Here is a 55,506-nt window from a genome sequence, read left to right on the forward strand (position 1 = left end):
GTCGGTTCGCGTACTCAGAGGGTCGGTTCGCGTACTCAGAGGGTCGGTTCGCGTACTCAGAGGGTCGGTTCGCGTACTCAGAGGGTCGGTTCGCGTACTCAGAGGGTCGGTTCGCGTACCTAGAGGGTCGGCTCGGCGAGCCGGTCCCAAGCCCGCCAGCCGACCGCCCAGGTACGCGAGCCGACGTTCCAGGTACGTGAGCCGACCGCTCGGGTACGTGAGCCGACCGCTCGGACGGGTGGTGGCTGCTCTCGGGGAGTCCCAGGTGCCGAGTCAGCCGGCCAGGTAGGCCTCGATCGCCGCCGCGATGGCTGTCGCGTACTGCTGGCGGCCGTCCGCGCTCGTCATGCGGGCCGCCTCGGCCGCGTTGCGCATGTTGCCGCACTCCACCAGGGCCACCGGGCGCGTCGACAGGTTGAGGCCGGCCAGGTCCGCGCGGGCCGAGAGGCCGTTGCCGCCGATGTAGTTCGCCGTCGTGAAGCCGCTCGTGCGCAGCGTGTCGCGCAACGTCTGCGCCAGCCGCGTCGAGGGCTCGCCCTGCGCGGCGTTCAGGGCCGGTGACGAGTACGCGACGTGGAAGCCGGTCGCCCCGGCCGCTTCGGAGCCGTCGGCGTGGATGGAGACGACCGCGTCGGCGTCCGCCTCGTTGCCGATCGCCGCGCGGCGGTCGACGCAGGGGCCGACGCCGGTGTCGTTCTGTCGCGTGTAGACAACGCGGATCCCCTTGCCCGCCAAAGCTTTCCCGACCCGCTGGGCGACGTCGAACGTGAAGGCGTGCTCGGGGTAGCCCGCGTTGGTCGCGGTGCCGGTCGTGTTGCACGGCTTGGTCTGCCCGCGCCCGGCGGGCACCGGCCGGTTGATCTCCGCCGGGTGGGCCCCGTTGCCGCCGTTGTGCCCGGGATCCAGCACGACGACCTTCCCCGACGCCGGAGGAGCCGACGAAGCCGGCGAAGAAGGCGAAGTAGGCGAAGAAGGCGAAGGCGACGAAGGCGGTGGCAACGCCGAGGACGAAGGCGTCACCGACGTCGACAGGACGGTGGTTCCCGGGACGGCCGCCGGAGCGTCGTCGGAGCAGCCGGTGAGCAGCAGGGCACCGGCCAGCAGCAGGGGGGCAATCGCGCGTCGCACGGCGACCACGGTGCCACAGCCCGGCCCCGCGCGTGGCGCGACTACCCTGGTGGGGACACAGGCGTGCAGAGAGGACCGAGTGCGATCATGGCCCAACCCGGCGGCGGCTTCGACCTTTCCCAGCTGATGCAGCAGGCGCAGCAGATGCAGCAGAAGCTCGTCGAGGCCCAGGAAGAACTGGCCAACACCGAGGTCACCGGCACGGCAGGGGGCGGGCTGGTCACCGCGACCGTCTCCGGTGACAGCCAGCTGAAGAGCCTGCAGATCGACCCGAAGGTGGTCGACCCGGACGACGTCGAGACGCTGTCCGACCTGATCGTCGCCGCAGTCCGCGACGCCTCGGCGAGCGCGCAGAAGCTCACCGAGCAGAAGCTCGGCCCGCTGGCCGGCGGGCTCGGCGGCGGTGGCGGCATGCCGGACCTCGGGTCCCTCGGCTTCGGCGGCTGACGAACTTGTACGAAGGTGTCGTCCAGGACCTGATCGACGAGCTCGGGCGCCTGCCCGGGGTCGGGCCGAAGAGCGCCCAGCGGATCGCGTTCCACCTGCTGGCCGCGGATCCGGCGGACATCTCGCGGCTGCAGGACGTGCTCGGCAAGGTCAAGGAGGGCGTCCAGTTCTGCGAGATCTGCGGCAACGTCTCCGAGCACCCGACGTGCCGCATCTGCCGCGACGAGCGCCGCGACCTCACGGTCATCTGCGTGGTCGAGGAGCCGAAGGACGTCCTGGCGGTCGAGCGCACGCGCGAGTTCAAGGGCCGCTACCACGTCCTGGGCGGCGCCCTCGACCCGCTGTCGGGCATCGGCCCGGAGCAGCTGCGGATGCGCGAGCTGCTCAAGCGGATCGGCGAGGCGGACATCACGGAGATCATCATCGCCACCGACCCCAACACGGAGGGCGAGGCGACGGCGACCTACCTGGTCCGCATGCTGCGCGACTTCCCGGGCCTCAGCGTGACGCGGCTGGCGTCGGGCCTGCCGATGGGCGGTGACCTGGAGTTCGCGGACGAGCTGACCCTGGGCCGCGCCCTCTCCGGCCGCCGCGCGCTCTAACGCCTCGTGAGTGAGAAACAGGGTTAGAACACTGTTTCTCACTCACGAGTCGAAGCGGCGGAGGTCGTACAGGTTCATCAGCCTGATGACCTTGTTCGCGTATTCCGGGTCGGTGGCGTACTTCCGCGCCACCGCCCGGATGAACGCGTCCGGGTCGTGCCGGACCGGCAACGCCGGCGCGTAGTTCGACGAAGTCGTCAGCAGCCGCCCGTAGTCGCGGAACGAGTCGTCGATCGACGCGTACGAGCGGAAATACGCGTCCACCGGGTGGCACGGCGCCGGAACGCACTCAGTGGCCGGATAGCGCGCGCACCCCACCGCGATCGGTCCCGGGCTCGTCGGCGTCACGCACTTGAAGCCGAAGTAGTTCCGCTCGTCGGCCGACAGCTTACTGCGACCCCAGTTCGACTCGAGGACCGACTGCGCCACCGCGACCGACGCGGGGATGTCGTACGCCGTGTGGAGCGCCCTCGCGATCGGGCTCGCCACGCCGACGTACGACTCCTGGTAACCCGGTGACACGAGCAGCAGCGCCGCCAGTCCGATGTGGATCATGGCGACACTCTGCCCGCCTCACCCCCGGAAAAACCGGGGGTCACCCCAACGAGACCTCAGCAGTAGCCGAGCTGCGCCAGCGTGTCGACGACGATCTCGGACGGGTGGTACTTGTCCATCCAGGACTCGCCGCGCCGGTTCTGGTACGTGTCGAGGAAGTTCTGCAGCTTGTCGCCGCGCATCTCGGTCAGCACCACCGTCTCGCCGAGGTGCTGCGGGGTCTCCGTGCGCTCGCGGTGCACCGCGCAGGGGAGGCCGAGGTAGTAGCACTCCGCCGAAAGACCACCCGAATCGGTGACGACGTACTCGGCGCGCGCCACCAGCGGCAGGAACTTCAGGTACCGCATCTTCGGCTGGACGATGAACTGGTCGTCGAAGATGTTGCCGATGCCCAGCGAGCGGATCTTCTCGCGCTCCGGCGCCCCGGCCATGTACAGGATCGGCATCTTGCGGCTCTGCTCACGCAGGATCTCCAGCGCCTCGCGGTACTTGTCCGGGCGCGAGACCAGCTCGAAGCGGTGCAGCGTGGCCAGGCCGAACTTCTCCGGCAGGTTCGGCACGTCCAGCGGCCCGTTGATGGCCAGCCGCATCGCGTCGATCGCCGTGTTCGCCTCGGTGTCGACGACCACGCCGCGGGCGTGGCGCAGGTTGTTGACCTCGCGGATGCTCGGCGCGAAGTGGATGTCGACGATCTTCGCCGCGATCTTGCGGTTCAGCTCCTCCGGCAGCGGCGAGAGGATGCTGCCCGACCGCGCGCCCGCCTCGACGTGCCCGACCCGGGCCTTGAGGATGCGCTTCCCGATCAGCGAGCCGTACGGCGTGGTGAACGTGTCGCCGTGCACCAGCACCAGCGGCGGCCGGCCGTCCTCGGTCAGCGCGGCGCGCAGTTCGTGGCGGCGCCCCCACGCGGTGCGCAGCACCTGCGCGGCCCAGCCCGGCACCTGCGCCGGCGACTCGAGGTTGTGCGCCTTGTCCTCCGGCACCAGCCAGACGTCCGGCGCGGGCATGTCCAGGTCGGCCAGTACGTCGGCGACCTCGTCGACGTGCTGGGCGGTGAACCAGATCTTCGGCCGCATCCCGCGCTCGCGGATCCCGTGGTAGACCGGCGCGATCTTGATCAGTTCCGCGGTGGTGCCGAGAATGAAGGAAATCACCAGAGAAGCCCATTCCTGGTCGGGAGCGGTGGCGTAAGGATACTGGCCGACCCGCCGCGGGGGCCGCCGGGTAGCCTCGGCCCGGTGAGTGCGAACCCGCTCCTCCCCTCGCTCAGCGTCGTGATCCCGGTCTACAACGAGCAGGACTGGATCGAACGCAGTGTCGGCGCGCTGCTCGCCTCGGCCGAGGCGGCGAACTGGCCGATCGAGGTCGTGGTGGTCGACGACGGCAGCACCGACGCGACGCCGTCACGGCTCGACGACCTGCGCGAACGCCACGGCATCACGGTCGTCGGCCAGGCCAACTCGGGCCGCTTCGAGGCCCGGCGGGCGGGTATCGCCAAGGCCGCGGGCGAGCAGATCCTGCTGCTCGACAGCCGCGTGGTCGTGGACACCGGATCGCTGGCGTTCCTGCGCGACCAGCTGGCCGGCCACCCGGAGCGGACGGTCTGGAACGGGCACATCAACGTCGCTTCGGAGCACAACCCGTACGCCGGTTTCATGGCCGGCCTGGTGAAGATCCCGTGGCGCCGGTACTGCGCGAACCCGCGCCTGATGTCCTTCGGCATCGAGGAGTTCGACCTCTTCCCCAAGGGCACCGGGTTCTTCTCCGCGCCGCGCGCCGTGCTCGAGGCCGCCTCCGACGCGTTCGTTTCGCTGTTCGACGACGTCCGCTTCGCCAGCGACGACACCGGCGTCCTGCGCTGGATCGCCGAACGGCACCGCATCCACCTGGCCCCGGAGTTCTCCGCGACCTACCACGGGCGCGACAGCTTCAAGAAGTTCGTCGCCCAGTCCTACTTCCGCGGGACGACCTTCGTGGACTCCTACCTCGGCTCGCCCGGCCCGGCCCGCAACGGCCTGTTCGCCGCGTTCGGCGTCGGCGTGCTCGGCCTCGCCGTCGCGGCCAAGCGGCCGAAGACGGCGGTGGCGATCGCCGCCGCCGGGTCGGCCGCGGCCGGTGCCGCGGTGACCCGCTTCGGCGCGACGACCGCGGAGGCCAAGGCCGTCGCGAAGCTGGCTCCGGTGTTCGGCGCCGGCTTCGGCGCGGGGGCCGTCCGTGGCCTGGTGCTGGCGCTGCGGGCCCGCCGGCGGCGGGGCGTGCAGGGCCGATGAGCTCGCCGATGACCGACGAGGCGGACGGGCGCAGCCTGGCGAAGGAGACCGGCCGCTCGGCCGGGAAGATCGGCATCTCGCTGCTGGTCGCCATCGCGCTCGGGTACGTGCTGACCGTGGTCGCGACGCGCTGGCTCGGCCCGGTGAACAGCAAGGTCTACCTCTCGTTCTGGGGCATCCTGATGGGCCTAGGCAGCGCGCTCTCGCCGCTCGAGCAGGAGCTGTCCCGCCAGTCCGCGGTGGCCGCGCTCGACGGCGGCAAGGCGGGCAAGCCCGCGCTGCGGGCCCTGGCCGTCGGCGCGGTGACCGTCGCCGTGGTCGCGGCCCTGACGCTGGTCGTGCCGGTGCTGTCGGACCGGCTCTACGGCGGGAACGCCGCGCTCGGCGTCATCGTGCTGTGCGGCGCGATCGCGTTCGCCTGCCAGTTCGCCGCGCGGGGCCTGCTCGTCGGGCAGCAGCGGATCAAGCCGTACTCGGGGCTGGTCGTGGCCGAGGCCGCGGTCCGGGTCGTCGTGCTGCTCGGGATCGCCGCCGCCGGGCTCACCGGCGTGACGTCGTACGCGATCGCGGCCGCCGCCGGCTCGTTCGCGTGGCTGCTGTTCGTCCGCCCGGTCAGCGGGCTGGTCGACCCGCACGCCGACGGCGAGGGCTGGGGGCCGGTGACCGGCCGGATCCTGGTCCTGATGGCCGGCGCCGCGCTCACCGCGAGCGTCATCACCGGCTACCCGGCGATGGTCAGCCTGCTCGCACCCGGCGGGTCCGCGCGGGACATCGGCGTGCTGTTCGCGACGCTCACCGTGTCCCGGGTGCCGCTGCTGCTGCTGTCCCCGCTCCAGGCGCTCGCCGTGCCGACGGTGGTCCGGCTTTCGGGCACCGAAGAGGGGCGGCACCGGCTGCGGAAGCTCCTGGCCGTCGGCGCGCTCGGCACGGTCGTGGTCGGCGTGGTCGGCGCCCTGGTCGGCTGGCTGATCGGGCCCTGGCTGGTCGCGCTGCTCTACGACAAGGACTTCGTCGCCCAGGGCTGGTGGGTGGCGTGGATGGTGTGGGGTGCGGTCCTGCTCACGGCGCTGCAGCTGATGACGGCCGTGCTCGTGGCCCGCAAAGAGGCGAACAAGGTGCTCGTCACGTGGGCGGTGGTCGCGGTCTCCACCGCGGCGATCCTGCTGCTCGTGCCCGGTGACCCGATCCTGCGGGCCGTGGCCGGCCTGGCCGGCGGGCCCACGCTGGGCCTGGTGGTCGTGCTGGCCTTCGTGCTGCGACGGCCGGGCAACGTGCAGGCCGCTCCGGACGTCCCAGTAGGGTGACCCCGGCCGTACCCCGGACAGGTCGGCGTGAAACGCCGGTGAGGTTGGTTAGCGGAAAACCATGAACGTACTTCTGGTCGTGCTCGCCTTCTGGCTGCCTGGCCTCGTCTTCGGGGCGGCGATCCGGCTCCGTGGCTGGCTGCTCGCCGCGGCCGCGCCGCTCCTGACGTTCGGCGTCGTGAGCCTCGCCGTGCCGGTGCTCGGCGGCCTCGGGATCCGCTGGAACGTCCTCGACGTCGCGCTGTGGACGCTCGTCCTGTCCGCCGTCGGCTTCGGGCTGTCGTTCCTCGTGCTGCGGTTCACCGCGCGAAGGCACCCGGACTGGGCCGAAACGGACGCCGCCGCGGCGGCGCCCGCCCGGTCGCTGCGGGAGCACCTGCTGATGGGCGCCGGCGTCCTGGCCGGCAGCCTGGTCGGGATCGTCACGTTCCTGCGCGGCGCCCGCGGCCTCAACCAGGTCCAGCAGGGCTGGGACGCGCCGTTCCACGCCAACCTCGTCCGCTGGATCGCCGAGCACGGCGACGCCCGGCCGTCGACCGTCGGCACGATCGCGAACCTGCCGGGCCAGACGAACTACTTCTACCCGGACACCTACCACGCCCTGCTCGCGCTGGTCTTCGACAAGGCCGGGCTGGCGATGATGCCGACGCTCAACATGGCGGCGCTCACCGTCATCCTGTGCGTGCCGATCGGCGTCGCCGCGATGTGCCACGTGTGGCGGATGCCGCCCCTCGCGGTCGCCGCGGCCGCGGCGGTCTCGGCGTCGTTCACCAACTTCCCGTACGACTCGCTGTGGCGCGGTCCGCTGTGGCCGTACGTCGCCGGGGTCGCGCTGATCCCGGCCGCGCTCGCGCTGGCCCGGCTGCTGCTGGAGCCGCGGGGCCTCGCCGGTCCGGTGGCGATCGGGGTCGCCGTCGCCGGGCTGATCGGGCTGCACACCAGCGTCGCGTTCGTCGTCGTCGTGTACTTCCTGCTGATCCTGTTCGCCGTGCTGTTCAAGTTCGAGCGGATCGACTGGCGCCGGTCCGCGCCCTCGCTGGCCGCGACCGTCGTGCTCGCCGTGGTCTGCGGGCTGCCGCTGGCGCTGCCTTCGCTCTACAACGCCGGTGGTGTGACGAGCGCGTTCTGGGCGTCGGACGCGACGGTCAGCGGCGGCCTCGGCGAGACGATCACGTTCTCGCCGATGGCGGCGTTCCCGCAGTGGTGGATCGGCGTGCCGGCCATCATCGGCATCTTCCTGCTGGTCAAGCACCGCCGGATGGTGTGGATGGTCGCCGCGTACGTCGTGTTCGGCGGCCTGTTCGCGGCCACCGTGTCGCTGGAGACGCCGCTCATCCACACCCTGACCGGCATCTTCTACAACGACCACTGGCGGATCGGCGCGCTGGTCCCGCTGGCCGGCGCGGTCGCGTTCGGCGAGTTCACCGACACCGCGGCCCGCTGGTTCGCGGGCAAGGCGGGCACCCGGCTGCCGAACGTCCGCCCGGTGACGCTCGTCGCGGTCGGCGTCGTGCTGCTCGCCGTCGTCGTGGGCGGCCTGAGCCGCGGTGGCTACATCGGCCGCAACGCCGCCCGCCTGCAGCTCAACTACAGCGGCGGCCCGACGGTCAGCAACGACGAGCGCCAGGCGTTCGGCTGGCTCGCCGCGCACGTCGCGCCGGGCGAGCGGGTGATGAACGGCAAGGCCGACGGCTCGGTGTGGATGTACGCCCTCAACGGCGTCCAGCCGGTCGAGTGGACCTTCTACGGCGCCGAACCCAACACCCCGGCCGGCTACCTCGGCGTGTTCCTCAACGACATCAACAAGTACCCGCGGGTGCGGCAGGAACTGACCGCGCTCAAGGTCCGGTACGTGTTCGTCGGCTCCGGCCACGTCACGGCGACGACGAAGAACGGCGTCGGCCTCGACCACCTCGAGTCCGACCCCGGCTTCAAGCTCGTGTTCCGCAACCCGGGTGCGTCCGTCTACGAAATCGAAGGCCAGCAGGGCGTCGTCACGGCGGGTGCGGCGCCAGGGTCTGCGGCCGGTCACGGGAAGTGAAGGGCTAGAGTGATCGCGTGTCAGTGTCTACGGTGACGTCCGTGACCAGCCGCCGGGTGCTGATCGTGATGCCCGCGCTGAACGAGTCGGCGAGTGTCGCGTCGGTCATCGAGCAGGTGAAACGCGCCTTGCCGGACGGCGACCTGCTCGTCGTCGACGACGGCTCGGTCGACGACACCGCCCGGCTCGCCCGCGCGGCCGGGGCCGAGGTGGCCCGGCTCGCGGTGAACCTCGGCGTCGGCGGGGCGATGCGCACCGGGTTCCGGTACGCCGCCGCCCGCGGCTACGACGTCGTCGTTCAGGTGGACGCGGACGGCCAGCACGACCCGGACGAGCTCGACGCCCTGTTGCGCGGTCTGGACGACGCGGACATCGTGATCGGTTCCCGGTTCGCCGGCAAGGGCTCGTACAAGGCGAGCGGGCCGCGCAAGTACGCCATGGTCGCGCTCTCGCTCGTGTTCTCGCGGCTGGCGAAGACCAAGCTCACCGACGTCACGTCGGGCTTCAAGGCGATGGGGCCGCGCGCGATCCGGCTCTTCGCCGGCTACTACCCGGCGGAGTACCTCGGTGACACCGTGGAGTCGCTGGTGATGGCCATCCGGGCCAAGCTGACCATCAAGGAGATCCCGGTCGTCATGCGGGAGCGCGCGGGCGGCACGCCCAGCCACTCGCCCGTGAAGTCGGCCGTCTACCTGGGCCGGGCCGGGCTCGCGCTGCTGCTGGCGCTGGTGCGCCGGCGCCCGGCGGTCGACTCGTCCGACTCGGCGTAAGGGGAAGTGGAAATGCAGGGTTGGCGCATTCTCAGCATCGTCGTCGCCTGTGTCGTGCTCTTCGTCGTCATCGAGATGATGCGGCGGCGGAAGTTGCGCGAGAAGTACGCGGGCGTGTGGCTCGTCGTCGCCATCGGCGTCGTCGTGCTCGCGGTGCTGCCGCAGGCCGCCGAGTTCCTGGCCCTCCACACCGGCGTGCAGACGCCGTCCAACTTCGTGTTCCTCCTGGCCGGTGTCGTGCTGGCGCTCGTGTCGCTGCACCTGTCCACCGAGGTGGGGCACCTGGAGGAAGAGGTGCGCACGTCGATCGAGGAGATCGCGCTGCTGCGCTGCGAGCTCGAAGACACCCGCCGCGAACTGGCGGGCCGGATCGCCGAGCTGGAGGCGAAGACGGCGGCTCCCGACGACGTCAAAGGGCTTCCCGAGGTCGAGCGCGTCAGCAAGTGACGCCCTGATCGAAGCCCTGCTCGCCGCCCCCGCGCGGCTGGGCGGGGTGCGGGTGCTGGCCATCGACGGGCCGTCGGGCGCGGGGAAGTCCACGCTGGCCGCCGAGGTCGTCGCCGGGCTCGAGGCCTGCGGGTGCCGCACCGAGCTGGTGAGCACCGACGCCTTCGCCACCTGGGACGACCCGGTCGCGTGGTGGCCGCGGCTCCTCGACGGCGTCCTGCGTCCCCTGGCGGCCGGGCGGCCCGGTGCCTACCGGCGGATGGACTGGACCACCGGGGTGCCCCGGCCGGGTGAAATCGTCCGGGTGGCCGTGCCGGACGTCCTCGTGCTGGAGGGCGTCTCCAGCGGCCGCACTTCGGCAAGATCCCTGCTTTCGCACCTCTGCTGGGTCGACGGCGGCTCCGCGGCCGGGCGGCTGGCCCGGACCGTCGCCCGGGACGGTGCGGCCGCCCGGGGCGAACTGGGCCGCTGGCAACGGTTCGAGCACGGCTGGTTCGCCGTCGACGGCACGGCCGCGGCGGCCGGAACGCGACTTTCGTAGGGGTCCGGACGGTCACCCTCCGTGCAGGACCCGCTCCGGATCGATCAAGTCGACGAGCGGTCGCAACACGAGCGGACTAATCCCGGTACCGCCATCTGAGTTAGTGATCCGGCACCGCGCGCAGCCAGAGCACGCAAATGGTCACATTCTGTCGCGATTTACGGACACATTGCGGTCAAATCGGTGCCCACGTAGCGCGATCGTAACCTCACGTACTTAAGCCCGGGCCGACTTCCCGCTAGTGTCGCTGGGCACACCGATCGTCCGTCGAGTTCCTGACCGACCGGACGGTGACTTTGAACCCGAACATCTCCCAAGGGGTGCCAGATGCAGCAATTGCGGCTGACCCGAACACGCCGCGTGGCCCTGATCGGGCTGAGCGGCGTGCTCGCGGTTTCGCTGTCCGCCTGTGCGGAATCCAAGCGTGACGAGGGCGCAGGGGGTGGTTCCGGGGGCACGATGATCTTCGGCGCGGCCGGCAACCCGAAGCTGTTCGACCCCATCTTCAACGACGAGGGCGAGACCTTCCGGATCACCCGGCAGATCTTCGACACGCTGATCCAGAACAAGCCGGGCACGGCCGACCTGGAGCCCTCCCTCGCCGAGAAGTGGGAGCCCAGCAACGACGGCAAGACCTGGACCTTCTCGCTCAAGCAGGGCGTGAAGTTCTCCGACGGCACCCCGTTCGACGCGACCGCGGTCTGCTTCAACTTCGACCGCTGGTACAACATGAAGGGCGCCGCCGCCCAGAGCCAGATGATCTACTACGCCGACGTCTTCGGCGGGTTCGCCAAGAACGAGAGCACCGACTACAGCGACCCGGTCTACAAGAGCTGCGAAGCCAAGGACCCGGCGACCGCGGTGGTGAACCTGAACAAGGCGAAGGGCGCGTTCCCGGCGGCCTTCACCCTGCCGTCGTTCGCGATGCAGAGCCCGACCGCGCTCAAGCAGTACAAGTCGGACGAGGTCACCCAGTCCGGCGACTCGTTCACCTACAGCGAGTACGCGAACAAGCACCCGGTCGGCACCGGCCCGTTCAAGTTCGACGGCTGGGACCAGGGCAAGGGTGAGATCACCCTGTCCAAGAACGACACCAGCCCGACCCAGACGGCCAAGCTCGACAAGCTCATCTTCAAGGTGATCCCGGACGAGAACGCCCGCAAGCAGGCGCTCAAGGCCGGCGACATCCAGGGCTACGACTACCCGGCGCCCGCGGACTACGGCCTGCTGCGCAACGAGGGCGAGCAGGTGCTGGTGCGCCCGCCGTTCAACGTGCTCTACCTGGGCATCAACCAGTCCGGCCCGGCCGGTGACAAGCTGAAGGACGTCAAGGTCCGCCAGGCGCTGGCCTACGGCATCAACCGCGAGCAGTTCGTCAAGAGCAAGCTGCCCGAGGGTGCCGAGGTCGCCAACGAGTTCGTGCCCAAGACGATCTCCGGCTACACCGACGACGTCACCAAGTACCCGTACGACCAGGCGAAGGCCAAGCAGCTCCTGCAGGAAGCCGGCGCGACGAACCTGACGCTGAAGTTCTACTACCCGACCGAGGTCACCCGTCCGTACATGCCGAACCCGGCGGACGTCTTCACCTCGATCTCGGAGGACCTGAAGGCCATCGGCATCAAGATCGAGCCGGTCGCCAAGCCGTGGAACGGTGGCTACAAGGACGACGTGCAGAAGTTCGGCAAGCAGGACCTCCACCTGCTCGGCTGGACCGGTGACTACAACGACGCCGGGAACTTCGTCGGCACCTTCTTCGGCCGCACGAAGAAGGAGTTCGGGTTCGACAACCCGCAGCTGTTCCAGGCGCTGTCCGCCGCGGACGCTTCGCCCGCCGGCGACGCGCACGCCAAGGCGTACCAGGAAGTCAACAAGCAGATCATGGACTACCTGCCGGCCATCCCGATCTCCTACGGCCCGCCCGCCATCGTGGTCGGCCCGAAGGTCAAGGGTCTGGTCGCCAGCCCGCTGACCGACGAGCGGTTCAACACCGTGACGGTTAACTGACGGTTTTACGCCGCAAGGCGCATGGGGTGGGTGCTACCGCGCCCACCCCATGTTCCGTACTCAGCAGGCTGCCCCCTAAGGACTGCAAGTGCTCCGTTTTCTCGTGCGTCGGCTGCTACAAGCGATCCCGACGCTGCTCATCCTGTCCATCCTGGTCTTCGCCTGGCTGCGGTCGCTGCCCGGAGGGCCCGCGGCCGCCCTCCTCGGCGACAAGGCAACGCCGGAGAAGATCGCCAACCTCAACCACGTGCTGGGGCTCGACCAGCCGGTCATCATCCAGTACTTCAAGTTCCTCGGCCGCGCCCTCACCGGTGACTTCGGCGCCTCGCTGGTCTCCACCCAGCCGGTGATGTCGGAGATCGGCACGTTCCTGCCGGCCACCATCGAGCTGGGGATCTCCGCGATGATCGTCGCGGTGGTCATCGGCATCCCGGCGGGCTACGTTTCGGCCCGCTACCGCGGTGGCGCCGCCGACAACGTGATCATCGTGCTGACCCTGATCGGCGTCGCGGTCCCGGTCTTCTTCCTCGGCTACATGATGCAGGACCTGCTCGCCGGGCCGCTGGGCCTGCCGTCGCAGGGCCGGCAGACCGCCGGGCTGGACGCCACCGCCGTCACCAACTTCGCCATCCTCGACGGCATCATGACGAGTGAGTGGGACGCCGTCTGGGACGCGATCAAGCACCTGATCCTCCCGGCGTTCGCGCTCGCCACGATCCCGCTCGCGGTGATCACCCGGATCACCCGCGCGTCGGTGCTCGAAGTGCTCAACGAGGACTTCATCCGCACGGCCAACTCGAAGGGCCTCACGCAGCCGGTGGTCCGCCGCCGGCACGTGCTGCGCAACGGCCTGCTGCCGGTGGTCACCACCATCGGCCTGCAGACCGGCGCGCTGCTCGGCGGCGCGGTGCTGACCGAGCGCGTGTTCAACTTCCGCGGCCTCGGGTTCCTGCTGGCCGAAGGCATCGAACGGCGTGACTACCCCCGGCTGCAGGCGCTGCTGCTCTTCGGCGCACTGGTGTACGTGCTGGTGAACATGCTGGTCGACGTCTCGTACGGGATCATCGACCCGAGGGTGCGTGTGCGATGAACACTCTGCTGAACAAGAAGAAAGAGCCGATCGACAAGCTGGCCGCGGCGAGCGGGAACAGCCTCGGCCGCGAAGCGCTGCGGCGGATGCTGCGCAGCCCGGTCGCCATCACCGGTGGCGTGATCACCGGCCTGTTCGTGCTGCTGGCGGTGTTCGCGCCGCTGATCGCGCCCAAGGACCCGTTCGAGCGGTACCTGCAGGACAAGGTCGCGCTGGGCCAGGGGATCATCCCCGGCGCCCAGCCGGGTTACCCGCTCGGCGTCGACGACTTCGGCCGCGACGAACTGTCGCGGCTGATCGCCGGTGCGCAGAACACCCTGCTCGTCGGGGTGCTGGCCACGGTGATCGGCGTGCTGCTGGGCATCATCATCGGCGGGCTCGCCGGTGCGTTCGGCGGCTGGGTCGACACCGTCCTCATGCGACTGGTCGACGTCATGCTGTCGGTGCCGTCGCTGCTGCTGGCGATCTCGGTCGCGGCGCTGTTCGCCAAGCCCAGCCAGTGGACGGTGATCCTCGCCGTCTCGCTGATCGGGGTGCCGATCTTCGCGCGGCTGCTGCGCGGCTCGATGCTGGTGCAACGCGGCAGCGACCACGTCCTCGCGGCGACGTCGCTGGGCGTGAAGCGCGGCACGATCGTGTTCCGGCACATGCTGCCGAACTCGCTCGGCCCGGTCATCGTGCAGGCCACGCTGACCCTGGCGACCGCCATCCTGGAGGCCGCGGCCCTGTCGTTCCTCGGCCTGGGCGACCCGGACCCGAACCGGGCGGAGTGGGGCATCATGCTGAGCAAGGGTGCCCGGCAGTTCCTCGACGTCCGGCCCGAGCTCGCGTACTACCCGGCGATCGCGATCATCATCGTCGCGCTCGGGTTCACGCTGCTCGGCGAGTCCCTCCGCGAAGCCCTCGACCCGAAGAACAGGCGGTGAGAACCCATGGCACTCCTTGAAGTCCGAGACCTCACGGTCCAGTTCGTCCGGCGCGGCGAGCAGCCGTTCACCGCGGTGGACGGGGTCAGCTTCGACGTCGAGCCGGGCCAGACGGTCGGCCTGGTCGGCGAGTCCGGCTGCGGCAAGTCCGTGACGTCGCTGGCGATCATGCGGCTGCTGGCCAAGCGCGGCAACAAGGTCAGCGGCTCGGTGCGCTTCGAAGGCACCGACCTGCTCCACCTGTCCGACCGCGAAATGCGCGACCGCCGCGGCCGCGACCTCGGCATGGTGTTCCAGGACCCGCTGTCCTCGCTGAACCCGGTCATCCCGATCGGGCTGCAGATCACCGAGGTGCTGGAGCGCCACCGCGGCATGTCGCGCAAGGCGGCGTCCGTCGAAGCGGTGGACCTGCTCGACAAGGTCGGCATCCCCGACCCGTCGCGCCGGCTTTCCGAGTACCCGCACCAGCTTTCCGGCGGGATGCGGCAGCGCGCGCTGATCGCGATCGCGCTGGCGTGCCGGCCGCGGCTGCTCATCGCCGACGAGCCGACCACCGCGCTCGACGTCACCATCCAGGCGCAGATCCTGGCCCTGCTGCGGGAACTGGTGCAGGACACCGGAACCGCGCTGATCATGATCACGCACGACCTCGGCGTGGTCGCCGGGCTGTGCGACGAGGTCAACGTCCTCTACGGCGGCAAGATCGTCGAGCGGGCGCAGCGGCACCAGCTCTTCGCCGAGCCGCGGCACCCGTACACGTACGGCCTGCTCGCGTCCATCCCGAGGCTCGACGCGGGCCGCGGCGAGAAGCTGATCCCCATCCGGGGCTCGGTGGCCGACAACATCCCGTGGGACCACGCGTGCGCGTTCGCGCCGCGCTGCCCCAACGCGCTGCCGGTCTGCCGCGAGGTCCAGCCGCAGCTGGCGCCCGACCAGGGCGGGCTGCTGCGCTGTCACAACCCCGTGCGGCCCGCGGTCGCCGCGGGAGGAGGAACCCGATGACCCGTCCTGCTGGTGACGTGCTGCTCGAGGTCACCGACCTCAAGGTGCACTTCCCGATCAAGCGCGGCATCGTGATCGACCGGACGGTCGGGCACGTGTACGCGGTCGACGGCGTCGACCTGGCCATCCGCCGCGGCGAAACCTACGGCCTGGTCGGCGAATCCGGTTGCGGCAAGTCCACGCTGGGCCGGGCGATCCTGCGGCTCAACGAGCCCACCGCCGGTTCCGTGAAGTTCGACGGCACCGACGTCGCCCAGCTCAAGGGCGAGGAACTGCGGAAGGCCCGGCGCCGGATGCAGATGGTCTTCCAGGACCCGATGTCCAGTTTGGACCCGCGCCAGTCGGTCGAGTCCATCCTGCTCGAGGGCATGCACGCGCACGGCCTCGACAAGGACAAGGAAGCCACCCAGCGGCGGCTGCGGCAGCTGCTGGCCGCGGTCGGCCTGCCGGAGACGTCGCTGCGGAAGTACCCGCACGAGTTCTCGGGCGGGCAGCGCCAGCGCATCGGCATCGCGCGGGCGCTGGCCGTGGAGCCGGACCTGATCGTGGCCGACGAGCCGGTGTCCGCATTGGACGTTTCGGTGCAGGCCCAGGTGGTGAACCTGCTGGAGGACCTGCAGGAGCAGCTCGGCCTGACGTACGTGGTGATCGCGCACGACCTCGCGGTGGTGCGGCACATCTCCGACCGCATCGGCGTGATGTACCTGGGCGCGCTGGTCGAGGAGACCGACGCGGACTCGCTGTACCGGGAGCCGCTGCACCCGTACACGAAGGCGCTGCTGTCGGCCATCCCGGTGCCGGACCCGCAGGTCGAGGACACCCGCGAGCAGATCCTGCTGGCGGGCGACCTGCCTTCGCCGGCCAACCCGCCGTCGGGCTGCCGCTTCCACACGCGCTGCCCGTGGAAGCAGGCGAGCCTGTGCGACACCGACCGCCCGCAGCTGCGCGAAATCGGCGGCGGGCACCGGGTGGCGTGCCACTACGCGGAGGACATCCGCGACGGGCGCATCCAGCCGCACGAGGTGAAGCCGGAGCTGGTGGAGCTCACTGGGGCGCTGAACCCCGACCTGGGCCCGCCGGACGTCGGCACCGCTGCCGAAATCCTCTGAGTGGCGGCCGGCCGGGCGTTGTCCCGGCCGGCCGTGCTCATTCCTCCAGGTTTCCGGCCCGCGACTGCAGGTACGCCTGCTCGGGCAGGCTCAGCGTCCGCCGCGCGGCGGCCAGGTACGCCTCGCGGGCGCCGGCCAGGTCCCCGGTGCGTTCGAGCAGGTGCGCGCGGATGGCGTCGACGCGGTGGTGCCCCGCGAGGTCCTTCGCCGCCTCACCCAGCTCCGCCAGCCCCTTTTCGGGGCCGTTGACCTGCGCGAACGCGACCACCCGGTTCAGCGTCACCATCGGGCCGGGCGCGACGACCCGCAGCAGGTCGTACAGCGTGAGGATCTCGGCCCAGTCGGTGTCTTCGCTGGTCACGGCCTCGTCGTGGACCGCGGCGATCGCGGCCTGCAGCTGGTACGGGCCGACGGGGGTGGTCGCGAGCGCCTTGGTGATCAGCGAGACGCCTTCGTCGATGAACGCCCGGTTCCAGCGGGTCCGGTCCTGGTCGGCCAGCGGGACGAGGGCGCCGGTCGCGTCGACCCGGGCGGGGCGGCGGGCCTCGGTGAGGAGCATCAGGGCGAGCAGGCCGGCGACCTCGCCGTCGTCCGGCAGTTCCGCGTGCAGCTGCCGGGCCAGCCGGATGGCCTCGGTGGTCAGGTCGACGCGGCTGAGCGCGTCACCCGAGCTGGCGGTGTGGCCCTCGGTGAAGATCAGGTAGAGCACCTGCAGCACGGCGGCCAGCCGCTCGGGGCGGTCGTCGCCGGTGAGGCGTTCGCCTTTCAGCTTCTGTTTCGCGCGGCTGATCCGCTGCCCGATGGTCGCTTCGGGGACGAGGAAGGCCCGGGCGATCTCGGCGGTCGTCAGCCCGCCGACGGCCCGCAGGGTGAGTGCCACCCGCGACGGCGGGTTCAGGGCGGGGTGGCAGCAGAGCAGCAGCAGGGTCAGCGTGTCATCGACCCCGCTGACCGCCTCCTGCCCGGGCGGCTCGTGCCGGGCGACGGTCTCCTCACGCCGTCGCCGCGCGGTCTCGCTGCGCCACTGTTCGATCCGCCGCCGGGACGCGGCGGTGATCAGCCACCCCTTCGGGTGATCCGGAACCCCTTCGACCGGCCACTGCTGCGACGCGGCCAGCAGCGCCTCCTGGACGGCGTCCTCGCAGGCGTCGAAGTCGCCGTACCGCCGGACGAGCGCGGCCAGTACCTGCGGCGCGAGCTCCCGGAGCAGGCGTTCGGTCACAGCTCCGGCCCGTGCAACCCCATCACCGGCCGCACCTCGACCTTGCCGAAGGACGCTTCCGGAAACTTCGCGGCGATCTCGAGGGCGCGGTCTTCGCTTTCGCAGTCGAGCAGGTAGAACCCGGCGAGGAACTCCTTGGCCTCGGCGAACGGCCCGTCGGTGGCGACGCCCACCTGCCTGGTCAGTTCGGGAAAGGCGAGCCGTTCGGAGACGATACGCTCGCCGGAGGCATCGAGATCGTCGTTGAGCTGCTGGTAGTGGGCGAGCCCGGCGGCCCGCTGTTCCGGGCTCATCCCTTCCCACGCCTTGCGCGACGCGGGGTTGCCGTAGATCAGGACCACGTATTTCACATCGGCCTCCTGTCGAAATCCGTCCGGCGGCACCTACGTCTCCCGTGCAAGTACCGACCTGTGAGGAGAATGGCATGAGCGAGCAGCAGATCCGCGAACTGATGGCGGCCCGTGAAGCGGCGATGACGGCCCGCGACGCAGCGACGCTGGGTTCGCACTACGCACCGGACGTCGTGGCGTTCACGTTGGCGCCGCCGCTGGTGCACCGGGGCGCGGAGGTCATCGACGTCGAGGCTCGGAAGGCGTGGTTCGAGACGTTCGAGGGGCCGATCGAGTACTCGACCCAGGACTTGGAGGTCACGGTGGGCGGGGACCTGGCTTGGTGCCACGCGCTGAACCGCCTCTCGACGACGCCGAAGGGAGCGCCGGCGGGGTTCGAGCTGTGGTTCCGCTCGACGGTGTGCTTCAAGCGGGTGGCCGGGGAGTGGCAGATCACGCACGCGCACGACTCGGTGCCGTTCTACATGGACGCAACCCTGCGGGCCGCGGTCGACCTCAAGCCCTGAGCGGGGCTCCGGCCCCCGAGCAGCTCCCCACCCTCCCGGGGGGCGTGCCCAAGTCCAGTCTATCGGCCACCCCGGACGAAACCGGCCGATCGCGGGTTGTCCACCGGAGTTGTCCACATGGGGGTTAACCCTGTGGACAACTCCTCCCGCTCAGCCTGATGCCCCGCCAATCACGCGTGATGCCTCTCTGATCACGCGTGTGGAGTTGCCCCCTTGGGGCGGACACCTTGATTCCAGACAGTGGTCTGGAGGGAGGATGTCCTGGTGTCTCGCAGGTCGAAGTACCCGGAGCAGTTCCGTCGTGACGCGATCGAGTTGGTGAACTCGAGTGGTCGGCCATTGCGGCAGATCGCCCGGGAGCTGGGGGTCAACCACGAAACCCTGCGCTCGTGGGTGAACGTGGCCAAGCAGACGGCCGAGATGGGGCCGCCGGCGGAAGACCCGGTCGAGGTCCAGGAGCTGCAGCGGTTGCGGAAAAGGGTCGCTGAGCTGGAGAAAGAGAAGGAGATCCTGCGGAAAGCGGCCGCCTATTTTGCGCGCGAGATGGATCGATGATCTACCGCTACCGGTTCATCTCCGAACACCGCACCGAGTTCGGTGTCACGCGGTTGTGCCAGGTCCTGGGCCTGCGCCGGCAGGGCTACCACGAATGGGTTGCCGCTGAGGCGGCCCGGGCCGCGCGAGCTCAGGCCGAGCAAGACCTGGTCACCCTGATCGCCACGATCCACGCCGAGCATCGGAGGGCCAACGGCGTCCCGCGGATCACCGCCGAGCTGCACCGCCACGGCCATACCGTGAATCACAAGCGGGTCGAGCGGCTGATGCGCGAACACGGCCTGGCCGGGATCACCCGACGCAAACGCCGCACCCTGACCCGGCCTGCGGCCGGCCCGGTCACCCCGGTCAGTGATCTGATCCGCCGCGACTTCACCGCCACCGCCCCTGGACAGCGCATGGTCGGGGACATCACCTGCCTGCCCACCTTCCAAGGCTGGCTCTACCTGGCCACCGTCATCGACCTGCACACCCGCGAAGTCGTCGGCCACGCGATGGCCGAGCACATGCGCACCGACCTGGTCTGCGAGGCGATTGACCTGGCCACCGCCCGCGGCCTCATCGAACCGGAGGCGGTGTTTCACTCCGACCGCGGCGTCCAATACACCTCAAGCCAGTTCCGCACCGCCCTGGCCGAACACCGGATCCGGCCGTCGGTGGGACGGGTCGGGTCCTGCTACGACAACGCTGTCGCCGAAGCCTTCTTCGCCACCCTGAAAACCGAAATCGGTGTCTCGATCTGGCCCACCCGCGCCCACGCCCGCCGCGACGTGTTCACCTGGCTGCACTACTACAACCATCGCCGACTGCACTCAACGGTCGGCCACCACACCCCGACCGAAACCCGAACCAACTACGCTCAAGCCCACGCTGTCTAACAACCCCGTGTCCGCCCCACCGGGGCAACTCCACGTGATGCCCGGCCAATCACGTTCGCCACCGTCGGGTGACCCCGACCAAAGTCGTACCCCGGGCAATACCTGAGGATGCCGCCCCGAGTCCGCCGCCCCCGGTACCCTTCGGAAAGCGAACACCAATCCGGACGTGGTACCAGGGGGTACGGGCTGTGCACATCGACACGTGGCTGGCGTCGATCCCGGCGATCTCGGTGTACCTGATCGTCGGCGCCGTGATCATGATCGAAAGCCTGGGCATTCCCCTGCCCGGTGAGGTCGTGCTGGTCAGCGCCGCTCTGCTCACGCTGAGCCACCCCAACCTGAGCCCGCTCTGGGTCGGCGTCGTGGCCAGTGCCGGGGCCATCGTCGGGGACAGCATCGGTTACCTGATCGGGAAAACCGGTGGGCAGCGGCTGTTCGCCTGGGCCGGCCGGAAATTCCCGAAACACTTCGGGCCGACGCACATCGCCAACGCCGAACGGATCTTCAACAAACGCGGCATGTGGGCCGTCTTCTTCGGGCGGTTCATCGCCTTCCTGCGGATCCTCGCCGGGCCGCTCGCCGGTTCGCTGCGCATGCACTACCCGAAGTTCCTGATCGCCAACGCGCTCGGCGGCATCGCCTGGGCCGGCGGCACGACCGCCCTCATCTACTTCGTCGGCGAGGCCGCCGAGAAGTGGCTCGGCGACTTCTCCAAGTACGGCCTGGTGGCCGCCATCGTCATCGGTGCCGTCGTCTTCGTCGTCATGAAGCGGCGTCTCGGGCGCAAGCACCCGGAGGACGTCGAAACCAAGGAAGAGACCGCCGCCTAGACCGCGACGAGCTCACGCTTGGGCGCGGTTCGCAGCGAGCCGAGCAGCACGCCGGCGATCACGACCACCGCCGCGCCGACCTCCAGCCAGGTCGGTTGCTCGCCCAGGAACACGAACGACGCCGTCAGGCCGACCACCGGCACCAGCAGGGAGAACGGCGAAACCACGCCGGCCGGGTTGCGGCGCATCAGCGTCGTCCACAGGCCCGAACCCACCACCGTGCCGATCAGGACCACGTACGACAGGCCCGCGAGCGCGGTCAGGCCGGTCGGCGTCCCGAGCGTCGTCAAGGACCGCCACTGCGCGGCCGGGCCCTCCATGACCAGGGACAGCGCGAACATCGGCAGCGGCGGCACCACCGACATCCACAGCGTGAAGTGCAGCGGGTTGTCCGGCTCGGCCTTGCGCGTGCTCAGGTTGCCGAACGCCCAGCTCAGCGCGGCCAGCAGCGTCAGGACCATCGGCAGCAGGGCCGCGTGCCCGGACTGCTGCCACGCGATCGCCGCCATCCCGGCCACGGCCAGCGCGATGCCCGCCAGCTGGTGCCCGGTGACGCGCTCGCGCAGGAAGACCGCGCCGAGCAGGACCGTGAACGGCGCCGACGCCTGCAGCACCAGCGACGCCAGCCCGGTCGGCATCCCGGTGTCCATCGCGATGAACAGGAACGCGAACTGGCCGGTGCCGAAACCCAGGCCGTAGCCGAGCAGGTGCCGCACCTTCACCTTCGGCCACGGCACGAACAGGATCGTCGGCACGGCGATCACGGCGAACCGCAGCGCCCCGGCGAACACCGGCGGGAACTGGCCGAGCGTGGCGTGGATGGCGAGGAAGTTGAGACCCCAGAGGACGGCGACGAGCACGGCGAGCAGGCGATCACGAGCGGGCATGCCTCCACTGTCGCAACGACGACCGTGAAGGACCAGCGAGAATATCTGCAGGAACCTTGTAGCTGTGCTTCAAGTACAGTGGCCGCGTGGATCTGGGCCGGCTGCGCACCCTGCGCGAGTTCGCCGACCGCGGCAGCGTGACGGCGGCCGCGCAGGCGCTGCACTGCACGCCGTCGGCCGTCTCGCAGCAGCTGCGTGCGTTGCAGGGCGAGGTCGGCCTGCCGCTCACCGAGCCCGCGGGGCGCGGCCTGCGGCTGACCGACGCCGGCCGCGCGCTGGTCGCCCGGGCCGACGAGGTGCTCGCCGCGCTCGACCGGGCCGAGTCCGAACTGGACACCTACCGCAGCGCGCCGCGCGGGCGGGTGCGGATCGCGATCTTCCAGTCGGCCGGGCTGATGCTGCTGCCGGGGCTGCTGACCCGCGTCGCCGGGTACGACGGCCTGGAGGTCGACGTCCGCGATGTCGACATGACGCCACCCGAGGTGCCGGGCCTGGTCGCGGACTACGACGTCGTCGTGGCGCACCGCGACGAGCACGCGCCCGAGTTCGACCACGACCGCCTGGACGTCGTGCCGCTGCTGCGGGAGCCGCTCGACGTCGCGCTGCCGGCCGGGCACCGGCTGGCGGCCAAGCGGCGGGTGGACCTGGCGGAGCTGGCCGACGAACGCTGGATCGGCGTCGACCACGGCTTCCCGGTGGACGACGTGCTGCGCTCGCTGACCATCCGCACCGGCGTGCGCCCGGTCGTCGTGCAGCGGATCAACGACTTCCGGATCACCGAACGGCTGGTCGCGGCCGGCCACGGCATCGCCTTGGTACCGCGCTACACGATCGACACCCGCCGCGGCAGCGGTCTGGTCAGCAGGCCGCTGGCCGGGATCCGCGCGGCGCGGCTGATCGAGGTGGTCTGCCGGATCGGCGCCCGCCAGCGTCCGGCGGTGGCCCAGGTGATCGAGGAACTGCGCGCCGAGGTCGCCCAGCTCACCGGCTCGTGAGTGGTAAGGCGCGTTAGAACGCGCCTTACCACTCACGAGGTGGCGTGGGAGCGCAGGTAGGTGAGGGCGATGTCCAGTGCGTCCTCCAGGGCCGTGAGGTCGTGCCGGATGTGCGCCAGCAGCAGTCCACCTTGGACGGACGTCATCGCCGCCTGCGCCAGCCGCGCCGGGTCGGCGTCCGGGGCGAGCTCCCCGTTGGCCTGCAACACTTTCAGGCCACGCTCCAGGTGGGACTCCCACGTCCGGTAGGCCCGGTCGACCAGCGGTGCGAGCTTCGGGTTGTCGCCCACTTCGCCGGCCAGGTTGCCCAGCGGGCAGGCGACCGGCTTGCCCGCGCGGCGGTGGATGTCCAGCAGCTGCCCGGTCCACGTCTCGAGGTCGGCCCACGAGGACAGCGTGAAGATGGCCGGCTGGTTGCCGAGGATCTGCTCGAGGTACCGGTCGATCACCGCCTCGACCAGCTGTTCCTTGTTCTTGAAGTAGTGGTACATCTGCGACTTCCCAGCCCCGCTCGCGGCGAGCACCTTGTCGACGCTCGTGCCCGCGACGCCGTCGACGTACATCAGCCCGGCCGCCGCGTCGACGATCGTGTCGCGCGTCCGCTTGCCGCGCGGTGTCGAAGCCGCTTGCGTCTCCATGTACTGGATAGTACAGTTCGGCCCACTGTACCGATCAGTACAACAGCTAGGGGGATCCATGACGCTCAACAGTGCCCTGGACGGGCTGAACGACCAGCTCCGCGGCGCCCTGCCGCCGGAGATCGCCGAGGTCCTCGACGCGGACCGGCGCCGGGCCGCGACGGGCTTCGCCGAGGTGGGCGACAAGATCGAGGACTTCACGCTGCCGGGGGCCGACGGCACGCCGACGGGCTTGGCCGAACTCGTGGCCGACGGGCCGGCCGTGCTCGTGTTCTACCGCGGCCAGTGGTGCCCGTACTGCAACCTGACGCTGCGCACCTACCAGCAGGAACTGCTGCCCGAGCTGGCGGAGCGCGGCGCGACCCTGGCGGCGATCAGCCCGCAGAAGCCGGACGGGCCGGCGCCGGACCTGGCGTTCCCCGTGCTCTCGGACGTCGGCAGCGCCGTGGGGCGGAGCCTCGGGTTGAGCTACCCGGTTTCCGATGTCGTGCGCGAGGCGATGAAGACGCTGGGTACGGACCTCGAGGAGGTCAACGGCAGCTGGGAGCTGGTGCACCCGGCGGTGGTCGTGGTCGGCCGGGATCGGGTGCTCCGCTTCGTCGACGTCCACCCGGACTTCGTCACGCGGACCGAACCGGCGGACATCCTCAAATCGCTCTAGCCGACCGCTTCACGCCGTAGGTGATCACCGAACCCAGGATCAGGGCCACGCCCAGGGAGAGCAGCAGGCTGATCCCGGGTTCGGTGACGATCCGGCCGCCGGCGTAGCCGAGGAAGGCCACGTACGACGTCCAGAGTGTGACGCCGACGGCCGACGCGGTGAAGAACTCCGCCATCGGCCACCGGAGCGATCCGGCGAGGAGGGCGCCGAGCGTCCCGCCCGACGGCAGCCAGCGGGCGACCACCAGCACCGGCCGGGGATGGCGCTGCAGCCGCCCGTCGAGCCAGCCGAGGCCGGCGGCGATCTTCTTCCGCCGGCCCAGCCGGTCCAGCGCCGCCCGGCCACCGAACCGGCCGAGGGCGTAGAGCGCCTGGTCGGACGCCAGGCACCCGGCACTCGCCACGGCGATCACCAGCGCGAGCGACGTCCCGCCCTGCGCCGCCTCGATGCCCATGCCGAGGATGGTCACCTCGGTCGGCAGCAGGGGCACGAGCGAGACGACGAACAGCACCAGCAGTCCCGCCGTCGATCCGTCCACACCTCCATTAACCGCCTGTCCGCGGCGAAGCACTCCCGTTCACCGGGGACTCACAGGAACCCGACAGCCGGTCCACAGATTCGGCGAATCATGCCAGGAGTTGTCATGGTTCGCCGTGACGCTGGGCGCATGAACACACTTTCCGGAAAAACCGCCCTGGTGGCGGGCGGTACCCGCGGCGCGAGCCGGGCCATCGCGGTGGAACTCGGCCGGGCGGGCGCCTTCGTGTACGTGACCGGCCGGACCACGCGCGCCGGACGGTCCGAAGTGGACCGTCCGGAGACGATCGAGGAGACGGTGGAGCTGATCGAGCAGGCCGGCGGGCAGGCGGAAGCGATCCGCGTGGACCACCTGGTCCCGGCCGAGGTCGAGGCCCTGGCCAAGCAGGTCGGCCCGCTCGACATCCTCATCGACGGCCTCTGGGGCGGCGACCGGCACCTCGGCTGGGGCAAGCCGGTGTGGGAGCACGACCTGGCCGCGGGCCTGCGGATGGTTCGCCTCGGCATCGACGCGCACCTGATCACCAGCCACTTCCTGCTCCCGCTGCTGATCGGCAAGCCGGGCGGCCTGGTCGTCGAGCTGACCGACGGCACGGCCGAGTACAACGCGAAGTACCGCGAAGGGACTTCGCTGCCGTTCTACGTGGCGAAGGCGTCGGCGCACCTGCTGGCGATCGGCGAGGCGGCGGAGCTGGCTTCCTTCGGGGCGACCGCGGTCGCGTTCACCCCGGGGTACCTGCGGTCGGAGGCGATGCTGGAGATCTACGGGGTGACCGAGGCCAACTGGCGCGACGCGTGCGAGCGGGTACCGCACTTCGAGATCTCCGAAACGCCGACGTTCTGCGGCCGGACCGTGGTGGCGCTGGCGGCGGATCCCGGCCGGGACCGGTGGAGCGGGCAGACGGTGAGCAGCGGACAGCTGGCGAAGGAGTACGGCGTCGACGACGTGGACGGCAGCCGGCCGGACGCCTGGCGGTACATGAGGGAGGTGGCGGACGCGGGCAAGCCCGCGGACACCACCGGCTACCGCTGAGCGTTGCGGGCGGCCAGTTCCGCGCCCACCGCGGCCAGCGCCGCCCGCAGCGAAGCCGGCTCCAGCACCTCCACCCCCGGGCTCAACGCGACCAGCTGGCCGAGGCCGATCTCGCCGTCTTCCAGGGCGAGCTCGGCTTCGGCCCAGCCGTCGTCATCGGGTGTCCTGAGCGAGACCACGGTGTCCGCGAGGTGCTCCCCGCCGAACACGCGGCGCAGCTCCCGCACCGCCGTCCGGTTCAGCCGGGCGCGCACCCGCAACGGCCGCGCCACCTGCTCGAACGTCGCCGACGACGAGCGCCACCAGCCGGCCAGGTCGAACTCCGGCGGCCGCTCGAACCCGCCGTCGAGCCGGGTCACCGCGAGGATCCGCGACACCCGGTAGGTCCGCAAAGCGTCGTCCGGCACCACCCGGGCCACCAGGTACCAGACACCCGCCTTCAGCACGAGCCCCAGCGGCTCCAGCTCCCGCGAAGCCACCTTGTCCCGGCGCCGGTAGGACACCGACACCCGCCGCTGGGACCACACCGCCTGGACGACGGTCGCCAGGGCCGGGGGCTCGTCCGGCGAGCCGAACCAGCCCGGTGCGTCCAGGTGGAACCGCCCGGCGACCAAAGCCGCGTGCTCCCGCAGCTCGGCCGGCATGCCCGCGGTCACCTTCGCGCGCGCCGCGCTGCCCGCCGTGTCCAGGCCGAGGCCCGCGAGCGCCGACGGAACGCCCAGCGCGAACAGCGCGACGGCCTCACGCGCGGTGAGGCCGTCGAGCCCGGCGCGCCAGCCGTCGACCAGGCGGAAGCCGCCGTGGCGGCCCTGCTCCGTCCACAGGGGAACGCCCGCTTCGCGCAGGGCCGCGAGGTCGCGGTGCATCGTGCGCTCCGAAACGCCCAGTTCCGAAGCGAGCTCGGCGGCGGTCGCGCTGCGCCGCCGTTGCAGCGTGAACAGCAGCGCGACCAGCCGCTCGGCCTTCACCGGCTACCGGTTGGCGCGGTTCACCGCCGACACGACCGCGCGCAGGGACGCCGTGACGATCGACGGGTCGATGCCGATGCCCCAGAACACCCGGTCCGAGATCGCGCACTCGATGTACGACGCCGCGCGCGAGTCGTCGCCCGGGGAGAGCGTGTGCTCGCTGTAGTCCAGCAGGCGCAGGTCGAAGCCCACGGTCGACAGGGCGTCGAAGAACGCCGCGATCGGGCCGTTGCCGCGGCCGGTGACCTCGTGCTCGTCGCCCTCCACGCGGACCGTCGCGGTGATGTCGTACTCGCCGTCGCCGTTGTCGCGCACGTGCTGGCGGACCAGCTCCAGCGGCGTCTTCAGCTCCAGGTACTCGGCCGAGAACGCGTTGTACATCGTCGTCGGGTCGACCTCGCCGCCCTCGGTGTCGGTGTAGCGCTGGATGACCTTCGAGAACTCGATCTGCAGCCGCCGCGGCAGGTCGAGCTGGTGCTCGGCCTTCATGATGTAGGCGACGCCGCCCTTGCCGGACTGCGAGTTGACCCGGATCACGGCCTCGTACGTGCGGCCGACGTCCTTCGGGTCGATCGGCAGGTACGGGACCTCCCACGGGTGCTCGTCGATCGGTACGCCGGCCTTGTCGGCGGCGTCCTTCATGGCGTCGAGGCCCTTGTTGATCGCGTCCTGGTGGCTGCCGGAGAACGCGGTGAACACCAGGTCGCCGCCCCACGGCGAGCGCTCGGGCACCGGCAGCTGGTTGCAGTACTCGACCGTCCGCTTGATCTCGTCCATGTCGGAGAAGTCGATCTGCGGGTCGATGCCCTGGCTGTAGAGGTTCATGCCCAGCGCGACCAGGTCGACGTTGCCGGTGCGCTCGCCGTTGCCGAACAGGCAGCCTTCGATCCGGTCGGCGCCGGCCTGGAAGCCCAGCTCGGCGGCGGCGATGCCGGTGCCGCGGTCGTTGTGCGGGTGCAGCGACAGGATCACCGAGTCGCGGCGGGCCAGGTTCCGGCTCATCCACTCGATCGAGTCGGCGTAGACGTTCGGCGTCGCCATCTCGACCGTCGCCGGCAGGTTCAGGATCACCGGCTTCTCCGGCGTCGGCTGCCAGATTTCGGTGACGGCGTTGCAGACCTCGAGCGCGTAGGACAGCTCGGTGCCGGTGTAGGACTCCGGCGAGTACTGGAACCGGAAGTCCGTGTCGGGGTGCTTCGCGGCCAGGTCGACGACCATTTCGGCGCCCTGCGTCGCGATCTTCTTGATGCCCTCGCGCTCCTCGCGGAAGACGACGCGGCGCTGCAGGATCGACGTCGAGTTGTAGATGTGGACGATCGCCCGCGGCGCGCCGTCCAGGGCCTCGAAGGTGCGCTCGATCAGCTCCGGGCGGCACTGGGTCAGCACCTGGATGCTGACGTCGTCGGGGATGGCGCCCTCGTCGATGATCTCGCGGACGAAGTCGAAGTCCGTCTGCGACGCGGCCGGGAAGCCGACCTCGATCTCCTTGTAGCCCATGCGGACCAGCAGGTCGAAGAACTTGCGCTTGCGCGCGGGCGACATCGGGTCGATCAGGGCCTGGTTGCCGTCACGCAGGTCGACGGCGCACCACAGCGGCGCACGCTCGATGCGCTTTTCCGGCCAGGTGCGGTCGGGCAGGTCGATGTTCTCGACCAGGTCGTACCAGGGGCGGTAGCGGTGGACCGGCATGGACGTGCCGCGCTGGGTGTTCCAGGCGGGCTGGCCGGCGGGCGCGGGACGAGAGGGCTTGCGGATCTTGCTCATGGGATTTGGGGTGTCTCCAGCTCGACGGGTGCGACCGGCACCACGAAGCCCCGCGACGGGGAGCCGGTCCGGTCAGGCCCCGTCGCGGCAGCGAAGCAGGAGAGCACGCGCCACGAGCCCACCATAACCAGCGAACGTGCGCGGAGGGAAGCGGGCCCGCGATGGATTCGTTCCTCCCATGCCCCCACCACCGCCCTCAACGGAGGCGCTGCGCGCCCGCTGTGTTTCCCCTAGATGGTTACCTGTGGGTAGCATTCGGCCGGGCACCGTGCGAAACTGCGGGCATGGGTGAGCACGCAGAGTCGTCGTCGGAGGAGACCCGCGTCTCCCGCCGCGCGGCCGTCGACTGGCGCCAGACCGGGGGCAAGGCGGCCTCGGTGGTGGCGTCGATCGTCCGCTGGGTCGGCCTGGTCTTCGCGGCCTTCCTGGTGATCCACGTGATCTTCACGGTCGGCTCGGCCAACCCGGACAACGGCATCGTCTCGTTCGTGAAGTCCTGGGCGGACAGCTTGGCCCTGGGCTTCAGCGACCTGTTCACGCCGAGTGACGCAAAGCTGCGCGTACTGGTGAACTACGGCATCGCGGCGATCTTCTGGCTCGTGGTGTCGGGGATCCTGGCCAAGGTCATCCGCCGCGTCGGCGGGGCGTCATAGCGCCGGCTTGCCCCACTCGTCGGTGAACGCGAACTCCTCCAGCGGCAGCCGGACCCGCTCGGCCCGCTCGCGCTCGATCCGCCAGTCCTCCTCCAGCACCTCCGGCGCCGCCACCGATCCCACCGCGATCGCCACCTTCGGCACGGCGTCCTCCGGAAGGGCGAACGCGGCCCGCACCGCGTCCGGCGAGAACCCCGCCATCTGGTGCGCGATCAACCCCAGCTCCACCGCCTGCAGCACCAGGTTCTCCGACGCCAGCCCCAGCCCGTACTCGGCGTAGGGCACCTCCCCCTTCGCGTTCGTCGTCACCATCACGCCGATCAGCAGCAGGCTCGCCCGGTGCGCCCACGCCTGGTTGCCCGAGTTCAACGTCGAAAGGATCGCGTCGAACGCTCGCGTGCCGCGGACGCCCACCAGGTAGCGGGCCGGCTGGGTGTTGCCGAACGACGGGGCCCAGCGGGCCGCCTCGAGCAGGGCGCGCACCTGGTCCGGGGTGACCGAGGCGGCGGAGTCGTACGCCCGGGGGCTCCACCGTTCCGCCATCAGGGTTGCGATCGGGACGCTCGTCACAGCTGGTTTCCGCACGCCGCCGAGACTACCCACGAGTGCTGTGCATCACTCGGGAGGAAGGGCTCCGCGCATTCCGTTGGCATCGCGGAAGATTTACTTCCCGGACACCCGCGGGCGGGGTGCGCCCCACGTCAAGAGGGTGGCGGGCCGCCCGGGCCCCGGTAGGCTCCGGGGCAAATCATGGGACGCGGGGGCTCTCCGGTGCCCACCAGGGAGCCGCCCGGCCCGCGAGGAGGTTCGGGCGTGGCCCTCGTGGTCCAGAAGTACGGCGGATCGTCGCTGGAAAGTGCCGACCGGATCAAGCGCGTGGCGGAACGGATCGTCGCGACGAAGAAGGCGGGCAACGACGTCGTCGTCGTCTGCTCGGCGATGGGTGACACCACCGACGAGCTGCTCGACCTGGCGCAGCAGGTCAACCCGGCGCCGCCGGAGCGGGAAATGGACATGCTGCTCACCGCGGGTGAGCGGATCTCGAACTCGCTGGTCGCGATGGCCATCGCGTCGCTGGGCGCCGAGGCGTGGTCGTTCACCGGCTCGCAGGCCGGGGTCGTGACGACGTCCGTGCACGGCAACGCGCGGATCATCGACGTCACCCCGAGCCGGGTCACCGAGGCCCTCGAGCAGGGGTACATCGCGCTCGTCGCGGGCTTCCAGGGCGTCGCGCAGGACACCAAGGACATCACCACGCTGGGCCGCGGCGGCTCGGACACCACCGCCGTCGCGCTCGCCGCCGCGCTGAACGCCGACGTCTGCGAGATCTACTCCGATGTGGACGGTGTGTACACGGCCGACCCGCGGGTGGTGCCGGACGCGCGCAAGCTCGACACCGTCACGTACGAGGAAATGCTCGAGCTGGCCGCGAGCGGGTCGAAGATCCTGCACCTGCGGTCGGTCGAGTACGCGCGCCGCTACGGCGTCCCGATCCGAGTCCGTTCTTCCTACAGTGACAAGCCGGGCACGACGGTGACCGGTTCTATCGAGGAGATCCCCGTGGAACAAGCCCTGATCACCGGTGTGGCGCACGACCGCTCCGAAGCCAAGATCACGGTGACCGGGGTGCCGGACCACACCGGTGCCGCGGCCCGGATCTTCCGCGTGATCGCCGACGCCGAGATCGACATCGACATGGTGCTGCAGAACGTGTCCAGCACCGTCTCCGGCCGCACGGACATCACCTTCACGCTGTCGAAGGCCAACGGCGCCAAGGCCGTCAAGGAGCTGGAGAAGGTCAAGGCGGAGATCGGCTTCGAGTCGGTCCTCTACGACGACCACGTCGGCAAGGTGTCGCTCGTCGGCGCCGGGATGCGCTCGCACCCGGGTGTCACGGCGACGTTCTGCGAGGCGCTCGCCCAGGCCGGCGTCAACATCGAAATCATCAACACCTCGGAGATCCGCATCTCGGTGCTGATCCGGGACGCGCAGCTCGACGAGGGCGTGCGCGCGATCCACGAGGCGTTCGAACTCGGCGGCGACGAAGAAGCCGTCGTCTACGCGGGGAGTGGTCGCTGATGGCGGACGGGCTGCGGGTCGGGGTGGTCGGCGCGACCGGCCAGGTCGGCGCGGTGATGCGCAAGCTGCTGGCGGAGCGGGAGTTCCCGGTCGCCGAGCTCCGGTACTTCGCCTCGGCGCGCTCGGCCGGGTCGAAGCTTCCCTGGCGGGACACCGAAATCACCATCGAAGACGCGGCAGAAGCGGATCCGTCCGGTTTGGACATCGCGCTGTTCTCCGCGGGCGGAGCGACGTCCAAGGCGCAGGGGCCGCGGTTCGCCGCCGCGGGCGTCACGGTGATCGACAACTCCTCGGCGTTCCGGATGGACCCGGACGTGCCGCTGGTCGTCAGCGAGGTCAACCCGCAGGCGATCAAGGAAGCGCGCAAGGGGATCATCGCGAACCCCAACTGCACCACCATGGCCGCGATGCCGGTGCTGAAGCCGCTGCACGACGAAGCCGGGCTGGTCCGGCTGGTCGCCTCGACGTACCAGGCGGTGTCCGGCAGCGGGCTGGCCGGCGTCGACGAGCTGGCGGGCCAGGTGAAGGCGGCCGCCGAACACGCGGCGCTGCTGACCCACGACGGCGCGGCGATCGAGTTCCCGAAGCCGGAGAAGTACGTCCGCCCGATCGCGTTCAACGTCCTCCCGATGGCCGGGTCCATTGTGGACGACGGCGACTTCGAGACGGACGAGGAGAAGAAGTTCCGCAACGAGAGCCGCAAGATCCTGAGCATCCCGGGCCTCGGTGTCTCGTGCACCTGCGTGCGCGTCCCGGTGTTCTCGGGGCACTCGATCTCGGTGAACGCGGAGTTCGAGCGGCCCCTGACCGTCGAGCGCGCGACGGAGCTGCTGACGCACGCGCCGGGCGTCGAGCTGTCGGAGGTCCCGACCCCGCTGCAGGCGGCGGGCAACGACCCGAGCTACGTCGGCCGGATCCGCGTCGACCAGGGCGTCGAGGGCGGCCGTGGGCTGGCGCTGTTCATCTCGAACGACAACCTGCGCAAGGGCGCGGCGCTCAACGCCGTGCAGATCGCCGAGCTGGTGGCCCAGCAGCTCTGACGACCACGCCGAAGGCCCCTCACCGAGCGCGGTGAGGGGCCTTCGCGCGTCTCACGGCCGGGTGGTCGCGCCGTGGCAGGCGAGGTAGCTCGTCTTGACGAATTCGTGGACCGGCTTGCCGCCGTAGGCCCAGACCAGCGCGTCGGCGTGCGGGCCGAGGACCTTGAACTGCTCGACGGCCTCGTCGCAGCGGCCGTTCACCACCAGCGCCTTGGCCGCGTAGGCGCGGTCGCGCCGGTTCGCCGGGTGATCCCGGCCCTCGCCGGCCAGCCAGGGCACGACGACGTCCAGCGCGCGCCGCGTCCGGTCGCTCTGCCACGCCTCGACGCCCTTGGCCTCCGCCTCGTGCGCGGCGACGAGAGCCAGGCCCGCGAGCTTCGGCGCCTTCGCCGCGGCTTCGTCGGCGAAGGCGAACATCTGCTCGTGCGAGCCGAACCACTTGGCGCACCAGTACTGCAACGCCTGGTCGTGGGCGGCCCGGTGGAGCGGGTCACGCGCCACGAGCTCCGCCCAGACCGCGCGGAAGGCGTCGTTGTCGTACTGCCTGCCACGGGCGACCATGAGCATGGTGCACCACGGCGTCGGGTCCTCCGGCGCGGCTTCGGTCGCGGCCCGGGCCGCCGCTTCGGCGTCTTCGAGCACCCGGAAGAACCCCGCCCACTGGTCCTGGGCGACGTGCTCGGGGGTCGCACTCGAGCGGATCTGCCAGGCCAGCGCGACCAGGCCCTGCGCGTTGACGACGGCCGCGTCCGTGCTCCCGGACGCCAGCCACTCCTTCAGGGGAGCGTCGTCGTCCGCGGCCGCGTCGCCGAGCTGCTGGACGGCGAAGGTGCGGCGGTCCCGGTCGGTGCCCAGCTCGGCCAGCAACGCAGCCGCCGGTTGCCAGTCGCCGGCGCGGTAGGCCGTGACGGCCTCGGCGACGCGGGCGTCGGCGATGAACGGCGCCGCCGACACCTCCTTGCCCGCCGGCAGACCCCACCGGGTCACGTCCAGGAGCTCGGACTTCGGCTTGTCGTCCTGGGGGACGAACTGCGCGAGCTCGTCCTGGGAGAGCGTCTTCGCGTACTCCTCGACGGTCATCCCGCGGGCCTTGGCCGCCTTGACGAGTGCGACGGCGGCCTTGCGGCGCTTCGAATTGAACAACGACAGCATGGTTTCTCCTCAGAAACTGATGGGCAGCACGCCGGTGGCGGCCAGCAGGCGGCGCAGCGGCGCCGTGTCGGGATCGGCCGCCGCCGCGGCGTCGAGGGCGGCGGTCAGCTCGCGGCCATGGGGTTCTTCGACGACGAACTCGGGCGGCCCGGACCAGGACAGCTTCCAGTGCGCCACCTCGGCTTCCGCGAGGTACGACTGGACCACGGTGGACAGCCGTTCGCGGACCGAGGTGGCGGCGAACTCGCGCTGCGCCCGCGGCCCGGCCGACGCCGGCGGCTTGCGTTCCGGGTCGGCCAGTTCGGCGGCGCGGCCGGCGTCGATGCGGTCGAGGGCCTGCGCGATCGTCCCGCCCGGGCCCAGGATCACCCGGGCCTCGCGGGTGACGGTGTGCCGGACGCCGAGGTCGACCAGCCGGTTCCAGTCCGTGCGCCGCTTGAGCTTCGCCTTGTCGGAGAAGTCGGAGGTCATGGCCGCCTCCAGCGTCGTGGCGGCGTCGCGGAGGATTTCGCTCGCCGGGTGGTCGCCACCGGGGCGGCCCGGCACCTCCGGCAGCGCCTCGAGGGCCGCGATCCGGTCCGGCGTCGGCGGGTGCGTGGCGTAGCGGGAGTCCTCCTTGGCCGGCGGGTGCTGCCGGAGCCGGCCGAACTCCTCGGCGCGGGACGCGTCGGCGAGCAGGTCCGCGAAGCCGCCGGCCAGCCGGTCCGGCAGGTAGCCGGCGTCCCAGCCGATGGCGACGTAGCGGTCGAAGTAGAAGTCCCAGGCGACGTCGAGGACTTCGACCTCGCGCAACGCGCCGGTCATCGCCGCGGTGCCGGCGACGCGGGCCGCGGCGGCGTCGGCGGCGAGCTCCTGACGGCGGCAGACCGCGGCGGAGACGGCGAAGTAGAGCTTCGCGTAGAGCACGAACAACCTGCGGACCAGGCCTTCGAACCAGCCGTCGCCACCCAGGCCGACCAGGGCGCGCTCGATCGACCGGCGGCCGCGGTAGGTCAGCGCGGCCAGCCGGGTGTCGCGGTTGCTGTAGTGCCCGAGCTCGTGGCCGAGCAGGGCGCACAACTGGTCGTGCCGCAGCCCGGCGAGCAGCTGCGCGCCGATGAACATCTCGCGCCGGAACACCCGCAGGCCGAGCCAGCCGGTGCGCTCGCGCACGCCGGCGTTGACCTCGCTGACCAGCGTGATCGTGTCCGGCGGCCGGGTGCCGACCGCGGTGGCCAGCTCCTCGACGAGCGCCCACAGCGCGGGCTCGTCCGCGCGCGTCACCGGCACGCCGGGCACGGCGTCCCCGCGCGTCCGCTCGATCGCGAACAGGGCCTTGAGCAGGGCGTATGACACCGGCACCGCGACGATGGCGAGCTTGATCGCCAGGATGCCGGAGTGGTGCCGGAAGAAGTAGTACTCGGTCACGGCGAGCCCGCCGACGACCAGGAACACCAGGGCCGGGAACCCGGCCAGCAGGGCGGCCGCGACGAGCGCGCGCCACGATGTCTTCACAACGGATCGATCCTCCCCAAGCCGTCCCTCCCCGGACGGTCGGCCCATTCTGCCCCGGATGATCGTCAGCGCGGATTTCTTTTTGCTCACGAAGAAATGCCGTTGGTGTTCCGCTCGCCGCTGGGGGAACCTGTGCACCGCAAGCGAGTCAAGGGGAGGAACCATGTACACCGCTGTCGACGGCGCCCGCGTCCCGATCCGGATGTGGGCGGATCCCGCGTCGGTCGAAGACCAGGCCATGCGGCAGCTGCAGAACGTCGCGAACCTGCCGTGGGTGCACGGCGTCGCCGTGATGCCCGACGTGCACTACGGCAAGGGCGCGACCGTCGGCAGCGTCATCGCCATGCGCGACGCCGTCTCGCCCGCCGCGGTCGGCGTGGACATCGGCTGCGGGATGAGCGCGGTCCGGACGTCGCTCACCGCCGCCGAGCTGCCCGACGACCTCGGGAAGCTGCGCCGGCGCATCGAGAGCGCCGTGCCGGTCGGCTTCGGGCTGCACAAGACGCCGGTGAACCCGGCCAAGGTGCACGGCGTCGGCGGCTGGGACGCGTTCTGGAAGCGGTTCGCCGAGCTGCACACCGGCGTCCAGGAGCTGCACGACCGGGCCGCGCGGCAGATCGGCAGCCTCGGCGGCGGCAACCACTTCATCGAGGTCTGCCTCGAGCAGGGCGGTGCCGACGAGGGCCGGGTCTGGCTGATGCTGCACTCGGGTTCGCGCAACATCGGCAAGGAGCTGGCGGAGCGGCACATGGCGGTCGCGCGCAAGCTGCCGCACAACGCCGACCTGCCGGACCCCGACCTCGCGGTGTTCGTCGCCGGCACGCCGGAGATGCAGGCGTACCGGCGCGACCTGTTCTGGGCGCAGGACTACGCGGCGCGCAACCGCGCCACGATGGTCGCGCTGGTGAAGCTGGCGCTCGCGGACGTCGTGCCCGGCACGACCTTCGACGACGCGATCTCGTGCCACCACAACTACGTCGCCGAGGAGACCTACGACGGCGTCGAGCTGCTCGTCACCCGGAAGGGGGCGATCCGCGCCGGATCGGGTGACCTCGGGATCATCCCGGGCAGCATGGGGACCGGTTCGTACATCGTCCGCGGGCTGGGCAACGACTCGTCGTTCCAGTCGGCGTCGCACGGCGCCGGCCGCCGGATGTCGCGGAACAAGGCCAAGAAGCTGTTCACCGCCGACGACCTCGCGGCGCAGACGGCCGGGGTCGAGTGCCGCAAGGACTCGGGCGTGGTCGACGAGATCCCGGCGGCGTACAAGGACATCGAAACGGTGATCCGCGCGCAGACGGACCTGGTCGAGGTCGTGGCGCACCTCAAGCAGGTGGTCTGCGTCAAGGGCTGACGGTACCTTGGCGCCATGACGAGGGGTGGGATCACCGCTGCGCTGCTGGCCTCGGCCGCACTGCTGAGCGGGTGCGCCGAGGTCGGCAACGCGGTCGACCAGGGGAGCCGGACGGCGGACAAGGTGAGCGCGTGCACCGAGGCACTCGGGCTCGCGGACCTGAACCCGCTGGTCGACCCGGCCAAGCTCAAGGAGCGCGCCGCCGACAAGGAGCGGCGGCTGCGCGAGCTGGCCGGGAACGTCCAGGACCAGGACGTGAAGAACGCGCTGCTCGGCATGGCCGGCTCGTACGTCGAGGTGCAGAAGGAACGCATCGAAGACGCCGGCGTGGTGGCCGGGTGGGTGCAGCGCAACGTCAAGAAGCTCGACGCCCTCCGCGCCGCCTGCGGCTGACCACCCTGCCGCACCCGTCGTGAGTGGTAAGGCGCGTTAGAACCCGTCTTACCACTCACGACCGCGGCGGCAGGGGGGTCAGGTGCGGCTTTCGGCCAGGGCCGGTTCCGGGGTGGGTGCCGGGGATCGGCGCCAGAGCAGGCCGGCCGCGGCGATGACCAGGCCGCCGAGGCCGGCCGCCGCGAAGCCCCACTCCGGGGTCGAGTGGTCGATGGCGAAGCCGACCACCGGGCCGCCCATCGCCAGGCCGAGGCGGGTGAACGCGTCCTGCAGGCCCATCGCCTCGCCGCGGACCTGCGGCGGGGCGACCCGGCTGACCGTCTCGGTCGTCGCCGCCAGCGTCGGCGCGCACATCAGGTTCGTCGGGATCAGCACCAGCATCAGCAGCCACCACGGGTGGTCGGCCAGGCCGACCGGGATCACCAGCAGCGCGAGCAGCAGCATCAGCACGCCCTGCGGCAGCGACCGCTTCACCGCGCCGTGCACCACGCCGCCGACGATCGACGCCACGCACATCACCGCGATGACCAGCCCGGTCACGCCGAGCTCGCCGTTCGCGCGCAGGGCCGCCAGCGTCGCCAGTTCCGTGCCGACCAGCACGAACAACGTGCCGCCCGCGATCAGCAGCGTCGCCACGAGCCGGCCGGTGAGCCAGCTCCGCAGCGGCGGCCGGACGCCCGGTTCGGCCGCTTCGGCGGCGCCCTCGCGGATCGGCGGGTCGACCAGCCAGATCAGGAACGCCGTGCCGCCGAACAGCAGGCCGAGGCCGGTGAGCGTCCACGTCGGGGAGAAGGCCGTGATGGCCGCGATGCCCGCCGCCGGGCCGATCATGAACGTCGCTTCGATCGAGATCGTGTCCAGCGAGTAGGCCGCGCGGCGCTCCTCGGCCGGCACGAGCGTGGCCAGGACCTGCCGGGCCAGCGAGCCCGCCGGCACCGAAAGCAGGCCCGCCGGGAGCGCGACGACGGCGAGCGCCGCGAACGGCAGGTGCGGCGCGGCGATCCAGAACACCGTCGTGCCGATGCCGCAGACGGCGACGACCGGGCGCAGCCCGTACCGGTCGAAGCAGCGGCCCAGCAGCGGCGCGCCGAGCGCCATCCCGAGCGTGACGGCCCCGCCCACCAGGCCCGCGGCCCCGTAGCCGCGGCCGAGCCCGGTGACGATGTACAGCGTCATGAGCACGCCGTTCATGGTCATCGGGAGACGCGCCAGGAACATCAGGGCCATCGTCGAGGGGACGCGGGGGACGGAGAGCACCCGGCGGTAGGGCTGCAGCGGCACGCCTTCGATGAGAACCCAAGGTGGTACGCGCGTGCAACATGTTTCCGCGGCCGGGCCCTGGCGCTCGCCGATTTTGAGAGTTACTCTCACTTGGTAGTCACTATCAATTGGGGGTCGCTATGACGAAGACCTGTCCGCGCAGGTGGTGGGCGCTCGGTGCGCTCGCGGTGAGCCTGCTGACCATCGGCCTCGACCTGACCGTGCTCAACGTGGCCATGCCGACCCTGGCCGTCGACCTCGGCGCCACGACCACGCAGCTGCAGTGGTTCGGCAACGCCTACACGCTCGCGCTGGCCGCGTTGCTGCTGCCGGCCGGCCTGTTCGGCGACCGCTTCGGCCCGAAGAAACTGCTGCTCGGCGCGCTCGTCGTGTTCGGGCTGGCCTCGCTGTGGTGCGCCTACGCCGGTTCGCCGGGCGAGCTGATCGCCGCCCGGGTCCTGCTCGGCGTCGGCGCCGCGTTCCTCATCCCGCTCTCGCTCTCGCTGCTGAACATCCTGTTCCCGCCGGAGGAGCGGGCGAAGGCGCTGACGACGTGGGTCATGGCGATGTTCGTCGGCATCCCGCTCGGGCCGCTGCTCGGCGGCTGGCTGCTCGACCACTTCGCGTGGGGCTCGGTGTTCCTCATCAACGTCCCGCTGACGGCGGTCGGCGTGGTCGCGGTGTTGTTCCTGGTGCCGCTCACGCGGGGCGCCGGGCGCGGTTCGATCGACTTCGCCGGCATCGCGCTCTCGACGGCCGGCCTGGTCGCGCTCACCTACGGTTTCGTCCACGCCGGCGAACACGGCTGGGCCGACCCGGTGACGTACGGCCTGATCGCGCTCGGCGCCGCGCTGGTGGCGGTGTTCTGCTGGACGCAGCCGCGGGTGGCCGCGCCGCTGACCGACCTCGCGCTGTTCCGCGAGCCGCGGTTCGTCTGGGGCGCGGTGCTGGCCACGGTGGCGTCGTTCGCGCTGATGGGCCTGCTGTTCGTGCTGCCGCAGCTGTTCCAGGCGGTGCAGGGGGCCGACGCGCTGCAGACCGGCGTCCGGCTGCTGCCGCTGATCGGCGGGATGCTGGTCTCGGCGAAGCTCGCCGAACGGCTGGTCGCCGTCCTGGGCGTGCGGGTGGTCGTCGCGGCCGGGTTCGTGCTGCTCGCGGCCGGGCTGGCCTGGGGTTCGACGACGTCGGCGGCAGCCGGCTACGGCGCCACCGTGGGCTGGGAGATCGTCATCGGGCTCGGCACCGGCTCGACGCTGCCGCCGTTGATGACGATGGCGATGGGCGCGCTCACCGAGGGCCGCTCGGGCGCGGGTTCGGCGCTGATCCAGGCGTTGCGGCAGGTCGGCGGCACGATCGGCGTCGCGGTGCTGGGCACGGTGCTGAACAGCGGTTACCGCGGCGGCGTCGACGTCCGGGGCCTGCCCGCCCCGGTCGCCGACGCGGCGCGCGGCAGTGCGTCCGGCGCGGTCGCCGTGGCGGAGCAGCTCCACCTGCCGGCGCTGGCCGCCTCCGCGCGGGCCGCGTTCACCGGCGGCATGGCGGCGACGCTGTGGGTGTGCGCCGGCCTCGGCGTCGCCGGAGCGCTGCTCGCCGTGGTGTTCCTGCCCGGCCGGTCCGAGGCGGGAGCGGCGCAGCCGCGAGAATCGGAGCATGACGTCGTCGCCATCTGAGCCCACGGGGCTGCGGGAACGGAAGAAGGCCAGGACGCGCGCCGCGATCCAGCGGCACGCGTTGCGGCTGTTCCACGAGCAGGGCTACAGCGCGACGACGGTCGATCAGATCGCGGCCGCGGCGGAGATCTCGCCCAGCACCTTCTTCCGGTACTTCCCGACGAAGGAGGACACGGTGCTCTACGACCCGTTCGACCCGGTGCTCATCCAGGCGGCGCTCGCGCAGCCGGCCGAACTGAGCCCGATCGACGCGCTGCGGGCGACCATGGACTTCATCCGCGAGCAGATCCCCGCCGACGCGTGGGAGGACGAGCGGCAGCGCCAGCTGCTGGTCTTCCGCGAGCCCGAGCTGCGCAGCGCGGTGATGGACAAGTTCGCCGAGGGCATCGACCTGCTGGCGGGGTACGCCGCCCAGCGCACCGGCCGGCCCGCGGACGACTTCGAGGCCCGCAACTGGGCCGGCGCGGTGGTCGGCGTGGTGATGGCGGCGTTCGTGGGTGCGGCGGGGGATCCGGATGCCGACCCGTTGGTGGTCGTCGACCAGGCCGTCGCCCACCTGGAAGCGGGCCTGCCGCTGTGATCGGCCGCTGATTCCCGGAACCGGATTCGCATTTTGCTCCCACCCGGGGTAAATCGTGTGGGTGGCGAAACGGGTGCCCATCCGGAGCAGTCGGGACACGCGGTCCGACGGAGTGATGAAGGTGAACGATCACGGTTTACACTCGTGTGAGTGGCCAAGCGGTTCCATAGTGGACGCGCGCTACCAGCAGTGATGCTCGGAATCGGTCATGATGATCTCCAGGGGGACGGACAAGGTTCCGACGTTAATCAAATGCGGGCCAGTTCTCCTTCATCCGATCCGGCACGTAAGGGTGTTAAACATCCCGAACCGGTGATCGGGTGGCTTATCTCCGACACGGCGGGTATCGATTTACCCCGTCAGGTCTCCCGAGGCAGGAGGTAAGGATGAAAGGCAAGTTCGGGCGTTCCATCGCCCTGGTGGCCGCCGGAAGTCTGCTCGCGGTGGCAACGGCGGGCATCGCGTCGGCCAGCCCGGCCGGGGGCAAGGGTTCCTCCAGCACCCAGGCCCTCGCCGCGCAGGTGCTCCAGATGCGCGACGACCTCACCAAGGTGGCGTACGCGGCCAACGTCGGCGCCACGCGGACGGACCTCGGTCAGCTGAGCCCGGTGCTCGCGGACATCGCGGCCGGAAAGCGCTACACCGTCCAGACCGACACGCAGCAGCTGGCGGGTCTGGCCAAGGGCCGCGCCGACGAATCGATCCGGCTGCTGAACGACCCGACGGCGAAGGCCCGCCAGCTCCCGCCGTTGCCCGTGCCGATTCCCGCCCTCCCGGACCTGCCGGGCCCGCTGAAGATCGTCAGCGACCTGGTCAAGGCGCTGCTGGCCGCGGTCACCGGCATCCTGGGCGGCCTGCTCGGCGGCCTGCCCGTGCCGCCGCTGCCGCTACCGGTGCCACCACTGCCCGCTTCGTAGCCACCGCAGGAAACAGGGGGGCCCGGAGCCCGGCCGCGGACATTCCTCCGCGCCGGGCTCCGGGTCTTTTCCGGGGGCGTCGCTTTCAGTGCACTTTGGACAGTCCCTGCCGCAGGGCGCCCGCCGTCTCCGCCAGCGCCTCGCGGAACCGCGTGCCGACGCCCGTGAAGTTGATGAACCCGTGGATCAGGTCGTCGTGGCGCCGCAACGCCACGTCGACCCCGGCCTCGCGCAGCTTCTCCGCGTACGCCTCGCCTTCGTCGCGCAACGGGTCGAACCCCGCCGTGACGACCAGGGCCGGCGGCAACCCGCTCAGGTCCTGCGCGTGCAGCGGGGAAAGCCGCGGGTCGGTCAGGTCCGTGCCCGAAGGCACGTAGTGCCCCTCGAACCACTTCATGTGCACGTCGGTCAGGAACAGGTCCTCCGCGAACAGGTCCTGCGAGCGGTAGCGCCGCGCGAAGTCCGTCGCCGGGTAGATCAGCAGCTGGAACGCCGGGACCGGGCCGCCGCGGCGCACCGCCTGCTGGGCCGTCACGGCCGCCAGGTTGCCGCCCGCGCTGTCGCCGCCGACGGCGATGCGGGCCGGGTCGGCGCCCAGGTCGCTCGCCTTGGCCACCGCGTATTCGAAGGCGGCCAGCGCGTCCTCCGTCGCCGCCGGGAACGGGAACTCCGGGGCCAGCCGGTACTCGATCGACAGCACCCGGACCCCGGCGTGCTTGGCCAGGAACCGGACCGCGTTGTCGTGGCTCGACCGGGTGCCGATCACCCAGCCGCCGCCGTGGAAGAACACCAGCAGCGGCGACTTCTCGGGCAGCCCGACCGGCGTGTACAGCGTCGACGGCAGGTCGCCGTCGGGCGTCGGCACGGCGATCTCGCGCACCGAAACCGGCTCGATCGGGCGGCCGCTGACCAGGTGCCGTCCCGCGTCGAGCAGCGCGCGCGACTGCTCCACCGAGCCGCGCACCAGCTCGGCGCGGGCGATCTTCTGCAGCCGGAGCAGCAGCTGGGCGTCGAGGGCGAGGTCCTGGCCGTCGATGCGGACCGGGCGGCCCGCGACCGCCCGCCGCACCGGCGCGGGCAGCCAGAACGCGAGCTGGGACGCGGCCGCCTGGGCACGGACCGGGAGCGGGATCGCCATGGTTCCTCCATCAGCGTCGGGGCTGCCGGTGACGTTACTTGCCAGTAGGTAACAGGTCCAGCTGTGACCAGGACCTCGGTCCCAGAGTCTGGTCCTCCAGTTAAGTAGAGGGGTTAGCCTGGAAAACGTGACTTCAGCCAGGACGGTCAACGTGCTCGGAATCGGCGGCTCTCTGCGTGAGGGCTCCCAGTCCGAACGCGCGTTGCAGATCGCGCTCGACGGCGCCGCGGAAGCCGGCGTCCGGACCCGGCTGATCACCGGCCCGGAACTCGTGCTGCCCTTCTACGACGCCGGCGTCCCCGAGCGCGACGAGCGCGCGACCCGGCTCATCGAGGCGATCCGGGAGGCGGACGGGCTCATCGTCGTCTCGCCCGGCTACCACGGCGCGCTCTCCGGCCTGGTCAAGAACGCCCTGGACTACGTCGAAGACCTGCGCGAAGACCGCCGTCCGTACCTGGACGGCCGCGCGGTCGGCCTCGCCGCCGTCGCGTACGGCTGGCAGGCCGCGGTGACCACGCTCGAACAGCTCCGCACGATCACGCACGCGCTGCGCGGCTGGGCCACCCCGCTGGGCGGCTCGATCAACTCGGCCGAGACCAAGTTCGACGAAGGCGGCGGCGCCTCCGACGAGAAGAGCGTCCGCACCCTTCGCCTGATCGGGCGGCAGGTCGCCGAATTCGCCGTGATGCGCGCCGCATGACGTTTCGCCCGGCGCCCGCCGGGTAAGTCACCTGACGTGACGCCTGCCATGTGGGGGCACCGTTCCGCGGCTGCGGGATGTTGTGCCGAGTGAGACGCTCGCTGTGGAGCGTCCGCGACAGAAGGCAGGCTGAGCATGGGTCAGGCGATCTACACGGCGGTGGCGACGGCGCGCGGCGACGGGCGGAACGGCGAAGTGACGTCGTCCGACGGTGTGATCGACGAGTCGCTGGCCATCCCGAAGGAGATGGGCGGCCCCGGTGGGGACAAGACCAACCCCGAGCAGCTCTTCGCCGCGGGTTACTCGGCCTGCTTCCACAGCGCCCTGCAGCTGGTCGCCCGTCAGGCGAAGGTTTCGCTGAACGGCTCGACCGTTACCGCAGAGGTCAGCGTGCTCAAGCAGGAAGTCGGGTTCGGCCTCGGCGTCGCGCTGAACGTCTCGCTCCCCGGCCTGGACCAGGCCCAGGCCGACCAGCTGGTCGAGCAGGCCCACCAGGTGTGCCCCTACTCCAACGCGACCCGCGGCAACATCGAGGTCGCGCTGTCCGCCACCGTCTGACCCCGTTTCCGTTTCCGCTTCCGCACGAGTCCGAGGAAAGGATCACCAGATGAGCAAGTCTCCGATCAAGAGCCCGCTTTCCGAGGCCGACAAGGAGATCACCGGCAACGCCCTGCAGGCGACGCTGGTCGACCTGGTCGACCTGTCCCTCATCGCGAAGCAGGCGCACTGGAACGTCGTCGGTGCGAACTTCCGCAGCGCGCACCTGCAGCTCGACGAGCTCGTGAACACCGCGCGCCAGTACGTCGACGAGGTGGCCGAGCGCGCCAACGCCATCGGCGTCTCGCCGAACGGCAAGGCCAAGACGGTCGTCGAGAGCTCGGGCGCGCCCGACTACCCCGACAACTGGCAGTCGGTCGAGTCCACGGTCGCCGCGATCGTCGACATCCTCGCGACGCTGATCGAGCGGCTGCGGGCCCGGATCGACGACACCGACAAGAGCGACCTCGTCACGCAGGACCTGCTGATCGAGATCACCCGGGCGCTGGAAGAGGCGCACTGGATGTGGCAGGCGCAGCAGGCCTGATTTTTCCCCACGAAAGGGGTCGTTCCGGACGGAGCGGCCCCTTTCGCGCGCCCGGGTTCAGTACGTTCGGTGGCATGGTCTTGCATCAGGGGAAAGCCGACCGCCCGGACCGCACGGCCGGGACGAACCCGCTCTACGCCGGCGCGAACCCGGCCCTCGCGGCGGACTTCGTCATGCCGCACGACAAGCTGCGCGAAGATTCGCTGCCGCCGGACACGGCGCTGCAGCTGGTGCGCGACGAGCTGATGCTCGACGGCAACGCGCGGCTCAACCTCGCCACGTTCGTCACGACGTGGATGGAGCCGCAGGCGCGCGAGCTGATGGCCGAGTGCGTCGACAAGAACATGATCGACAAGGACGAGTACCCGCAGACGGCCGAGCTGGAGCGCCGCTGCGTGAACATCCTCGCCGACCTGTGGCACGCGCCCGACCTCGACGACATCATGGGCTGCTCGACGACGGGGTCGTCGGAGGCGTGCATGCTCGCCGGCATGGCCCTGAAGCGGCGCTGGTCGAAGCTGGGGCGCACGGGCAAGCCGAACCTGGTGATGGGCGCGAACGTCCAGGTGTGCTGGGAGAAGTTCTGCGAGTACTGGGAGGTCGAGCCCCGCCTGGTCCCGATGGACGGCGACCGCTTCCACCTCACCGCCGACGAGGCGGTGGCCCGCTGCGACGAGAACACGATCGGCGTGGTGGCGATCCTGGGCTCGACGTTCGACGGCAGCTACGAGCCGGTCGCGGAGATCACGGCGGCCCTGGACGAGCTGCAGTCCCGTTCCGGCTGGGACATCCCGGTGCACGTCGACGGCGCTTCGGGCGCGATGATCGCCCCGTTCCTCGACCCGGACCTGGAGTGGGACTTCCGCCTTCCGCGCGTGGCGTCGATCAACACGTCGGGCCACAAGTACGGCCTGGTGTACCCGGGTGTCGGCTGGGTGATCTGGCGCGACAAGGCGGCGTTGCCGTCGGAGCTGGTGTTCAACGTCAACTACCTGGGCGGCGACATGCCGACGTTCGCGTTGAACTTCTCCCGCCCGGGCGCGGAGGTCGCGGCCCAGTACTACACGTTCGTCCGCCTGGGGCGCTCCGGGTTCCAGGCGGTGCAGCAGGCTTCCCGCGACGTCGCCACGCACCTGTCGGCCGGGATCGAGTCGCTCGGGCCGTTCTCGTTGCTGACGCGCGGCGACCAGCTGCCGGTGTTCGCGTTCACGACGCTGCCGGACGCGGGCTTCGACGTCTTCGACGTGTCACGCCGCCTGCGCGAGCGCGGCTGGCTGGTACCGGCGTACACGTTCCCGGAGCACCGGACGGACCTGGCGGTGCTGCGGATCGTGGTCCGCAACGGGTTCACCCACGACCTGGCGGACCTGCTGCTGGCCGACCTGCGGCGGGTGCTGCCGGAGCTGGAGGAGCAGGGCGGCCGCCCGAAGGACCCGGCGAAGGCGACGGCGTTCCACCACTAGCTCACATCCCGTCGCCAGGGCGTCTACCGGCGGGTAACGTCGATCCCATGGGTGTCGCTGCTGACGAACGCCGGGCGCTGAGTGCGCTCTTCGAAGAACTCGGGCCCGATGCGCCGACGTTGTGCGAGGGCTGGACCACGCGGGATCTCGCCGCGCACCTCGTCGTGCGGGAGCACCGGGCGGATGCCGCTCCCGGGATCGTCGTGCCCGCGCTCGCCGGGTACACCAGGAAGGTGCAGGACCGGTACGCCGCGAAGCCGTGGGTGGAGCTCGTCGCGCAGGTGCGGACCGGGCCGTCGAAGTTCTGGCCGACCGCGATCGGGCCGCTCGACGAGCTCACCAACACCGCCGAGTTCCTCGTCCACCACGAGGACGTCCGGCGCGCGCAGGACGGCTGGGAGCCGCGGCCCGCGGACCCGGCCCGGGACGCCGCTGCCTGGCGCTCCGCGGCGCAGGCGGCGAAGCTGAACCTCCGCAAGTCGCCCGTCGGCGTGACGCTGCGCACCAAGGACGGCCGGGAGGCCTCGGTCAAGACCGGGCCCGATCCGGTGACCATCGTCGGCGAGCCGGTCGACCTGCTGCTGTTCGTCTTCGGGCGCGACGCCGTTCACCTGGACTTCGAGGGCGACGCGGCCGCCGTCGGCCGGCTGCAGGCGGTCAACCGGGGGCTCTAGGCTGCGCCCCATGCCGATGATCAGCGTTGCCATGTTCCCCGGCCGCACCCCGGCCCAGAAGAGCGCCTTGGTCCGCGAGCTGACCGACGCGTTCGTCCGCACCTGCGGCGGCAAGCCCGAGGGCGTCCAGGTCACGCTGGTCGAGATCGGCGCCGACCACTGGGCCAGCGGCGGCGTCCTGTACTCCGAACGCTGACCGCCGGGAGACCGGTCCGGTCTCCCGGCGCGTGCGTCAGCGCAGGCCGAGGGCCCGCAGCGCGAAGTGGACCTCGATCGCCGTCTGCTTGATCGTTTCGGCGATCACCAGCGAGCCGTGGCCCGCGTCGTACCGGTAGAACTCGTGGTGCAGCTCGCGGCGGCCGAGCCGGTCGAGGTAGTTCTCGATCTGGCGGATCGGGCAGCGCGGGTCGTTGTCGCCGGCCAGCACGAGCACCGGCGCCGTCACGGCGTCGACGTACGTGATCGGTGAGCACTCCCGGTACACCGCGGGCACGTCCTCCGGCGAGCCGCCGAAGATCCCGCGGTCGAACGAGCGCAGCTGCTCCATCTCGTCCTCGTACGCGGCGACGTAGTCCGCCACCGGCACCCCGGCGACACCCGCCGCCCAGCGCGCCGGCTGCGTGCCGAGCGCGAGCAGGGACAGGTAGCCGCCCCACGAAGCGCCGTTCACGACGCACTTCGCCGGGTCGCTGAGTCCACTTTGGACGGCCCAGTCGTGGACCGAGGCGACGTCCTCCAGCTCGGTGAGGCCGGGGCGGCCCTCGATGGCGTCGCGCCAGGCCGAGCCGTAGCCGGTCGAGCCGCGGTAGTTGACCTCGACCACGGCGAACCCGGCGTCGAGCCAGGTCGCGCGGTAGGCGGAGAAGCGGTCCTCGTCCGCCGCGTGCGGCCCGCCGTGCAGGGAGAACACCGTCGGCAGCGGCCCGTCCGGCGCACCCGAAGGCCGCGAGACCAGCGCGTGGATCCGGCCGCCGACGCCTTCGACGAACGCGTCGGTCACCGGCTCCGACCCCGGCGCCCGCTCGCCCGGCGGTTCGAGCAGGATCGAGTCGGTGCCGTCGGACGTCCGCGCGCGCACGGCCGTCGGCTCGGCGGCGCTGGACCACGAGTACTCGACCGTGCCGTCCGGACGGACGCCCGCGCCGCCGATCCGGCCGGCCGGAGTGTCCACAACGGACAGCTCGGCCGCGTCGAGGTCGTAGCGGTACAACGAACTGCGGCCCTCGTGGAAGTGGACGACCAGCAGGGCGCGCGCGTCCGGGTACCAGCCCGCGACGACCTCACCGGGCAGGTCCAGCTCGATTTCGGTCTCCGTGTCCGCCCGGACGTCCCAGACGAGCAGCTCTTCGCGGCCGCGGCGCTCGTGCACGACGAGCAGCCGCTGGTCGCCGGGCAGCGGCGAGAACTCCAGGGCGGAGAGGCCCTTGCCCTCGCCGTCCCACTTCTCGGCGACGGCTTCGAACCCTTCGGCCGCCAGCACCCGCAGCGCGGGGTGGCGCGAGTCGCCGTGCTCGGAGTGCGAGATCGCGATCAGGCTCTCGTCACGCGAGAGCGACGCGATACCGGCGTCGTCCGGGTGGCTGTAGAAGCGGTGCGTTTCGCCGTCGATCCGGGCGAACAGCTCGCTGCCGTCGTCGGTCGAGACGCCGACCGCGACGAGCTTCGCGCCGATCTCGAGCCCGGCCTGGTAGCCGTCGTGGACGTCCGGGACGGCCTTCTCCGGCTCGGTGCCCTCGGCCGCGGCGAACGGCTCGCGGACCCAGGAGCCGAACTCGTCGCCGTCGGTGTCGTCGAACCACCAGATCCACTCGCCGTCGGGAGACGGCGTGGCGTGCAGGGTGCCGTTGGGCCGATCGGTGACGCGGCGGTGCTCGTCCGTCGCGCGGTTCCAGGCGTAGACCTCCCAGACACCGCTGGCGTTCGAGGCGTAGACGTTGGCTTCCGGGGCGTCGCGGGCCCATTCGGGCGTGGAGATGCGCGGGGCGTGGAAGCGGGCGCGCCAGCGGGCTTCGGCTTCGGCGTCGTCGAACAGCCGGTCCGGGACCACCGCGGGCGGATATTGGTTGGCTGACTGCGTGCTCACCCCTCGATCCTGCCACCTTCTGGCCGTACTGTGTGCGGGGTGCTGGAGGGTTACGCGCCGGGCTACGGTGCAGACGCGGTGTCGATGATGTCCGCGCGCACGGCTGCCGAGCGCGCGACGTTCGCCCAGCCCCTGTTCCGGCCGGGGATGTGGGTGGTCGACCTCGGCTGCGGCCCGGGCTCGATCACGCTGGGGCTGGCCGCGGAATCCCGGGTGACCGGCGTCGACCGCGACGCGGGCCAGGTGGCGCTCGCCCGCGAGGCGGCCCGCCGCGCCGGGCGGTCCACAGTGGACTTCGTGGTCGGCTCGGCGTACGACCTGCCGTTCGCTTCCGGCTGCGTGGACGTGGCGTTTTCGCACGCGCTGTTCGAGCACCTCGCCCGCCCGGCGGACGCGCTGGCGGAACTGCGCCGGGTGCTCCGCCCCGGCGGGAAGCTGGCCTTGTCCACATCGGACTGGAGCAAGGCGCGCCTGCGGCCGAAGACGGCGAACGTCGACGCGGCGCTGAGGGGGCACTACCTCCTGCGCCGCCGCGCGGGCGGCGACCCGTTCGCGGGCCGGCACATCGCGGAGGAGTGCGTGCGGGCGGGCTTCACGGAGGTGGCTTCGCGGGCGAAGTACCGCGAGGACATGAGCTACCGCGACCTGGCGAAGTACGTGGAGTCGCGGTTGGACGGGGCGATCGCGGACCCGGCGTACGCGCGCGACCGCGACCAGCTGACGAGCGCGGCCCGCTCGGCCTGGATGTGGACGCGCGGTGGTGACGGGGATTTCAGCCAGTGCTGGGTCGAGGTGACGGCCACCCGCTGAAACCAGAAGAGCCGGTGTCCGAAGACACCGGCTCTTACTCGTCGGGGTGGCGGGATTCGAACCCACGACCTCCTCGACCCGAACGAGGCACGCTACCAAGCTGCGCCACACCCCGAGGTCTTGCTATCGGGTCGTGGAGAAGTCTAGCGGACGCTGTCTCGGGCTTTTCGGGGGGCCGACTTATGGGGGTCCGAAGCGCCCGATCCGCGCGGGACCAGCGTCAACAGGCTCGCCTCCGGGGGACAGGCGAACCGCGCCGGCGCCCACGGCGACGTCCCCAACCCGGCCGACACGTGCAGCCACATGTGCGCCCCCCAGCGCGAGGCGCCGCGCGCCCGGCTGCGATCCAGGTCACAGTTGGTGACGATGGCGCCGTAACCCGGGAGCCGGAGCTGGCCGCCGTGGGTGTGGCCCGCGAGGACCAGGTCGTAACCGTCCGTGGCGAACGTGTCCAGCACCCGCGGCTCCGGCGAGTGCGTCACACCCAGGCGGACGGCCGCGCCGCTGTCGGCCGGGCCCGCGATGTCGGCGTAGCGGTCGCGGCGCAGGTGCGGGTCGTCGACACCGGCCGCGAACACCCGCTGCCCGCCGACGTCGATCGTGCGGCGGACGTGCGTCAGGTCCGTCCAGCCGTGCTCGACGAACGCCGCGCGCAGGTCGCGCCACGGCAGCTGGACGCCGTGGATGCGCTTCTTCTTGCCCTGCGGCATCAGGTAGCGGGCCGGGTTCTTCGGCTTGGGCGCGTAGTAGTCGTTGCTGCCGAAGACGAACACCCCGGGCCGGTCGAGCAGCGGGCCCAGCGCCCGCAGCACCGACGGGACGGCCGTCCGGTGCGACAGGTTGTCGCCGGTGTTGACCACCAGGTCCGGGTTCAGCTCGTCGAGCGCGGCGACCCAGCGCTGCTTGCTGTGGTGACCGGGCAGCATGTGCAGGTCCGAGACGTGCAGGATGGTGAACGGCCGCGACCCCGGCGCCAGCACCGGCAGTTCGGCGGTGCGGAGGGTCCAGCGGCGCCGTTCGATGCCGACGGCGTAACCGAGGGTCGCGACGCCGAGCGCCACCGTCCCCGCGGCGAGGCGCGCGGCCGTCGCCCCCGACGTGCGTGTGTTACTGAGCGTGCTCACGAACTCCAGGATACGTGCTCAACAGTTGGATGACTTCACCGCCGTTTCGGGGAACCTGCCGCTTAGCATTTGCGTCGGCCCGAAGACGGGTGACCAGCCGGGGGGCTTGGGGAGAACGATGGAGCAGTTCGGGCCGTACCGGATCGAGGGCCTGCTCGGCCGCGGTGGCATGGGCGAGGTGCACCGCGCCTACGACACCGCGCACGACCGGGTCGTCGCGCTGAAGCTGTTGTCCGACCCGTTCGTCGCCGACGAAGCCTTCCGCGCGCGGTTCCGCCGCGAGTCGCAGATCGTCGCGCGGCTGCGGGAACCGCACGTCATCCCGATCCACGCCTACGGCGAGGTCGACGGCCGCCTCTACCTCGACATGCGGCTCGTCGAAGGCCGCGACCTCAAGGAGCTCCTCGAAGCCGGGCCGCTCGAGCCCGCGCGGGCCGCCGGGATCGCGGCGCAGGTCGCCGGCGCGCTCGACGCCGCCCACGCCGACGGCCTGGTGCACCGCGACGTCAAGCCGTCGAACGTGCTCGTCACCGACGCCGACTTCGTGTACCTCGTGGACTTCGGCATCGCGCGGTCGATGACCGCCGAAGGGACGTCGATCACCGGCACCGGCAACGTGATCGGCACCCTCGACTACATGGCGCCGGAACGCTTCGGCGACGCCCCGGTCACCGGGCTCGTCGACGTCTACGCGCTCGCGTGCGTGTTCTTCGAATGCCTGACCGGCCGGCGCCCGTTCCCGGCCGAGGGCGCGGCCGCGCAGATGGGCGCGCACCTGACCGCCCCGCCGCCGGTGCTCTCCCAGGCACGCCCGGGCCTGCCCCCGGCGTTGGACGCCGTGGTGGCGCGCGGCATGGCGAAGAACCCGGCGGACCGGTACCCGACGGCGAGCGCGTTCGCCGACGCCGTCCGCGGGGCCCTGACCGCGCCCGCACCGCCGTTCCCGACGTGGCAGAAGACGCTGCCGGGCCCGATGCCGCACGCCGCCCCGCCACCGATGACCCCGCCCCGGCCGATGCCGCTCCCGACGGCGCCGCACCCGGGTCCGCGGACGGGCCCCTTCACCGGACCGCCGCCGAGCACCCCGCCGGTCCAGCCGCCGAAGTCGCAGCGGAACCGGTGGATCGCGCTGTGCGCGGCGCTGGCGGGCGTCGTCGTGGTGGCGTTGGTGATCACCTACGTCGTGACGCGGGACAGGACGACCCAGACGGCCGGACCGGGCCCGTCGACGCCGTCGTCCGACTCGCAAAGCTCTTCACCGGCCCCGGAAACCCCGACCGACACACCGTCCAACTCGGAATCTAAGTCCACTTCGGAATCGAAACCGCCGCACGACACCAAGCTGTACGACGCCCTGCCCGTCGTCTACAAGGGAGAGACGTGCACCGACGCGGCGCCGTCCGCGGGGGCGGTGGCCGCGGTCGAGTGCACGGACTCGACGGTCGGCGACGTCCACTCCGGCAACGTCATCCTCCCGCAGCCGACCGGCGCCCGGTTCCTGCGCTTCGCCGACGCCGGTTCGATGAACGCCTTCTTCCAGGACGTCGTCAAGACCCAGGGCCTGACCCGCAACGACGCCCAAGGCGGGTGCCGCCCGAAGAAGGTGGCGAAGATCTGGGGCACGTACTACCGGGCGGAGACGCCGAACCCGCTGCCCGGCGACTACCTGACGTGCTTCCTCGGCGACCCGGCCCAGCTCGTGTGGACGGACGGGCAGAGCCTGCTCGCCGGCGTCCTGCTGGCCCCGAAGGTCACCGACAACGACCAGCTGGACAAGCTCTACTACTGGTGGAACGAGCAGATCCTGTCTCGGTCCGCGCAGGGCTGATCACCCGGGCAGCGTATTGATCGTCAGGCCCTGAGCTGGCTGAATACCCCTGAAGAGGGGGCAAAACCGGCAATCCGTGCCGGACCACACCCACTGGGGTTCCACACCGCGTCCGTGCCGGCGCGGTGTTTCGGCGCGAGCAGGTTCGCGCCCACTGCATCGAGGGGGATCAGTGAAATCCAGCCGTCCACGGCTCAGATGGGCGTCCGCGTTCGCGGTCGCGATCTCGGTCACCGCCGCCGTTTCCGCGCCGGCCTCCGCCGCGCCGAGCGTTCCGAACCCGGAGACCGACACCTTGGCCGCGGCCCCGCGGCGGGCCACCGCCCGCAGCGTCGGTGCCGGGGAGCGCGCGCCCGGCTGGGACCGTTCCGCCGACCGGGCCTGGACCACCAGCGGCGACGCCGACGGCTTCCACCTGCTGGTCGCCGACGAGGCGAAGGGCTACGAGTGGCGCACCGTCGCCACGCTGTCCGAGCCGGGTCTCGACGTCGACGCGTGGATCGGGAACGTCTGCGTGACCGGGTCGGCCCACCGCGCGGTCGTCGCGTACGCCCCGCGCACCTTCACCAACAAGACCGAGCTCTTCGACCGCGGTGCGTTCACCGCCGTCGTCGACCTCGACACCGGTGCGGTGCGGAAGCTGCCGGTCCGGACCAGTCTCGCCTACTTCAACCCCTCCTGCGGCACCGGCGAGTCCGCCGTCCTCACGCAGGCCGGCGACGAAGACCTCGGGAAGACCAGGCTGCTGCGCCTCGACGCGGCGTCCGGCAAGCTCGCCGCGCCCGTCGACGTCGCCGGGCAGCTGACGTCGGCGGTACCGACGGCGCACGGCCTGATCGGCGCGACCAAGGACGCCCTCGTCCGGGTCACCGAAACCGGCGCCCTGCAGCGGGTCGCCCCGGCGTCCGGGGTGCCCTACGCGCTGGCGGCCGACGCCGACGGCGGCGTGGTCTACCTCGACCACGACGGGACGCAGAACGCCAGGGCCCGCCGCGCGGTGATCGGCGGCAACGGGACGGTCACCACCAGGACCCTCGCCACCGGCGCGCGGACCGCGCTGGGCGTCACCTCGGGCCGCGGTGGCCGGGTCGCCGTCACCGGCGCCAAGAAGGCCACGGGCGCGGCCCTGCCCGCCGCCGTTTCGCTGCTCGACGTGCCGAAGGACGCGACGGTGTCCACCGAGGCGCGGCTCGCCGTCACCGAGGTGGTCAAGCCGGGCGCGCCCGACCCGCGGCAGGCGCCCGCGGGCCCCCAGGCCGTCAACATCACCGCGACGGTCCTGCCCACCCGCAAGCAGGTCACGCTGGTCGCCGGCACGGACACCGCGCCCGCGGCCGGGCGCGTGACCAGCCCGGCCGCCGGCGCCGTCGCGGCCGGGGCGACGACCAACGGCAACCCCACCGACCCGTCCGACTCCGCCGACCGCTACTGCAGCGTGCCCCGCACCGACCCGCGCAACCAGGCGATGCAGCCGAAGCCCCGGCAGGTCGAATGGGCGGTCGACCAGGCCGTTCGCGGCGCGCTGACGGTGCAGCGCCCGGCGAACTGGAAGAACCTCGGCATGCCGGCGTACACGCCGCAGGGCCTGTTCCCCAAGGTGAACCTGACCGGTGGCGGGTTCGTGCCCGCGCAGGTGATGCTCGGCATCACGGCGCAGGAGTCGAACATGTGGCAGGCCGCGCGCTCCTCGGTGCCCGGCACCACCGGCAACCCGCTGATCGGCAACTACTACGGCATCAACTACTACAACGGCAACGCGGCCGACGACTGGACGATCGACTGGGCGAAGGCCGACTGCGGGTACGGCGTCACGCAGGTGACCGACCACATGCGACTGGCGGGCCGGGAAAAGGGCCCGGGCGACGAGGCGTGGCCGTACCAGACGCAGCGGGCGGTGGCGCTGGACTTCGCCGCGAACGTGGCCGCCGGCGCGCAGATCATCTCGAACAAGTGGAACGAGGTCCGGGCCGCGGGGCTCGTCGTCAACAACGGTGACGTCTCCCGGATCGAGAACTGGTTCTTCGCGATCTGGGCCTACAACTCCGGGTTCCACCCCGCGTCGGGGTCGGCCCCGTGGGGGCTCGGCTGGGGCAACAACCCCGCCAACCCGCGCTTCCTCGACAGCCGGCTCCCGTTCCTCGAGTACTCCTACGCCGACGCGGCGCACCCGCAGTACTGGCCGTACCCGGAGAAGGTGCTCGGCTGGGCCGGGCACCCGGTCAACCTGATCGAGACGCCGGGCACCATGGTCGCCGGCTTCCGGCCGTCGTGGTGGAACACCGTCGACAACCGGCTCGCGGTCAAGCCGCCGGTGAACCAGTTCTGCGACGCGAGCAACGAATGCCACCCGGGCGAGAAGAACGTGCCGGACTACGCGGGCACCGGTCCCGACGACCCGGCCAACGTCGTCGGCGAACCGGCCGGCCCGTGCGCGCACAAGACCGGCGGGAAGTTCGACCTCAAGTGCTGGTACCACCAGTCGAACACGTGGAAGCCGGACTGCGACTCCTCGTGCGGGTACGAGCTGCTCCGGTTCGATCCCGGGTACGCCTACCAGGACGACGCCAACAGCTACCCGCCCAACTGCGAAACCAAGGGCCTGCCGTCGAACGCGCTGATCGTCGACGACGCGAACGGCGCTCCGCCGGTCCGGAACAACTGCGGGCAGCCGTGGACCAACGCGGGCAGTTTCCAGCTCAGCTACGCCGACGACGGCACCGGGCACTACCCGGGGAAGGTCGACACGCACCAGCTCGGCGGCGGGTTCGGCGGCCACTTCTACTTCGGCCACACGCGGACGTCGTCGGTCGAGGGCGGCCGCCTGAAGGCCACCGGGACGTGGACGCTGGACAACTCGCTCAACGCCTGGGCACGGGTGCTGGTGCACCTGCCGGACGTCGGCGCCCAGACGCAGCAGGCGCGCTACGACATCAGCCTGGGCAACGGGCAGAGCCGGCACCGGTACCTCAACCAGCAGATCCAGCGCAACGGCTGGGTGTCGATCGGGGTGTACCCGTTCGCCGGGCGGCCGAGCGTCTCGATGAGCACGCTGACCGAGGACGGCACCGGCGACCTCGACGTCGCCTGGGACGCGATCGCGTTCCAGCCGCTGCCGGCCAAGCCGACGAACATCGTCGCGGCGCTCGGCGACTCCTACTCCTCGGGTGAGGGCGCCGGGAACTACGCGACCGAATCCGACCTCAACCACGGCAACGCCGAGTGGAACGCCTGCCGCCGCAGTGCCAACGCCTGGCCGCGCAAGATGGTGATCCCGGGGTCGGGTGGTTCGCTGGGCACGCTGTCCGACCAGTGGAACACGAACAACGAGCTCGGGTTCGTCGCCTGTTCCGGGGCGTGGACGTGGAACGTGTCCGGCCGGTGGAACGGGTCGGGCTCGATCCCGACGTCGTGGATCCACCCGGAGCAGTACGAGAAGGGCGACGGCCAGTTCCACGAGATCAACCAGGTGGCCTCCGGGGTGCTGACGCCGGAAACCACCCTGGTGACCCTGACGATCGGCGGCAACGACGAGAACGCGTTCGTCAACGCCCTGATGGACTGCGCGTACCCGACCAACTGCGCCGACGACGAGTACCTGCCGAAGTACAAGGCCATCTTCGACCGCACGAAGACGCGGCTCGCGGACACGATCCGCGCCATCCGCGGTGAGGCGCCGAACGCGCGCATCGTGCTGACGGCCTACCCGGAACCGTTGAGCCGCACGGTGAAGTGCGGTGGCTCCTGGTACTTCGACATGTCCGAGGTGCACGCGATCGCCGAGCTGACCAACTACGCCCGTGACAAGGAGGCCGAGGTCGTCGCGCAGTTGCGCGGCGAGGGCGTCAACGTCGACGCGGCCGACCCGATCGGCGCGTTCGTCGGCCACGGCGGCTGCGACGACCCGGAGTGGATCAACAAGATCGTCCTCGGCCCCAACGGCGAGGGTG

Annotated in this window: 54 protein-coding genes and 1 tRNA gene (1 of these 55 running past the window's edge); 37 read left to right on the forward strand and 18 right to left on the reverse strand. The window is 71.1% G+C overall.

All coding sequences use genetic code 11. The features are described 5' to 3' along the window. Window positions 1-273: 273 nt before the first annotated feature. Window positions 274-1,137 (reverse strand): N-acetylmuramoyl-L-alanine amidase, encoded by an 864-nt coding sequence (locus tag ABZW17_RS36605; RefSeq protein ID WP_354824312.1) that lies wholly within the window; start codon window positions 1,135-1,137, stop codon window positions 274-276. A gap of 78 nt (window positions 1,138-1,215) precedes the next feature. Here ABZW17_RS36605 and ABZW17_RS36610 point away from each other — a divergent pair, with 78 nt between their 5' ends. Together ABZW17_RS36610 and recR are read left to right on the forward strand one after the other, a co-directional pair. After that, entirely contained in the window at window positions 1,216-1,575 is a 360-nt protein-coding gene (locus ABZW17_RS36610; protein ID WP_013230627.1) for a YbaB/EbfC family nucleoid-associated protein, read from the forward strand. Between the two features lie 5 nt (window positions 1,576-1,580). Then, a complete protein-coding gene (gene recR, locus ABZW17_RS36615; RefSeq protein ID WP_354824315.1) occupies window positions 1,581-2,177 on the forward strand; it encodes a recombination mediator RecR in 597 nt (198 codons plus the stop codon). A gap of 42 nt (window positions 2,178-2,219) precedes the next feature. Here the strand turns inward: recR and ABZW17_RS36620 are convergent, their stop codons facing one another. Further along, the gene (locus ABZW17_RS36620; RefSeq protein ID WP_354824318.1) at window positions 2,220-2,732 is read right to left on the reverse strand and encodes a glucosaminidase domain-containing protein; all 513 of its coding nucleotides are present in this window, start codon (window positions 2,730-2,732) and stop codon (window positions 2,220-2,222) included. Window positions 2,733-2,788: 56 nt separating this feature from the next. Next, complete coding sequence (locus ABZW17_RS36625) at window positions 2,789-3,886, reverse strand: UDP-N-acetylglucosamine 2-epimerase (protein WP_354824320.1); 1,098 nt, start codon at window positions 3,884-3,886, stop codon at window positions 2,789-2,791. An 84-nt stretch (window positions 3,887-3,970) separates the two neighbouring features. Between ABZW17_RS36625 and ABZW17_RS36630 the strand changes: the two genes are divergently transcribed. The 11 genes from ABZW17_RS36630 (at window position 3,971) to ABZW17_RS36680 (ending at window position 16,239) form a co-directional block, all read left to right on the forward strand. Beyond that, a complete protein-coding gene (locus tag ABZW17_RS36630; RefSeq protein WP_354824322.1) occupies window positions 3,971-5,002 on the forward strand; it encodes a glycosyltransferase family 2 protein in 1,032 nt (343 codons plus the stop codon). An 8-nt stretch (window positions 5,003-5,010) separates the two neighbouring features. Continuing rightward, entirely contained in the window at window positions 5,011-6,306 is a 1,296-nt protein-coding gene (locus tag ABZW17_RS36635) for a hypothetical protein (RefSeq protein WP_354824325.1), read from the forward strand. Window positions 6,307-6,367: 61 nt separating this feature from the next. Continuing rightward, window positions 6,368-8,347, forward strand: a complete 1,980-nt coding sequence (locus tag ABZW17_RS36640) for a DUF6541 family protein (RefSeq protein WP_354824328.1) — start codon at window positions 6,368-6,370, stop codon at window positions 8,345-8,347. A 32-nt stretch (window positions 8,348-8,379) separates the two neighbouring features. Then, complete coding sequence (locus ABZW17_RS36645) at window positions 8,380-9,117, forward strand: glycosyltransferase family 2 protein (RefSeq protein WP_354824467.1); 738 nt, start codon at window positions 8,380-8,382, stop codon at window positions 9,115-9,117. A 12-nt stretch (window positions 9,118-9,129) separates the two neighbouring features. Next, window positions 9,130-9,564 (forward strand): DUF2304 domain-containing protein, encoded by a 435-nt coding sequence (locus ABZW17_RS36650; RefSeq protein WP_354824331.1) that lies wholly within the window; start codon window positions 9,130-9,132, stop codon window positions 9,562-9,564. A gap of 52 nt (window positions 9,565-9,616) precedes the next feature. Next, window positions 9,617-10,105 carry a uridine kinase gene (locus tag ABZW17_RS36655; protein ID WP_354824334.1) on the forward strand — a complete coding sequence of 163 codons (489 nt, stop codon included), beginning with the start codon at window positions 9,617-9,619 and terminating at the stop codon, window positions 10,103-10,105. A gap of 327 nt (window positions 10,106-10,432) precedes the next feature. Then, complete coding sequence (locus ABZW17_RS36660; protein WP_354824337.1) at window positions 10,433-12,112, forward strand: ABC transporter substrate-binding protein; 1,680 nt, start codon at window positions 10,433-10,435, stop codon at window positions 12,110-12,112. A gap of 88 nt (window positions 12,113-12,200) precedes the next feature. Then, window positions 12,201-13,202 carry an ABC transporter permease gene (locus ABZW17_RS36665; protein ID WP_354824340.1) on the forward strand — a complete coding sequence of 334 codons (1,002 nt, stop codon included), beginning with the start codon at window positions 12,201-12,203 and terminating at the stop codon, window positions 13,200-13,202. Then, window positions 13,199-14,128, forward strand: a complete 930-nt coding sequence (locus ABZW17_RS36670; protein ID WP_354824343.1) for an ABC transporter permease — start codon at window positions 13,199-13,201, stop codon at window positions 14,126-14,128. Before ABZW17_RS36665 ends, ABZW17_RS36670 begins: the two co-directional genes overlap by 4 nt. A 6-nt stretch (window positions 14,129-14,134) precedes the next feature. Next, entirely contained in the window at window positions 14,135-15,130 is a 996-nt protein-coding gene (locus tag ABZW17_RS36675) for an ABC transporter ATP-binding protein (protein ID WP_354824345.1), read from the forward strand. Next, the gene (locus ABZW17_RS36680; protein WP_354824348.1) at window positions 15,127-16,239 is read left to right on the forward strand and encodes an oligopeptide/dipeptide ABC transporter ATP-binding protein; all 1,113 of its coding nucleotides are present in this window, start codon (window positions 15,127-15,129) and stop codon (window positions 16,237-16,239) included. The genes ABZW17_RS36675 and ABZW17_RS36680 overlap by 4 nt, the downstream gene beginning before the upstream one ends. Before the next feature lie 37 nt (window positions 16,240-16,276). Here ABZW17_RS36680 and ABZW17_RS36685 read toward each other — a convergent pair whose 3' ends face one another. After that, window positions 16,277-17,461 (reverse strand): DUF6596 domain-containing protein, encoded by a 1,185-nt coding sequence (locus ABZW17_RS36685; RefSeq protein ID WP_354824351.1) that lies wholly within the window; start codon window positions 17,459-17,461, stop codon window positions 16,277-16,279. Then, window positions 17,458-17,811, reverse strand: a complete 354-nt coding sequence (locus tag ABZW17_RS36690) for a YciI family protein (RefSeq protein WP_354824470.1) — start codon at window positions 17,809-17,811, stop codon at window positions 17,458-17,460. Before ABZW17_RS36690 ends, ABZW17_RS36685 begins: the two co-directional genes overlap by 4 nt. A 74-nt stretch (window positions 17,812-17,885) precedes the next feature. Between ABZW17_RS36690 and ABZW17_RS36695 the strand changes: the two genes are divergently transcribed. The 4 genes from ABZW17_RS36695 to ABZW17_RS36710 all read left to right on the forward strand — a co-directional run bounded on the left by ABZW17_RS36695 (window position 17,886) and on the right by ABZW17_RS36710 (window position 20,580). Then, complete coding sequence (locus ABZW17_RS36695; RefSeq protein ID WP_354824354.1) at window positions 17,886-18,317, forward strand: nuclear transport factor 2 family protein; 432 nt, start codon at window positions 17,886-17,888, stop codon at window positions 18,315-18,317. Window positions 18,318-18,581: 264 nt separating this feature from the next. Further along, window positions 18,582-18,872: a transposase gene (locus ABZW17_RS36700; RefSeq protein ID WP_354824357.1), complete on the forward strand. Its 291-nt coding sequence runs from the start codon at window positions 18,582-18,584 to the stop codon at window positions 18,870-18,872. Continuing rightward, window positions 18,869-19,750, forward strand: coding sequence for an IS3 family transposase (locus tag ABZW17_RS36705; RefSeq protein WP_354824360.1), 882 nt, complete (start codon window positions 18,869-18,871; stop codon window positions 19,748-19,750). Before ABZW17_RS36700 ends, ABZW17_RS36705 begins: the two co-directional genes overlap by 4 nt. 188 nt (window positions 19,751-19,938) lie before the next feature. Further along, the gene (locus tag ABZW17_RS36710) at window positions 19,939-20,580 is read left to right on the forward strand and encodes a DedA family protein (RefSeq protein ID WP_354824363.1); all 642 of its coding nucleotides are present in this window, start codon (window positions 19,939-19,941) and stop codon (window positions 20,578-20,580) included. Here the strand turns inward: ABZW17_RS36710 and ABZW17_RS36715 are convergent. Continuing rightward, window positions 20,577-21,467, reverse strand: coding sequence for an EamA family transporter (locus tag ABZW17_RS36715; protein WP_354824366.1), 891 nt, complete (start codon window positions 21,465-21,467; stop codon window positions 20,577-20,579). The two genes, ABZW17_RS36710 and ABZW17_RS36715, sit on opposite strands and share 4 nt — an antisense overlap. An 86-nt stretch (window positions 21,468-21,553) precedes the next feature. On the opposite strand from ABZW17_RS36715, the gene ABZW17_RS36720 reads away from it, so the two are divergent. Further along, window positions 21,554-22,462: a LysR family transcriptional regulator gene (locus ABZW17_RS36720; protein WP_354824369.1), complete on the forward strand. Its 909-nt coding sequence runs from the start codon at window positions 21,554-21,556 to the stop codon at window positions 22,460-22,462. A 32-nt stretch (window positions 22,463-22,494) separates the two neighbouring features. Here the strand turns inward: ABZW17_RS36720 and ABZW17_RS36725 are convergent, their stop codons facing one another. Continuing rightward, the gene (locus tag ABZW17_RS36725) at window positions 22,495-23,100 is read right to left on the reverse strand and encodes a TetR/AcrR family transcriptional regulator (RefSeq protein WP_354824372.1); all 606 of its coding nucleotides are present in this window, start codon (window positions 23,098-23,100) and stop codon (window positions 22,495-22,497) included. Between the two features lie 58 nt (window positions 23,101-23,158). Between ABZW17_RS36725 and ABZW17_RS36730 the strand changes: the two genes are divergently transcribed. Beyond that, on the forward strand, window positions 23,159-23,761 hold the full coding sequence (locus ABZW17_RS36730; RefSeq protein WP_354824375.1) for a peroxiredoxin-like family protein: 603 nt from the start codon (window positions 23,159-23,161) through the stop codon (window positions 23,759-23,761). Here ABZW17_RS36730 and ABZW17_RS36735 read toward each other — a convergent pair. Beyond that, window positions 23,748-24,299: a DedA family protein gene (locus tag ABZW17_RS36735; protein ID WP_354824378.1), complete on the reverse strand. Its 552-nt coding sequence runs from the start codon at window positions 24,297-24,299 to the stop codon at window positions 23,748-23,750. The two genes, ABZW17_RS36730 and ABZW17_RS36735, sit on opposite strands and share 14 nt — an antisense overlap. 129 nt (window positions 24,300-24,428) lie before the next feature. Here ABZW17_RS36735 and ABZW17_RS36740 point away from each other — a divergent pair, with 129 nt between their 5' ends. Then, window positions 24,429-25,331: an SDR family oxidoreductase gene (locus ABZW17_RS36740; protein WP_354824381.1), complete on the forward strand. Its 903-nt coding sequence runs from the start codon at window positions 24,429-24,431 to the stop codon at window positions 25,329-25,331. Here the strand turns inward: ABZW17_RS36740 and ABZW17_RS36745 are convergent. After that, window positions 25,322-26,299 carry a WYL domain-containing protein gene (locus ABZW17_RS36745; RefSeq protein WP_354824384.1) on the reverse strand — a complete coding sequence of 326 codons (978 nt, stop codon included), beginning with the start codon at window positions 26,297-26,299 and terminating at the stop codon, window positions 25,322-25,324. The genes ABZW17_RS36740 and ABZW17_RS36745 overlap by 10 nt on opposite strands. A 3-nt stretch (window positions 26,300-26,302) precedes the next feature. Beyond that, window positions 26,303-28,063 carry a 2-isopropylmalate synthase gene (gene leuA / locus ABZW17_RS36750; RefSeq protein WP_354824387.1) on the reverse strand — a complete coding sequence of 587 codons (1,761 nt, stop codon included), beginning with the start codon at window positions 28,061-28,063 and terminating at the stop codon, window positions 26,303-26,305. A 284-nt stretch (window positions 28,064-28,347) separates the two neighbouring features. Between leuA and ABZW17_RS36755 the strand changes: the two genes are divergently transcribed. Next, complete coding sequence (locus ABZW17_RS36755) at window positions 28,348-28,716, forward strand: hypothetical protein (RefSeq protein WP_354824390.1); 369 nt, start codon at window positions 28,348-28,350, stop codon at window positions 28,714-28,716. Here the strand turns inward: ABZW17_RS36755 and ABZW17_RS36760 are convergent. Further along, window positions 28,711-29,301: a nitroreductase family protein gene (locus ABZW17_RS36760; RefSeq protein WP_354824393.1), complete on the reverse strand. Its 591-nt coding sequence runs from the start codon at window positions 29,299-29,301 to the stop codon at window positions 28,711-28,713. The two genes, ABZW17_RS36755 and ABZW17_RS36760, sit on opposite strands and share 6 nt — an antisense overlap. Window positions 29,302-29,529: 228 nt before the next feature. Between ABZW17_RS36760 and ABZW17_RS36765 the strand changes: the two genes are divergently transcribed. Both ABZW17_RS36765 and ABZW17_RS36770 read left to right on the forward strand, forming a co-directional pair. Next, entirely contained in the window at window positions 29,530-30,795 is a 1,266-nt protein-coding gene (locus ABZW17_RS36765; protein WP_354824396.1) for an aspartate kinase, read from the forward strand. Continuing rightward, the gene (locus ABZW17_RS36770; RefSeq protein ID WP_354824398.1) at window positions 30,795-31,835 is read left to right on the forward strand and encodes an aspartate-semialdehyde dehydrogenase; all 1,041 of its coding nucleotides are present in this window, start codon (window positions 30,795-30,797) and stop codon (window positions 31,833-31,835) included. Before ABZW17_RS36765 ends, ABZW17_RS36770 begins: the two co-directional genes overlap by 1 nt. Before the next feature lie 51 nt (window positions 31,836-31,886). Here ABZW17_RS36770 and ABZW17_RS36775 read toward each other — a convergent pair whose 3' ends face one another. Beyond that, a complete protein-coding gene (locus ABZW17_RS36775; RefSeq protein ID WP_354824401.1) occupies window positions 31,887-32,987 on the reverse strand; it encodes a DUF4034 domain-containing protein in 1,101 nt (366 codons plus the stop codon). 9 nt (window positions 32,988-32,996) lie between these two features. Further along, window positions 32,997-34,481: a M48 family metallopeptidase gene (locus ABZW17_RS36780; RefSeq protein ID WP_354824404.1), complete on the reverse strand. Its 1,485-nt coding sequence runs from the start codon at window positions 34,479-34,481 to the stop codon at window positions 32,997-32,999. A 163-nt stretch (window positions 34,482-34,644) separates the two neighbouring features. On the opposite strand from ABZW17_RS36780, the gene ABZW17_RS36785 reads away from it, so the two are divergent. Together ABZW17_RS36785 and ABZW17_RS36790 are read left to right on the forward strand one after the other, a co-directional pair. After that, window positions 34,645-35,835, forward strand: coding sequence for an RtcB family protein (locus tag ABZW17_RS36785; RefSeq protein ID WP_354824407.1), 1,191 nt, complete (start codon window positions 34,645-34,647; stop codon window positions 35,833-35,835). 15 nt (window positions 35,836-35,850) lie between these two features. Then, window positions 35,851-36,228: a hypothetical protein gene (locus ABZW17_RS36790; RefSeq protein WP_354824410.1), complete on the forward strand. Its 378-nt coding sequence runs from the start codon at window positions 35,851-35,853 to the stop codon at window positions 36,226-36,228. 78 nt (window positions 36,229-36,306) lie between these two features. Here the strand turns inward: ABZW17_RS36790 and ABZW17_RS36795 are convergent, their stop codons facing one another. Continuing rightward, window positions 36,307-37,446, reverse strand: coding sequence for an MFS transporter (locus tag ABZW17_RS36795; RefSeq protein WP_354824473.1), 1,140 nt, complete (start codon window positions 37,444-37,446; stop codon window positions 36,307-36,309). 182 nt (window positions 37,447-37,628) lie between these two features. On the opposite strand from ABZW17_RS36795, the gene ABZW17_RS36800 reads away from it, so the two are divergent. The 3 genes from ABZW17_RS36800 (at window position 37,629) to ABZW17_RS36810 (ending at window position 40,655) form a co-directional block, all read left to right on the forward strand. Then, window positions 37,629-39,158: a DHA2 family efflux MFS transporter permease subunit gene (locus ABZW17_RS36800; protein WP_354824413.1), complete on the forward strand. Its 1,530-nt coding sequence runs from the start codon at window positions 37,629-37,631 to the stop codon at window positions 39,156-39,158. After that, entirely contained in the window at window positions 39,139-39,738 is a 600-nt protein-coding gene (locus ABZW17_RS36805; RefSeq protein ID WP_354824416.1) for a TetR family transcriptional regulator, read from the forward strand. Before ABZW17_RS36800 ends, ABZW17_RS36805 begins: the two co-directional genes overlap by 20 nt. A 386-nt stretch (window positions 39,739-40,124) precedes the next feature. After that, window positions 40,125-40,655 carry a hypothetical protein gene (locus tag ABZW17_RS36810; RefSeq protein WP_354824419.1) on the forward strand — a complete coding sequence of 177 codons (531 nt, stop codon included), beginning with the start codon at window positions 40,125-40,127 and terminating at the stop codon, window positions 40,653-40,655. 85 nt (window positions 40,656-40,740) lie between these two features. Here the strand turns inward: ABZW17_RS36810 and ABZW17_RS36815 are convergent, their stop codons facing one another. After that, window positions 40,741-41,793 carry an alpha/beta hydrolase gene (locus ABZW17_RS36815; protein WP_354824422.1) on the reverse strand — a complete coding sequence of 351 codons (1,053 nt, stop codon included), beginning with the start codon at window positions 41,791-41,793 and terminating at the stop codon, window positions 40,741-40,743. Between the two features lie 127 nt (window positions 41,794-41,920). Between ABZW17_RS36815 and ABZW17_RS36820 the strand changes: the two genes are divergently transcribed. From ABZW17_RS36820 to ABZW17_RS36845, 6 genes are all read left to right on the forward strand, one after another. Beyond that, complete coding sequence (locus ABZW17_RS36820) at window positions 41,921-42,493, forward strand: NAD(P)H-dependent oxidoreductase (protein ID WP_354824425.1); 573 nt, start codon at window positions 41,921-41,923, stop codon at window positions 42,491-42,493. 135 nt (window positions 42,494-42,628) lie between these two features. Continuing rightward, on the forward strand, window positions 42,629-43,051 hold the full coding sequence (locus ABZW17_RS36825) for an organic hydroperoxide resistance protein (protein WP_354824428.1): 423 nt from the start codon (window positions 42,629-42,631) through the stop codon (window positions 43,049-43,051). Window positions 43,052-43,100: 49 nt separating this feature from the next. Further along, window positions 43,101-43,577, forward strand: a complete 477-nt coding sequence (locus ABZW17_RS36830; protein WP_354824431.1) for a DNA starvation/stationary phase protection protein — start codon at window positions 43,101-43,103, stop codon at window positions 43,575-43,577. A 74-nt stretch (window positions 43,578-43,651) separates the two neighbouring features. Continuing rightward, entirely contained in the window at window positions 43,652-45,040 is a 1,389-nt protein-coding gene (locus ABZW17_RS36835; protein WP_354824435.1) for a glutamate decarboxylase, read from the forward strand. Between the two features lie 47 nt (window positions 45,041-45,087). Next, window positions 45,088-45,714, forward strand: a complete 627-nt coding sequence (locus ABZW17_RS36840; protein ID WP_354824438.1) for a TIGR03085 family metal-binding protein — start codon at window positions 45,088-45,090, stop codon at window positions 45,712-45,714. Window positions 45,715-45,724: 10 nt separating this feature from the next. Continuing rightward, complete coding sequence (locus ABZW17_RS36845; protein ID WP_086840847.1) at window positions 45,725-45,910, forward strand: tautomerase family protein; 186 nt, start codon at window positions 45,725-45,727, stop codon at window positions 45,908-45,910. Between the two features lie 36 nt (window positions 45,911-45,946). Here the strand turns inward: ABZW17_RS36845 and ABZW17_RS36850 are convergent, their stop codons facing one another. After that, window positions 45,947-47,797: a prolyl oligopeptidase family serine peptidase gene (locus ABZW17_RS36850; protein ID WP_354824441.1), complete on the reverse strand. Its 1,851-nt coding sequence runs from the start codon at window positions 47,795-47,797 to the stop codon at window positions 45,947-45,949. Window positions 47,798-47,836: 39 nt separating this feature from the next. Here ABZW17_RS36850 and ABZW17_RS36855 point away from each other — a divergent pair, with 39 nt between their 5' ends. Beyond that, a complete protein-coding gene (locus ABZW17_RS36855; RefSeq protein WP_354824443.1) occupies window positions 47,837-48,607 on the forward strand; it encodes a methyltransferase domain-containing protein in 771 nt (256 codons plus the stop codon). 41 nt (window positions 48,608-48,648) lie between these two features. Here ABZW17_RS36855 and ABZW17_RS36860 read toward each other — a convergent pair. Next, window positions 48,649-48,722, reverse strand: a tRNA-Pro gene (locus tag ABZW17_RS36860). Between the two features lie 28 nt (window positions 48,723-48,750). Next, on the reverse strand, window positions 48,751-49,731 hold the full coding sequence (locus ABZW17_RS36865) for a metallophosphoesterase (RefSeq protein WP_354824446.1): 981 nt from the start codon (window positions 49,729-49,731) through the stop codon (window positions 48,751-48,753). 118 nt (window positions 49,732-49,849) lie between these two features. Between ABZW17_RS36865 and ABZW17_RS36870 the strand changes: the two genes are divergently transcribed. Together ABZW17_RS36870 and ABZW17_RS36875 are read left to right on the forward strand one after the other, a co-directional pair. After that, window positions 49,850-51,559: a serine/threonine-protein kinase gene (locus tag ABZW17_RS36870; protein WP_354824449.1), complete on the forward strand. Its 1,710-nt coding sequence runs from the start codon at window positions 49,850-49,852 to the stop codon at window positions 51,557-51,559. A gap of 172 nt (window positions 51,560-51,731) precedes the next feature. Further along, a protein-coding gene (locus ABZW17_RS36875) for an SGNH/GDSL hydrolase family protein (protein ID WP_354824452.1) crosses the window boundary here: on the forward strand, window positions 51,732-55,506 show its 5' portion. Its footprint extends 158 nt past the window's final position; only the first 3,775 of its 3,933 coding nucleotides appear in the window; the start codon lies at window positions 51,732-51,734; its stop codon lies beyond the right edge, outside the window.

Origin of the sequence: Amycolatopsis sp. NPDC004625, assembly GCF_040609695.1 — a bacterium.
Classification (GTDB): Bacteria; Actinomycetota; Actinomycetes; order Mycobacteriales; family Pseudonocardiaceae; genus Amycolatopsis.

Excerpts from the sequence above, each read along its gene's own strand:
- ABZW17_RS36715 (WP_354824366.1), bottom strand. The coding sequence starts at position 21,467 with ATGCCCGCTCGTGATCGCCTGCTCGCCGTGCTCGTCGCCGTCCTCTGG.
- ABZW17_RS36835 (WP_354824435.1), top strand. The coding sequence starts at position 43,652 with ATGGTCTTGCATCAGGGGAAAGCCGACCGCCCGGACCGCACGGCCGGG.
- ABZW17_RS36610 (WP_013230627.1), top strand. The coding sequence starts at position 1,216 with ATGGCCCAACCCGGCGGCGGCTTCGACCTTTCCCAGCTGATGCAGCAG.
- ABZW17_RS36805 (WP_354824416.1), top strand. The coding sequence starts at position 39,139 with ATGACGTCGTCGCCATCTGAGCCCACGGGGCTGCGGGAACGGAAGAAG.
- ABZW17_RS36830 (WP_354824431.1), top strand. The coding sequence starts at position 43,101 with ATGAGCAAGTCTCCGATCAAGAGCCCGCTTTCCGAGGCCGACAAGGAG.
- ABZW17_RS36785 (WP_354824407.1), top strand. The coding sequence starts at position 34,645 with ATGTACACCGCTGTCGACGGCGCCCGCGTCCCGATCCGGATGTGGGCG.
- ABZW17_RS36705 (WP_354824360.1), top strand. The coding sequence starts at position 18,869 with ATGATCTACCGCTACCGGTTCATCTCCGAACACCGCACCGAGTTCGGT.
- ABZW17_RS36810 (WP_354824419.1), top strand. The coding sequence starts at position 40,125 with ATGAAAGGCAAGTTCGGGCGTTCCATCGCCCTGGTGGCCGCCGGAAGT.
- ABZW17_RS36635 (WP_354824325.1), top strand. The coding sequence starts at position 5,011 with ATGACCGACGAGGCGGACGGGCGCAGCCTGGCGAAGGAGACCGGCCGC.
- ABZW17_RS36660 (WP_354824337.1), top strand. The coding sequence starts at position 10,433 with ATGCAGCAATTGCGGCTGACCCGAACACGCCGCGTGGCCCTGATCGGG.
- ABZW17_RS36870 (WP_354824449.1), top strand. The coding sequence starts at position 49,850 with ATGGAGCAGTTCGGGCCGTACCGGATCGAGGGCCTGCTCGGCCGCGGT.
- ABZW17_RS36725 (WP_354824372.1), bottom strand. The coding sequence starts at position 23,100 with ATGGAGACGCAAGCGGCTTCGACACCGCGCGGCAAGCGGACGCGCGAC.
- ABZW17_RS36640 (WP_354824328.1), top strand. The coding sequence starts at position 6,368 with ATGAACGTACTTCTGGTCGTGCTCGCCTTCTGGCTGCCTGGCCTCGTC.
- ABZW17_RS36790 (WP_354824410.1), top strand. The coding sequence starts at position 35,851 with ATGACGAGGGGTGGGATCACCGCTGCGCTGCTGGCCTCGGCCGCACTG.
- ABZW17_RS36815 (WP_354824422.1), bottom strand. The coding sequence starts at position 41,793 with ATGGCGATCCCGCTCCCGGTCCGTGCCCAGGCGGCCGCGTCCCAGCTC.
- leuA (WP_354824387.1), bottom strand. The coding sequence starts at position 28,063 with ATGAGCAAGATCCGCAAGCCCTCTCGTCCCGCGCCCGCCGGCCAGCCC.
- ABZW17_RS36800 (WP_354824413.1), top strand. The coding sequence starts at position 37,629 with ATGACGAAGACCTGTCCGCGCAGGTGGTGGGCGCTCGGTGCGCTCGCG.
- ABZW17_RS36670 (WP_354824343.1), top strand. The coding sequence starts at position 13,199 with ATGAACACTCTGCTGAACAAGAAGAAAGAGCCGATCGACAAGCTGGCC.
- ABZW17_RS36755 (WP_354824390.1), top strand. The coding sequence starts at position 28,348 with ATGGGTGAGCACGCAGAGTCGTCGTCGGAGGAGACCCGCGTCTCCCGC.
- ABZW17_RS36845 (WP_086840847.1), top strand. The coding sequence starts at position 45,725 with ATGCCGATGATCAGCGTTGCCATGTTCCCCGGCCGCACCCCGGCCCAG.
- ABZW17_RS36730 (WP_354824375.1), top strand. The coding sequence starts at position 23,159 with ATGACGCTCAACAGTGCCCTGGACGGGCTGAACGACCAGCTCCGCGGC.
- ABZW17_RS36620 (WP_354824318.1), bottom strand. The coding sequence starts at position 2,732 with ATGATCCACATCGGACTGGCGGCGCTGCTGCTCGTGTCACCGGGTTAC.
- ABZW17_RS36740 (WP_354824381.1), top strand. The coding sequence starts at position 24,429 with ATGAACACACTTTCCGGAAAAACCGCCCTGGTGGCGGGCGGTACCCGC.
- ABZW17_RS36840 (WP_354824438.1), top strand. The coding sequence starts at position 45,088 with ATGGGTGTCGCTGCTGACGAACGCCGGGCGCTGAGTGCGCTCTTCGAA.
- ABZW17_RS36650 (WP_354824331.1), top strand. The coding sequence starts at position 9,130 with ATGCAGGGTTGGCGCATTCTCAGCATCGTCGTCGCCTGTGTCGTGCTC.
- ABZW17_RS36775 (WP_354824401.1), bottom strand. The coding sequence starts at position 32,987 with ATGCTGTCGTTGTTCAATTCGAAGCGCCGCAAGGCCGCCGTCGCACTC.
- ABZW17_RS36695 (WP_354824354.1), top strand. The coding sequence starts at position 17,886 with ATGAGCGAGCAGCAGATCCGCGAACTGATGGCGGCCCGTGAAGCGGCG.
- ABZW17_RS36795 (WP_354824473.1), bottom strand. The coding sequence starts at position 37,446 with ATGTTCCTGGCGCGTCTCCCGATGACCATGAACGGCGTGCTCATGACG.
- ABZW17_RS36675 (WP_354824345.1), top strand. The coding sequence starts at position 14,135 with ATGGCACTCCTTGAAGTCCGAGACCTCACGGTCCAGTTCGTCCGGCGC.
- ABZW17_RS36680 (WP_354824348.1), top strand. The coding sequence starts at position 15,127 with ATGACCCGTCCTGCTGGTGACGTGCTGCTCGAGGTCACCGACCTCAAG.
- ABZW17_RS36770 (WP_354824398.1), top strand. The coding sequence starts at position 30,795 with ATGGCGGACGGGCTGCGGGTCGGGGTGGTCGGCGCGACCGGCCAGGTC.
- ABZW17_RS36825 (WP_354824428.1), top strand. The coding sequence starts at position 42,629 with ATGGGTCAGGCGATCTACACGGCGGTGGCGACGGCGCGCGGCGACGGG.